Origin of the sequence: Collinsella sp. AF18-8LB, assembly GCF_003459795.1 — a bacterium.
Classification (GTDB): domain Bacteria; phylum Actinomycetota; class Coriobacteriia; order Coriobacteriales; family Coriobacteriaceae; genus Collinsella.
Map to the genome: position 1 here is coordinate 1 of NZ_QRWU01000011.1, position 57,606 is coordinate 57,606.

48 protein-coding genes and 4 tRNA genes are annotated in these 57,606 nt (G+C 61.1%); 8 read left to right on the forward strand and 44 right to left on the reverse strand.

All coding sequences use genetic code 11. The features are described 5' to 3' along the window. Positions 1-413 precede the first annotated feature (413 nt). The 3 genes from DWX25_RS08490 to serS form a co-directional block, all read right to left on the reverse strand. Positions 414-490: transfer RNA gene (locus DWX25_RS08490), tRNA-Arg, on the reverse strand. Between the two features lie 77 nt (positions 491-567). After that, the gene (locus DWX25_RS08495) at positions 568-945 is read right to left on the reverse strand and encodes a hypothetical protein (RefSeq protein ID WP_117734697.1); all 378 of its coding nucleotides are present in this window, start codon (positions 943-945) and stop codon (positions 568-570) included. A 173-nt stretch (positions 946-1,118) separates the two neighbouring features. After that, positions 1,119-2,402, reverse strand: a complete 1,284-nt coding sequence (serS, locus tag DWX25_RS08500; RefSeq protein ID WP_117799324.1) for a serine--tRNA ligase — start codon at positions 2,400-2,402, stop codon at positions 1,119-1,121. Between the two features lie 111 nt (positions 2,403-2,513). Between serS and DWX25_RS09565 the strand changes: the two genes are divergently transcribed. Further along, entirely contained in the window at positions 2,514-2,687 is a 174-nt protein-coding gene (locus DWX25_RS09565) for a DUF6724 family protein (protein ID WP_199406594.1), read from the forward strand. A gap of 156 nt (positions 2,688-2,843) precedes the next feature. Here the strand turns inward: DWX25_RS09565 and proC are convergent, their stop codons facing one another. The 26 genes from proC to DWX25_RS08630 form a co-directional block, all read right to left on the reverse strand. Beyond that, the gene (gene proC, locus DWX25_RS08505) at positions 2,844-3,614 is read right to left on the reverse strand and encodes a pyrroline-5-carboxylate reductase (RefSeq protein ID WP_117734699.1); all 771 of its coding nucleotides are present in this window, start codon (positions 3,612-3,614) and stop codon (positions 2,844-2,846) included. A 73-nt stretch (positions 3,615-3,687) separates the two neighbouring features. Next, positions 3,688-4,158: a 23S rRNA (pseudouridine(1915)-N(3))-methyltransferase RlmH gene (gene rlmH / locus DWX25_RS08510; protein WP_117799323.1), complete on the reverse strand. Its 471-nt coding sequence runs from the start codon at positions 4,156-4,158 to the stop codon at positions 3,688-3,690. 6 nt (positions 4,159-4,164) lie between these two features. Continuing rightward, complete coding sequence (locus tag DWX25_RS08515) at positions 4,165-5,103, reverse strand: SPFH domain-containing protein (RefSeq protein WP_117743156.1); 939 nt, start codon at positions 5,101-5,103, stop codon at positions 4,165-4,167. 388 nt (positions 5,104-5,491) lie between these two features. Then, positions 5,492-5,578 (reverse strand) — tRNA-Leu (locus tag DWX25_RS08520). A 43-nt stretch (positions 5,579-5,621) separates the two neighbouring features. Beyond that, positions 5,622-6,539, reverse strand: a complete 918-nt coding sequence (locus DWX25_RS08525; protein WP_117763573.1) for a TatD family hydrolase — start codon at positions 6,537-6,539, stop codon at positions 5,622-5,624. After that, positions 6,529-7,389, reverse strand: a complete 861-nt coding sequence (gene rsmA, locus DWX25_RS08530; RefSeq protein WP_117763572.1) for a 16S rRNA (adenine(1518)-N(6)/adenine(1519)-N(6))-dimethyltransferase RsmA — start codon at positions 7,387-7,389, stop codon at positions 6,529-6,531. Before rsmA ends, DWX25_RS08525 begins: the two co-directional genes overlap by 11 nt. 107 nt (positions 7,390-7,496) lie before the next feature. Then, positions 7,497-9,098, reverse strand: coding sequence for a methionine--tRNA ligase (gene metG / locus DWX25_RS08535; protein ID WP_117799322.1), 1,602 nt, complete (start codon positions 9,096-9,098; stop codon positions 7,497-7,499). 69 nt (positions 9,099-9,167) lie between these two features. Continuing rightward, positions 9,168-10,046 (reverse strand): 16S rRNA (cytidine(1402)-2'-O)-methyltransferase, encoded by an 879-nt coding sequence (gene rsmI / locus DWX25_RS08540; protein ID WP_117634283.1) that lies wholly within the window; start codon positions 10,044-10,046, stop codon positions 9,168-9,170. Between the two features lie 6 nt (positions 10,047-10,052). Continuing rightward, positions 10,053-11,114 (reverse strand): glycoside hydrolase family 5 protein, encoded by a 1,062-nt coding sequence (locus DWX25_RS08545; RefSeq protein WP_117634285.1) that lies wholly within the window; start codon positions 11,112-11,114, stop codon positions 10,053-10,055. Between the two features lie 391 nt (positions 11,115-11,505). Next, positions 11,506-11,578 (reverse strand) — tRNA-Phe (locus DWX25_RS08550). A 123-nt stretch (positions 11,579-11,701) separates the two neighbouring features. Further along, complete coding sequence (locus tag DWX25_RS08555) at positions 11,702-11,986, reverse strand: CopG family transcriptional regulator (RefSeq protein ID WP_117763570.1); 285 nt, start codon at positions 11,984-11,986, stop codon at positions 11,702-11,704. Next, positions 11,986-12,252, reverse strand: a complete 267-nt coding sequence (locus tag DWX25_RS08560; RefSeq protein WP_117734706.1) for a hypothetical protein — start codon at positions 12,250-12,252, stop codon at positions 11,986-11,988. The genes DWX25_RS08555 and DWX25_RS08560 overlap by 1 nt, the downstream gene beginning before the upstream one ends. A 58-nt stretch (positions 12,253-12,310) precedes the next feature. Further along, positions 12,311-12,670, reverse strand: a complete 360-nt coding sequence (locus DWX25_RS08565) for a DUF192 domain-containing protein (RefSeq protein WP_233502120.1) — start codon at positions 12,668-12,670, stop codon at positions 12,311-12,313. Next, positions 12,667-13,143 (reverse strand): TadE/TadG family type IV pilus assembly protein, encoded by a 477-nt coding sequence (locus DWX25_RS08570; RefSeq protein WP_117734708.1) that lies wholly within the window; start codon positions 13,141-13,143, stop codon positions 12,667-12,669. Before DWX25_RS08570 ends, DWX25_RS08565 begins: the two co-directional genes overlap by 4 nt. Further along, positions 13,143-15,203, reverse strand: a complete 2,061-nt coding sequence (locus DWX25_RS08575; protein WP_117734709.1) for a hypothetical protein — start codon at positions 15,201-15,203, stop codon at positions 13,143-13,145. The genes DWX25_RS08570 and DWX25_RS08575 overlap by 1 nt, the downstream gene beginning before the upstream one ends. A gap of 64 nt (positions 15,204-15,267) precedes the next feature. Next, on the reverse strand, positions 15,268-15,804 hold the full coding sequence (locus DWX25_RS08580; RefSeq protein WP_117734710.1) for a TadE/TadG family type IV pilus assembly protein: 537 nt from the start codon (positions 15,802-15,804) through the stop codon (positions 15,268-15,270). Continuing rightward, entirely contained in the window at positions 15,740-15,958 is a 219-nt protein-coding gene (locus DWX25_RS08585; RefSeq protein ID WP_117734711.1) for a hypothetical protein, read from the reverse strand. Before DWX25_RS08585 ends, DWX25_RS08580 begins: the two co-directional genes overlap by 65 nt. Before the next feature lies 1 nt (position 15,959). Next, complete coding sequence (locus DWX25_RS09415) at positions 15,960-16,523, reverse strand: hypothetical protein (protein WP_147336106.1); 564 nt, start codon at positions 16,521-16,523, stop codon at positions 15,960-15,962. Further along, the gene (locus DWX25_RS08595; RefSeq protein ID WP_117734713.1) at positions 16,487-16,720 is read right to left on the reverse strand and encodes a hypothetical protein; all 234 of its coding nucleotides are present in this window, start codon (positions 16,718-16,720) and stop codon (positions 16,487-16,489) included. Before DWX25_RS08595 ends, DWX25_RS09415 begins: the two co-directional genes overlap by 37 nt. Before the next feature lie 10 nt (positions 16,721-16,730). Further along, entirely contained in the window at positions 16,731-17,372 is a 642-nt protein-coding gene (locus tag DWX25_RS08600) for a type II secretion system F family protein (RefSeq protein ID WP_117734714.1), read from the reverse strand. Next, positions 17,369-18,295 (reverse strand): type II secretion system F family protein, encoded by a 927-nt coding sequence (locus tag DWX25_RS08605; RefSeq protein WP_117794010.1) that lies wholly within the window; start codon positions 18,293-18,295, stop codon positions 17,369-17,371. Before DWX25_RS08605 ends, DWX25_RS08600 begins: the two co-directional genes overlap by 4 nt. Beyond that, positions 18,268-19,596: a CpaF family protein gene (locus DWX25_RS08610; protein WP_117763566.1), complete on the reverse strand. Its 1,329-nt coding sequence runs from the start codon at positions 19,594-19,596 to the stop codon at positions 18,268-18,270. Before DWX25_RS08610 ends, DWX25_RS08605 begins: the two co-directional genes overlap by 28 nt. Continuing rightward, the gene (locus DWX25_RS08615) at positions 19,593-21,242 is read right to left on the reverse strand and encodes a P-loop NTPase (RefSeq protein WP_117763565.1); all 1,650 of its coding nucleotides are present in this window, start codon (positions 21,240-21,242) and stop codon (positions 19,593-19,595) included. Before DWX25_RS08615 ends, DWX25_RS08610 begins: the two co-directional genes overlap by 4 nt. Continuing rightward, positions 21,242-21,901: a Flp pilus assembly protein CpaB gene (cpaB, locus tag DWX25_RS08620; RefSeq protein WP_022094089.1), complete on the reverse strand. Its 660-nt coding sequence runs from the start codon at positions 21,899-21,901 to the stop codon at positions 21,242-21,244. Before cpaB ends, DWX25_RS08615 begins: the two co-directional genes overlap by 1 nt. A 252-nt stretch (positions 21,902-22,153) precedes the next feature. Further along, a complete protein-coding gene (gene rsgA, locus DWX25_RS08625; RefSeq protein ID WP_199412347.1) occupies positions 22,154-23,107 on the reverse strand; it encodes a ribosome small subunit-dependent GTPase A in 954 nt (317 codons plus the stop codon). Between the two features lie 471 nt (positions 23,108-23,578). After that, positions 23,579-26,260, reverse strand: a complete 2,682-nt coding sequence (locus DWX25_RS08630) for a cation-translocating P-type ATPase (RefSeq protein WP_117799321.1) — start codon at positions 26,258-26,260, stop codon at positions 23,579-23,581. 441 nt (positions 26,261-26,701) lie between these two features. On the opposite strand from DWX25_RS08630, the gene pyk reads away from it, so the two are divergent. Then, a complete protein-coding gene (pyk, locus tag DWX25_RS08635) occupies positions 26,702-28,162 on the forward strand; it encodes a pyruvate kinase (protein WP_117799320.1) in 1,461 nt (486 codons plus the stop codon). A gap of 417 nt (positions 28,163-28,579) precedes the next feature. Then, entirely contained in the window at positions 28,580-29,653 is a 1,074-nt protein-coding gene (locus tag DWX25_RS08640) for a hypothetical protein (RefSeq protein WP_117743144.1), read from the forward strand. On the opposite strand, the gene DWX25_RS08645 is transcribed toward DWX25_RS08640, so the two are convergent. From DWX25_RS08645 to pheS, 6 genes are all read right to left on the reverse strand, one after another. Next, positions 29,650-30,498 carry a hypothetical protein gene (locus DWX25_RS08645; RefSeq protein WP_117763563.1) on the reverse strand — a complete coding sequence of 283 codons (849 nt, stop codon included), beginning with the start codon at positions 30,496-30,498 and terminating at the stop codon, positions 29,650-29,652. The genes DWX25_RS08640 and DWX25_RS08645 overlap by 4 nt on opposite strands. A gap of 80 nt (positions 30,499-30,578) precedes the next feature. Then, on the reverse strand, positions 30,579-31,346 hold the full coding sequence (locus DWX25_RS08650; RefSeq protein WP_117799319.1) for an energy-coupling factor ABC transporter ATP-binding protein: 768 nt from the start codon (positions 31,344-31,346) through the stop codon (positions 30,579-30,581). Between the two features lie 44 nt (positions 31,347-31,390). Then, a complete protein-coding gene (locus tag DWX25_RS08655; protein WP_117799318.1) occupies positions 31,391-32,227 on the reverse strand; it encodes an energy-coupling factor transporter transmembrane protein EcfT in 837 nt (278 codons plus the stop codon). Beyond that, a complete protein-coding gene (gene cbiM / locus DWX25_RS08660; RefSeq protein WP_117799317.1) occupies positions 32,205-33,287 on the reverse strand; it encodes a cobalt transporter CbiM in 1,083 nt (360 codons plus the stop codon). The genes DWX25_RS08655 and cbiM overlap by 23 nt, the downstream gene beginning before the upstream one ends. Before the next feature lie 166 nt (positions 33,288-33,453). Then, complete coding sequence (gene pheT, locus DWX25_RS08665) at positions 33,454-35,907, reverse strand: phenylalanine--tRNA ligase subunit beta (RefSeq protein ID WP_117799316.1); 2,454 nt, start codon at positions 35,905-35,907, stop codon at positions 33,454-33,456. Between the two features lie 184 nt (positions 35,908-36,091). After that, positions 36,092-37,168: a phenylalanine--tRNA ligase subunit alpha gene (pheS, locus tag DWX25_RS08670; RefSeq protein WP_040359117.1), complete on the reverse strand. Its 1,077-nt coding sequence runs from the start codon at positions 37,166-37,168 to the stop codon at positions 36,092-36,094. 504 nt (positions 37,169-37,672) lie between these two features. Here pheS and DWX25_RS08675 point away from each other — a divergent pair. After that, positions 37,673-39,247: a carboxypeptidase M32 gene (locus tag DWX25_RS08675; RefSeq protein ID WP_117799315.1), complete on the forward strand. Its 1,575-nt coding sequence runs from the start codon at positions 37,673-37,675 to the stop codon at positions 39,245-39,247. A gap of 501 nt (positions 39,248-39,748) precedes the next feature. On the opposite strand, the gene glmM is transcribed toward DWX25_RS08675, so the two are convergent. The 7 genes from glmM to DWX25_RS08710 form a co-directional block, all read right to left on the reverse strand. Further along, positions 39,749-41,080 (reverse strand): phosphoglucosamine mutase, encoded by a 1,332-nt coding sequence (gene glmM / locus DWX25_RS08680; protein ID WP_117799314.1) that lies wholly within the window; start codon positions 41,078-41,080, stop codon positions 39,749-39,751. 83 nt (positions 41,081-41,163) lie between these two features. After that, complete coding sequence (locus DWX25_RS08685) at positions 41,164-43,476, reverse strand: DUF4012 domain-containing protein (protein WP_117799313.1); 2,313 nt, start codon at positions 43,474-43,476, stop codon at positions 41,164-41,166. A 149-nt stretch (positions 43,477-43,625) separates the two neighbouring features. Continuing rightward, on the reverse strand, positions 43,626-44,648 hold the full coding sequence (locus DWX25_RS08690) for a DMT family transporter (protein ID WP_195404620.1): 1,023 nt from the start codon (positions 44,646-44,648) through the stop codon (positions 43,626-43,628). Positions 44,649-45,081: 433 nt separating this feature from the next. Then, positions 45,082-45,354 carry a hypothetical protein gene (locus tag DWX25_RS08695; protein ID WP_199412346.1) on the reverse strand — a complete coding sequence of 91 codons (273 nt, stop codon included), beginning with the start codon at positions 45,352-45,354 and terminating at the stop codon, positions 45,082-45,084. A 384-nt stretch (positions 45,355-45,738) separates the two neighbouring features. After that, positions 45,739-46,644 (reverse strand): TVP38/TMEM64 family protein, encoded by a 906-nt coding sequence (locus DWX25_RS08700; RefSeq protein WP_233505269.1) that lies wholly within the window; start codon positions 46,642-46,644, stop codon positions 45,739-45,741. Positions 46,645-46,826: 182 nt separating this feature from the next. After that, complete coding sequence (locus DWX25_RS08705) at positions 46,827-48,626, reverse strand: HAMP domain-containing sensor histidine kinase (protein ID WP_233505268.1); 1,800 nt, start codon at positions 48,624-48,626, stop codon at positions 46,827-46,829. Beyond that, on the reverse strand, positions 48,611-49,345 hold the full coding sequence (locus tag DWX25_RS08710; RefSeq protein ID WP_117799312.1) for a response regulator transcription factor: 735 nt from the start codon (positions 49,343-49,345) through the stop codon (positions 48,611-48,613). Before DWX25_RS08710 ends, DWX25_RS08705 begins: the two co-directional genes overlap by 16 nt. Positions 49,346-49,604: 259 nt before the next feature. Here DWX25_RS08710 and DWX25_RS08715 point away from each other — a divergent pair. Both DWX25_RS08715 and DWX25_RS08720 read left to right on the forward strand, forming a co-directional pair. After that, positions 49,605-49,679, forward strand: a tRNA-Val gene (locus tag DWX25_RS08715). A 402-nt stretch (positions 49,680-50,081) separates the two neighbouring features. Next, positions 50,082-50,768, forward strand: a complete 687-nt coding sequence (locus tag DWX25_RS08720) for a DUF5710 domain-containing protein (RefSeq protein WP_117799311.1) — start codon at positions 50,082-50,084, stop codon at positions 50,766-50,768. A 445-nt stretch (positions 50,769-51,213) separates the two neighbouring features. On the opposite strand, the gene DWX25_RS08730 is transcribed toward DWX25_RS08720, so the two are convergent. Beyond that, the gene (locus tag DWX25_RS08730) at positions 51,214-52,296 is read right to left on the reverse strand and encodes an HNH endonuclease (protein WP_117763551.1); all 1,083 of its coding nucleotides are present in this window, start codon (positions 52,294-52,296) and stop codon (positions 51,214-51,216) included. Between the two features lie 338 nt (positions 52,297-52,634). Here DWX25_RS08730 and DWX25_RS08735 point away from each other — a divergent pair, with 338 nt between their 5' ends. Then, positions 52,635-53,003, forward strand: coding sequence for a hypothetical protein (locus DWX25_RS08735; protein ID WP_117799310.1), 369 nt, complete (start codon positions 52,635-52,637; stop codon positions 53,001-53,003). Positions 53,004-53,103: 100 nt separating this feature from the next. On the opposite strand, the gene DWX25_RS08740 is transcribed toward DWX25_RS08735, so the two are convergent. Further along, the gene (locus tag DWX25_RS08740) at positions 53,104-54,570 is read right to left on the reverse strand and encodes an ATP-binding protein (RefSeq protein WP_117763549.1); all 1,467 of its coding nucleotides are present in this window, start codon (positions 54,568-54,570) and stop codon (positions 53,104-53,106) included. Positions 54,571-55,139: 569 nt separating this feature from the next. Here DWX25_RS08740 and DWX25_RS08745 point away from each other — a divergent pair. Continuing rightward, positions 55,140-57,606 (forward strand): insulinase family protein (locus tag DWX25_RS08745; RefSeq protein WP_117858915.1); only part of this gene is annotated, 2,467 nt, incomplete at its 3' end.

Here is a 57,606-nt window from a genome sequence, read left to right on the forward strand (position 1 = left end):
CGAACCTATGACGTTCTGATTCGTAGTCAGACCCTCTATCCAGCTGAGGTAACGCCGCAACGCACGGATTATTATGCACGTGACCCCTCGATGGGTCAAGCGACAATTTGGAAAAATTTTACGAAATGATGATTAAGACGCTCGCGCCTCGACCGAGGTTCGAATCCATGCGGCGTCCGCCTAAAAGAAAAGCCCCCGTCACCGGAGGCTTTCAATTTCAATTGGTGCGGCGTATAGGATTCCGCGCATCCGCTGCGCGGATCCGCACCGGCTTCGCCCGCCTGCCGGCGGACTCGCCCGCTCGCTACGGACGCTCCGCGTCCGCTTCACGCTCGCGCCTCGACCGAGGTTCGAATCCATGCGGCGTCCGCCTAAAAGAAAAGCCCCCGTCACCGGAGGCTTTCAATTTCAATTGGTGCGGCGTATAGGATTCGAACCTATGACGTTCTGATTCGTAGTCAGACCCTCTATCCAGCTGAGGTAACGCCGCAGCGCAAGACATATAAAACCACTTTAGCTTATTGGAGTCAAGCACAATCTCAAACTTTTTTGTGGAACGCAGTTTTGTCACGCTGCTCCGCATATACCACCGTTCCCCGTACGATCGATTGGCTTTTCGATCACGTCAAACTTAGCATCAAGTTCCCTCAGGAGCGATCTCACCCGCTGGGCACAATCATAATCGGCAAACGAGATGCTCAGCATGCGCGCAGCCTGGTTAGATGTCCGGACCCCATAGAAATGCTCCAGGGCCACAAGTCCCTCATGCGTCACAAAGGTCTCGACCACATGCGGCGACTCCTCAAAGCACCATTGGGTCAACGGACCCTCGCTCGTCTGTCGAACCACCAGGCCACCCATGCCAGACGGCTCACACGTTACAAGCAGGTACTCCCCGCCCTCGTCGCTCTCAAACAAAACCACCCGATCATCAAACAGCTCCATCGCGTCCCCTTTCTCTCGCTCTTATTTAGCAAAAGCATAGCAGGTAGATGGCTGTATACAGAACAGTTGTTCGTGTGTTTTCTATTGAGCTGTCCGCACGGCATGGTATGGACCTGCGCACGAAATAGGGCGCCCCCGAAGGAGCGCCCTTGCATATCCCCTATGCAGCCAAGTTACGCGACCGGCTCGATCTTCTCGAGACCGCCCATGTAAGGACGCAGAACCTCGGGGATCGTAATGGTGCCGTCGGCGTTCTGGTAGTTCTCCAGAATGGCGGCCATGGTGCGGCCGGCCGGCAGGCCGGAACCGTTGAGAGTGTGCAGGTAGCGCGAACCCTTGAAGTTCTCGGGGTCACGATACTTGATGTTGGCGCGGCGAGCCTGGAAGTCACCGCAGTTGGAGCAGGAGCTGATCTCCTTGTAGGCGTTGTAGCTCGGCAGCCAGACCTCGACGTCGTAGGTCTGACGGGCAGAGAAGCCCAAGTCGCCGGTGCACAGGCTAATCACGCGATACGGAAGGCCCAGCTGCTGCAGCAGGTACTCGGCCTCGGCGGTCATGCTCTCGAGCTCCTCGTCGGACTCCTCCGGCTTAGCGAACTTGACCATCTCGACCTTGTCGAACTCGTGCTGACGGATGATGCCGCGGGTGTCGCGACCGGCGGAACCGGCCTCCTCGCGAAAGCAGGGGGTGAAGGCGGTGTAGCGGCGCGGCAGGGTGTCGGCGTCGAGAACCTCGCCGGCGTGCAGGTTGGTGAGCACAACCTCGGCGGTAGGGATCAGGAAGTTGTCGCCCGAGACGTGATAAGCGTCGTCCTCGAACTTGGGCAGCTGCCCCGTACCGAACATGGTCTGACGCTTGACGACGATGGGCGGCCACCACTCCTTGAAGCCACGACTCGTGTGCGTGTCCAAGAAGAAGTTGATGAGGGCGCGCTCAAGACGGGCGCCGGCGCCACCGAGAACGGTAAAACGGCTGCCGGAGAGCTTGTTGCCGCGCTCGAAGTCGAGGATGTCCAGATCGGTGCCCAGATCCCAGTGCGGCTTAAAGTCGAAGTCGAACTCGCGCGGGGTGCCCCAACGACGGCGCTCAATGTTCTCGTCCTCGTCCTTGCCGTACGGCGTGGCCTCGCAAGGGATGTTGGGCAGGTGAGCCATGAAGTCATACTGCTCCTGCTCGAGAGCGCCTCGGCGCTCGGCCAGACCGTCAATCTTCTCGTTGACGGCGCGCACGGCCTCCTTGGCGGCCTCTGCCTCGTCCTTCTTGCCCTCCTTCATCAGGGCGCCGATCTTCTTGGACTCGGCGTTGCGCGTAGCCTGGAGCTCCTCGACCTCGGTGATGACGGCACGGCGCTCGTCGTCGAGCTCAAAGAACTTCTCGCGATCCCAAGACGTCTGGCGATTAGCCATGGCGGTATCGATGGCATCGGGGTTCTCGCGAACAAACTTGATATCAAGCATTAGATCCTCCGGCGATATACATTCCACTTAGGTTGCAACCTTGTACATGTATGGGCAAGTATATACTTATGAGCGTTTACGACCCAACCCAACTACGCAAGAAGGCACCCAATGGACGCAGTTTTTTCCTTTTTGTTTGGCACCCGCACCGGTTTTGCCATCCTTTTCGCCGGCGGCATCCTGCTGTTTGCGATTCTTGCCTTTGTAATGGAGAAGCGCACTCACAAGCTCTACGTCGACCGCGGACCCAAATCCGAGGACGAAGAAGGCGGCTTTTTCGACTAACCTGCCATTTAGGGACAGGTTTATTTTGGTCGGTTTTATCTGGACAAACGCAAGCGCCCCGCAACTGGAATTGAGCCAGTTGCGGGGCGCTTTTTCCACACAAGACAAAACCGCAGGAAAAACCTGCCAAAATAAACCTGTCCCTAAATGGCAGGTTTACTGGAGGGTGGCGTCGATGGCCTTGACCAGGGCGCTGCGCATGCCGGCGTCCTCGAGCGCGACGACGCCCTTGATGGTGGCGCCGCCGGGCGAGCATACGGCATCCTTCATCGCCGCAGGATGCTGGCCGCCTACAAGCTGCAGTTTTGCCGTACCCAGCACCATCTGGCTCACGATGCGGTAGGCATCGGCGCGCGGGATACCGTGCTTGACGGCCGCGTCGCCCAAGGCCTCAATCGCCATGGCGACAAATGCCGGTGCGCAACCGCCCACGGTACCGCCCACAAACAGCAGGCTCGTGTCGAGCTCGACGACGGCGCCAAGCTTACCGAGCAGGTCGAGCACAACAGCACGTTGCTCGTCGTTGAGCGTAGAGGACTTCTCGCAGGCGATAACGCCCTCGCCCACTGAAACCGGCGTGTTGGGCACCGTCGAGATGTGCGCGACACCCGGCAGGACCTGTTCCCACTTGGCGCTGTCCCAAGTCCAGGCGACCGAAAGGACAACCTTGTCGGCAAGAATGTCCTTGAGCGGAGCGAAGACCTTCTCGATCATGTACGGCTTGACCGCAGCAACCACGATATCAGATGCGGCGACAACCTCCGCCGCATCATGGCAGGCGACCATCCCACGCGCCTCGCAGCGCTCAACCAAGGCGTCGTAGCGGCCCGCGCAGGCGCATATGTCGCTCGCAGTCACACCGGCGGCAATCCAGCCATCGGCCATGGCGCTCGCCATATTGCCAAAACCGACAAATCCGATTTTCATATCACATAGTCCTCTCAGACACATTCCTCAAAACGAAAGGTATTGTCCCACGTCATTGTTTCGTATTGCCGACCTATTTGTGATACGGCTCGCCACGGCTGATCTTGCAGGCACGGTAAATCTGCTCTAGCAGCACTACACGCGCCAGGTTATGCGGCAAGGTAATGCGTCCAAAGCTGAGCATCTCGTCGGCTCGTGCGCGCACGTCATCGCTCACGCCGTCCGAACCGCCGATTACAAAGGCAATGTCGCTACTGCCTCGCAGCATAAGATCGTCGAGCCTCGCCGAGAGCTCCTCACTCGAACGCTCCTTGCCCTCGATAGCCAGCAGGATCACATGCGCTCGAGACGGCAAGGCAGCAAGAATCGCCGCCCCCTCCTTGTCACGCGCGGCATCCACGCCGCCCGCCTTGGCAGGGTCGATATCGGCCGCCTCGCGGATATCCACCTTGGCATAGGCGCCCAGGCGCTTGGTGTACTCGGCACACGCGTCCTTCCAAAAGCGCTCTTTGAGCTTGCCAACACAAACGATGGTGTATTTCACGCGTGCCTACTCCTTCGAACCGTTTTGAACTTTGCCGGCGGTCAGCATCTGCTCGAACATAGAGGCCGACTGCGAGAAGTCGCTCGGCAGCACGACCGTCGAGGTTTTACCCGTGCGAGCAAACTCCGTCATCATCTCGGACCACTGCGTAAACATGAACAGTTGGTTGGCCTCATCGTTGCCAACACCTGTCTCCTGGATAATCTCGAGCGAGTCCTTAATGCCCAGAGCGATCGCCTTGCGCTGGTTGGCGATGCCCTCGCCCGCCTTTTCCATGGCCTCGGCTTCGGCGGTCGCCTCGGTGACGCGCTTGATGCGGTCGGCCTCGGCGAGCTCCTGTGCCGCAGCGCGCTTGCGCTGGGCGGCGTTGATGTCGTTCATAGAGTTCTCGACCTCAGTCGGCAGTGCGATCTTGGTAATGAGCGTCGACACGAGGGTGAAGCCGTAGGCAGCCATCTGCTCGGAAACGGTAGCGTTAACATCCTTGGCGATGTCATCCTTCTTGGCAAAGACCTCATCGAGTGTGTAGACGGGAATCGAAGAGCGCAGGGCGTCGGTGATGAAGTCACGCATCTGGTCGACGGGCTCCTGCAGCATATAGTAGCTCTTGTAGATGCCCGAATCCGCCGGGCCAGCACCCATGTCATAGCTCACGTGATATTGAGCCGAGACCTCGAGGCCGATAGTCACATTGTCCTGAGTCTTAACGTCGATACCAAAACCGTTTTTCATCGTGCGCAGGCTCACCGTGGCAGCTTTACGGTCGACTACGGGCACCTTCATGTGGAAGCCCGCGTTGACGATGCGGTTGAACTTGCCTAAGCGTTCGATGATCACAGCATGCTGCTGTTCAACGACATAGCAGGCGCTGGGCAGCAGCAGCAACAGGATGATGATGGGAATCAAAAGGCTGGTAAGGGCGGCGATGATACCGGAAAACAGCATGGTCTCTCCTCTGATAGGCACACGTTGGGACTAGGATACCCGCACGAAGCAGCTGTGTGACACCAACAAGAGGACCCGTGGTCAAAAAAGACCAAATATGAGTACTGTTACCAGTTTAGTAACAGCGTATTTGGGTCAAAATCGCCTCTTTGAACCCGAAGTCTATCGAAATTACTTCATTTCGTCTCATGATTGAGTCAAATTAGCGTACATCTGTTGCGTAAAATGAGCAAAAATGGCTTCGTGAAATGTCTCTATTTTCGTGCCAGTACTCATATTTGCCACTTTTTGACCGCAGGGGCATCTACCGCGCGAAATCGATAGGTCAAATCTGCCAAAAACGGCCCGTAACAAAAAAGCTCCCATTGCTGGGAGCTCTTTCATTCAATGGTGCGGGCGAAAGGACTTGAACCTTCATGGGGTTGCCCCCATACGGACCTGAACCGTACGCGTCTGCCAATTCCGCCACGCCCGCGTGCAGGAATTAGAATAACGGAGCGCCACCGTGAACGCAAGAACTATTTTTGAAAAAGTTTGCAAGCATTTTCCCAAGCGGCTTGCGCGATTGTTTCGGCGTCCTCACCAGTGCGATCGACACGGTCGTTGACCAGCGTGTTTGCCGTGATTGAAATCATTGCCGGCTCGCACTCAAGACCTCGAATGGGCTCCGGCGCCATATACGGGCAATCCGTCTCGAACAAAATGCGGTCGAGCGGGGTCGCCGCAAATGCCTCGCGCACGTCGTCGTTGCGCTTAAAGGTGGCCGCACCACCATAGGCGATATAGCAGCCCAGCTCCACAAAGCGCTCCATCGTGGCGCGGTCCTCGCCAAAGCAGTGCAGCACACAACCGGCCTGGGGCACGCCCACCTCACGAAGCACGTTGTAGGCGTCCACGTGCGAGGTACGCTCCGGGTCCGTGTCCTCGTGACGCAGATGCAGCTCCACCGGCACGTTACGGCACACGGCAAGCTCGAGCTGGCGCGCCATACAGTCAATCTGCACGTTATGGGGCGCCGGCGCGATATCGTCGTCATAGTCCATGTGGTAGTCCAGGCCGATTTCGCCAATACCGGCGCATAAGGGGTCATCGAGTGCGGCAACGACCTGTGCGTGAACATCGTCGGTATAGTCCGGCGCGCCATACGGATGCACGCCGGCAAGATACTTGATCTGCGGGATATCCTGCATCGGCAGAATCTCGCGCGTCAGCCAGTCGCTATAGTCCGTCACGCTGCGCTTATCGGCAATAGGGTCGAAGACCGTCACCAACAGGTCGACGCCCGCCGCTTTGGCACGCATGAGCGTCTCGGGCACATCCTTGCCCCAGAACGAAAGCAGATGCGCGTGCGTGTCGGCAAGCGGCGCCAAGGGCTCCGGACAGGCGACCGTTTTCTTTTTCTTGGTAAACGTCACACGTTCGGCATTAGGCATCATGGATGAGCTCCTGGGCCAGACGGACAAAGTCGGCAACATCGAGTGTCTCGGCTCGCGTGGTCGGCGCGATACCGCAAACCTCAAAGGCGGCATCGAGCACGTCCTTGGCAAAGCCGTTAGCACTCATGGAATTGCGGATAGTCTTGCGACGCTGAGCAAATGCGGCGTCAATCACACGGGCTACAAACTCGCGATCGAGTCCTTCGGGCACCACGCCTTCAACGCGGTCGATGCGCACGACGGCTGAGTCCACATGCGGCGCCGGCATAAAGCAGCGCGGCGGCACCTCAAAGCGACCCGTCACCTGCGTATACAGGCCGAGCTTTGCCGTATAGCCGCCATAGGTCTTGTTGCCCGGCGTCGCGGCAATGCGATCGGCAACCTCCTTTTGCACCATGACGACGGCACGCTTGAGCGCGGGCATCGTCTGGAAAAACTGCAGAATGATCGTCGCTGCCACGTTATAGGGCAAGTTCGCGACAAATACCGTGGGCTCGCCGCCAGCAGCCTGCTCAATCTGCTCCGGGTCCACCTTGAGCGCATCGCCCATAATAAAGCGGAAGTTGGCATAGTCGGCAGCATGGGCATCGAGCACCGGCTCGAGCTCGGGATCGGCCTCGATCGACGTGACGCACGCAGCCTCCTGCAGCAGCGCAAGCGTGAGCGTGCCAACACCCGGACCCACCTCGAGTACGCGCTCGTCACCTGCAAGCTCGGCAAGCTCGCAGATACGCTCAATCACATGGTTGTCGATTAGAAAGTTCTGGCCCAGGCGATGCTTGGTCGCAAGGCCAAACTCCTCCAGCAGCTCCCTTGTTGCCGTGGGGTTTGCCAAAGGCGAAGTTGTCATAGTTGCCTCCTTAGCATGGTGGCGACGTCTTGAAACAAAAGGGCATGGACCGTTGCGGCCATGCCCTTACACCTAAACTGCGAATTGCCGATATGGCGCGCGGCGTCTTAACCCAGACGCGGGAACAGCGGCTCGCCCTTCTCGACGGGAGCGCCGCCGGCAAGCAGACCCCAAGCGCAAATACCCTTGAGATCGTCGCTTGCGGCCTCGTCCTCGCAGGACAGACGGCGCAGAGCCTCGGCAGAAGTCTGAGGCATGAGCGGCATCAGCAGGTGGGCGGCGATGCGGATGGCTTCGAGCAGGCTGTAGATCACAAACGCGAGCTCGTCAGCCTTGGCCTCGTCCTTGGCAAGCGCCCAAGGCTCGGAGTCCTCGATGTAATGGTTGGCGGCATGGACGAGCTCCATGACCTCGTCCTTGGCTCCACCGTAATCGAGCACGTCCATCTTGGCCATATAGCGCTCGACCAGGCCATCGGCAATCTTTGCCAGCGGACTGTCGAACGCATCGAACGATGCGGGCTTGGCGGGCGCGCAGCCGTCAAAGTACTTGCCGCTCATGTTGAGCGAACGCGAGATAAGGTTGCCCCAGCTGTTGGCCAGGTCGGCGTTGTAGACCTGCTCCATGCGATCGAAGCTGATGGCGCCGTCGGTGCCGGGCACCACGTCGGTCATGAAGTAATAGCGATAGCCCTCGACACCCAGCATGTCGATGACGTCCTGCGGAGCGATGGCGTTGCCGCGGCTCTTGGACATCTTCTCGGCCTTGCCGGTCTCGGCGTTGCGCACGGTCAGGAAGCCGTGGGCAAAGACATGCTCGGGCAGGGCCTCGCCGATGGCCATGAGCATGGCGGGCCAAATGACGCAGTGGAAGCGGATGATGTCCTTGCCCACGATGTGGAACTGCGCGGGCCAGCGATAGGCCAGCTCGGCACGGGCCTCGTCGGTGTCGACACCGTAGCCGACAGCCGTCATATAGTTGAGCAGGGCGTCGAACCACACGTAGGTCACGTGGCCCTCATCAAACGGAACCTGAATGCCCCAGTCAAAGCTCGTGCGGCTCACGGAAAGATCGTTGAGGCCGCCCTCGACAAAGCTGCGCACCTCGTTCATGCGGAACGCAGGCTCAACAAAGTCGGGGTGCTCGTCATAGAGCTTGAGCAGCTTGTCCTGGAAGGCGGAAAGCTTAAAGAAGTAAGACTCCTCCTGCACGCGCTCAAGCGGACGGTGGCAATCGGGGCACAGGTGCTGACCGACGCTGCCGTACTCCTCGTCACCCTTCTGGACCTGCGTATCGGTGAAGTAGGTCTCGTCGGGCACGCAATACCAACCATCGTAGCTGCCCTTATACAGGCAGCCGGACTCCTTCATGCGCTCCCACAGGTACTGTACGGCATGATGCTGGCGCGGCTCGGTGGTGCGGATGAAGTCGTCGTTGGAGATCTCGAGCTTGTTCCACAACTCCTTGAAGTGCGGAGCCTGGCTGTCGGTCCACTCCTGCGGCGTCATGTTGTGCTTGGCTGCGGCCTCGGCGACCTTCTCGCCATGCTCGTCCATGCCGGTCAGGAACTTGACGTTGTAACCGGCAGAGCGGCGATAACGAGCCTGGACGTCGGCGATGATGGTGGAATAAGCCGTGCCCAGGTGCGGATCGGCGTTGACGTAGTAGATGGGCGTCGTGATAAAGAACGAAGGCTTGCTTTGATCCATGGGGTTAGTCCTCCAGAAAAACGTTGCATACAGGGGATGATTCTAGCGCAAGGGCTGGATATCCTCCATCTATTGCATATCGAGCACCATGGCATAGACATCGCGCTTGCGGCGCGAATACTTTTGAGACAGGCGCTTGGCCACCGCAGAAGCGGGCTCCCCCTCCTCGAGCGCGGCGCGGATATCCTCGCGCAGGGCCTCGTCGGGATCTGCCGCCGCAGCGCCAGCCGGCACGATGCCGGCCTCCTCGTCCTCACTCGGCGGCGCGATGACCAGCGCAATCTCGCCCTTTACCTCGCCACGAGCACGCAACTCCTCGGCAAGCTGGGCGGCGGGCCCACGCAAGACCTCCTCGTGTAGCTTGGTGAGTTCGCGGCAGACGGCAACCTCACGCTGGGGAAAGACCTCGGCCACAGCCTCGAGCGTCGCCACGATGCGATGTGGAGACTCGTAGAAGATGAGCGCGCCGGGCACCACGGCAAGGCGCTGCAGACGGCGCACGCGGTCACCGTGCTTGCGGCCCAAAAAGCCCTCAAAGAAAAATTGCTCGCAGGGAATGCCGGACGAAACGAGCGCCGTGACGCAAGCAGAGGGCCCGGGGATAACTTCGACGGGTACATCGGCCTCACGCGCTGCCTCGACCAGCGCCTGGCCGGGATCGGACACGCTCGGCATGCCGGCGTCCGAGGCAAAGGCGAGGGTTTCCCCCGCCAGCAGACGGTCGACCAGGCCGGCGGCGCGGCTGGCGATCACATTCTCGTCGCAACGGACAAGCGGCTTGGAGATACCCAGGTGCATTAGCAGCTTTGACGTCACACGCGTGTCTTCGCAGCAGATGGCATCGGCGGCGGCAAACGCCTCGCCAACGCGCGGGGACAGGTCTCCCAAGTTGCCGATGGGTGTGCCGACCACATAGAGTTTGCCCGTATGGGCGCTGTTTTGCGTCATATCAACCTATTCAATCATGCCGCGCTCGAGCGTACCGAGCGCCGCGCGGGCATCCCATGCCGCAATACGCTTCTCGGTCTTCCACGTTTGGAAGAACCAACCGGCAGCCGGCGCAAACGATGCCAGCTGATTGGCGATGAACACGCGCTCGTAGGCATTGCGGCCCTCGGGCGTAACCGACGAGTTGGCAAAGATCGCCGCACCCGACCATTCGCCCACCAGCACGGGGAACCCCGTCGAAATCGCTTCTTTAAGCTCGCGCTTGTTACGCGAAATCGCCGTCGTCAGCCCGCGGGGGCTCGTGATGTCGAGTGCATACTCGTCACGGTAATGGTACAGGTGAAGGTCCATGTAGACGTTCTTGTACTTGGTGCCGCGCATAAAATGCTTCCACTCGCTGGGATACCCCGAAGACGAGAAGACGACGATTTTATCCTCGGGCATATACGAACGGACGAGCTCGTAAGCATCGCGATAGAAGTTGCGCAGGTAGTGAGCAGGAATGCCATCCGTCATGGTAAAGAGGCTCTTGCGGACGCTCATCTGCGGCGTGTCAAGCAGCTCAATGCCCAGCAGGCTCTCGGCCTCACCGTAGCGATCGGCCAAACGCTCGAGCACGTCGAGTGCGACATGGCGGCCGTTAGTGGACGAATGCCACTCGGCAACAGCCTCCGGCGTGGTGGGCGAATCGTTGGAATCGCCCTGACCACCGGGCACAGTTGCCAGGTCAAGCAGCACGCGAATGTTGTACTTGGCAGCCCACTCAATCGCGCGGTCGATGTAGTCGACAACCGAGATGTAGGAGGCATCGGACTCCTGTGAGCCAAAGGCATACCAAGGCACCGGCAGGCGCACGGCGTTGAGGCCGATCTGCGCCATACGGCGAAAATCATCCTCGCTCACAAACGTCTCGTAATGACGACGCATGCGCTCGTTATAGGCGGCGGTGCCCATGGCCTCCTGCAGCTCGGCCGCGTTGGATGCACCGGTCGCCGCGTACAGCGACGGGGTCACCCAAGGCTCGGGAATAAACCAGCCAGAGAGATTAACGCCGAGTATCCTCTCCATCACTGCCCCCTTCGGATCGTGCAGGTCGAGCCCGCATCGTATTGCATAGGAAAAGTATCGTTTTGAGTATACCCGCGCGTGCGGGCAGGCGACCGAATGGTCTGAAAAGTGACGCAAAAGCGGGAGGAATGTCTGGGATGCGCTTTCCGCAGGGGACTACATAAAAGAAAAGGACCCCTTTGCAGAGGTCCTAGTCAATTCAAGGTGGCGGGGAAGGGAATCGCGTCCGCGCGCTGCGCGGACGGACCGCTGCGGCGCTTGCGCGCCTTGCGAGCTGCGCTGGCAAACGCTTACGCGTTTACTCAGCTCCGCGCCCTCACGGGGTTCGATTCCATGTGGGGTCTGCATAAAAGAAAAGGACCCCTTTGCAGAGGTCCTAGTCAATTCAAGGTGGCGGGGAAGGGAATCGAACCCCTGACACGAGGATTTTCAGTCCTCTGCTCTACCAACTGAGCTACCCAGCCATTTGAGGTGTGCCTTGTTTCAAGGCTTGATTAGTATAACCAAGGACGCGTTCCGGTCAACCGAGAATTTTAAAAAAGTTTTTGAGCACAGCCTTGGTTCTATAAATCGGCACGTCAGAGGCATCAGCCGGAAGCAAGAAGTTTTTCACTCAGAGCCACACGGGCAAACTCACTTGGCGTCATCCCCTCGACAGCCGCCCGTCGACGAATGGCCTCCTTCATTCCCAGAGGAATCTTGACCGACAGCGTTGCCGTCCCCTCACCTGAGAGTGGGGGCCGTCCATGCACAATCCCACCAACGGTGTGTTCGCCATCCGGAAACTCTCCGCGCTCGTACGACTTGCACCACGCGTCAATCATTTCATCCGTTACAACCTGACCATTAGCGGCCGTATACGTCTTGCCCATCATCGACCCCTTTGCCGAGTCTGTTCAATCTTCTGCCAAAATTTCTTCTGGACTGGAGACAAGGCATGAATGATAAGCCACCCACGGACAAGCTCGACCGCGACAAGCTCCACGCTTCGTCCGTCTGGGAGCCATCCAATCGCAAGCCATCTCGGCGGCTCGTCCTTCGACTCGCGACGAATGCACTCAGTAACCGCAAGCCAGGCGCTAAGCACCTGCTTTTCCGTCAGGTGCTTTTTAGCGTTGGGATGGATCTCAACATCCATGCATCTTCTCCTCCATCTTACCCAATTTCGTATGACGAAAGTCCGCTATCGCCAATTCTTACGCCGGCACTTGTTGGAGGGCAGGGAGCGAGGCGAGGATTGAGGGACGTTCCAGTACGGCCCAGGCGCACGGGTGAGAGCACATGCGCCACGGACGGACGTTTTCATAGCGTGCGAGGATGTTGCCGTTGCGGTCGATAAAGGCGATATCGATGGGATAGGCCATAAAACACGTGTGGACCGAGGAACAATGCGGAAACGCCATGACGAGCGGCAGGCCGTTGGCGGCAACCGGACGCCGTCCCAGCATGCCGAGCAGGCGCACGACGAACGACTCCGCCACCGCAAACTCGGCCGGCGTCCAACCCAGCCTGTTGAGTGCCCGCGCGTAAGCGATGTAGGACGAGACCGCGGTCACATAACCACCCCCGGACGCCATGGATCGACCGTCACCGCGCGCTCGTGCGACAACGTTGTCGGCGCCCCCAGCGGAACGCCAGCGATGCTGAGAGAAGTCGGCCACGGCTCATAGTGCATGGTGCAGGTGTAGGTCCTAAACGTACCGGATAGGGAGAGCAGGCCACCATCCGATGCCTCCGCGCCTTGCTCGCTCGACACTTCGATCTGCAAGTCATAGCCTTCCATGGCATTCAGAATTTGAGTCTGAACCGTCGCCGAGGCATCGGCAGAGCTTTCGCCGCCCTCCCCCTCCGACGCCACGGCGTGCGCCAACACGATGTCGGGCACCACGCGGTCGAAGCGCGCGACAGCGCTGGCAAAGATCATGACGTTGTACACGATGAGTGCCAGCACCAGCAAAACGGGCGTAACCACTGCCATCTCCACCGTCGCTTGGGCGCGCTCCTCGCGCAGACGCATGCGGATACTCATTACGACCCACCGCCCAGAGCGCCAACCAGCGTGGCGACATCGACGGTGAGTGGGATGGAGCCGCCGCCGGGCAGAGGAATCTCCGCAAGCGTGAACACCGTACCGCCAATGGTGCGTTCGACTTGATATTCCAACGCCTCGCAAAGCGCCTTGGGATCGGTCACGCCCAACGGAATACCTCGCAGCTTGTCTTGCGCTTGAGAGAAACCAGCAATGTCAGACCCCGGACTCTTAATGACGTTGGCGGAATCGGTCAGCACCGGCTTTCGCAGGCGCAAGTCGCACGGTTCCAAACCCAGCGCCGCCACGGACGCCGAAACGGTATCGCCGAGCCACGATGCGATGGAGCCCAACGCGCCGCCGCCCCCTCCTAGGTCTTTAATCATCTCGTCCATAAGTTCGTCGGCCGAACCTTGGATATCACCGTATCCTACGAGCAGCCGTCCCCAAACATCCATGACGCCGTCGAGCACGCCGGCAACGCCGCCCGAGCGTTCCTTCAATGTCGAGAAAAATCGCGAAAGCACGTTGTTTTGCGCCGTCGCCTCATCGGGCGCCAGCACCGCGGCAGAGATGGCACCGCGACTGCCAAGCTCAACCGCCGTGTTAAACGAGGAGTTAAGTTGATCGGGGCTGGTCATATCGCCCGAAACCGCAAGGGCGACCACGCCGTTGCGACCGGGCGGCGCGATACGCGGACGCTCACCCGAAAGCGCTTGAATGGCCTGATCGAATGCGCTTCCCGCGCGATCTGCCTCGCCTTCGGTCTGTCGCTCGAGCTCAAGCTCTTTGTTGCGGCATTCGGCGTAGTCTTCCATGGCGTCTTTGAACTTGTCAAAGTGATACTCGAAGCCGTTTTCGATCGATGTAGAAGGAGCGGCGACGGCACCCAGTGTCTTGACTCCAAAATGGCAGCGGTCGCATGCTTCTCTCCCGTCAAAGTCAGCAACCGATGACAGTCCTCCCGGCGCTCCCTTTTTATAGTTTGGGCAGCCAGTTCCATAATGGATGTACGTCTTGCCGTCATTGCTGCTCGTCGGCCACGCGGCATCGGTATAAAGATCGCTCGCCCTGACCTCGTCCGCATTGCGCGGCAGCAGCGGCAGGTCCGCGACGACGCTCGTGCCGTCGTCCACGATGGAGGCACGCCCGAGCTCTTCACCGGCATACCGATAGAACGCCTTTCGAGCGGCAGACTCCGCCTGCATCTCGACACCGCTTCCAAGCGGCTTTTCGTTAGCCAGGCGCTGACGGTAATATGTTCTCGCTCGGTCAAGCGCCACCTGGGGCTCCCACGTGACGCTCGATGCGTAATGTGGGTTGAGCTCGCCCGGCAGCGACGCCAGCTTCTTCGCGCGCTCCCACATGCACGAACGGCTACCAATCGTGCCCTTGTCCGACCCGCCGCAGTCCGCAAGCCAGGCGCGCTCTTTTGCTTTCGCCGTATCCTCAGAAGCCTCCTTCAACTTTTTGGCTGCGAGCTCTAAATCATCTGACGTGTCTTTAATAGCATCGGGCGAGATCTCGGACCCCTCGAGCGCAACGAAATCGGACTCGGACGTCCTGGGCACGGCAAGCGCCGTACCGGTATAGCTCACGCTATCGGTATCCTGCGCCGACACCGCCTGTGTAGCTCGCGCGGCAACCAGATACGGCAGAGCCGTCTCGATTTTCTGTAAGCCTTCCGATGCGCTTTTGGCAAACTTGTTGCGCGTTTTAATGATCCCAATCCCGGTGTCGACCATATTGCCGGCAACCGGCTCGGCACCCGGGATGAGGATGGCGACCAGGCCCGTCCCGATCGTGGCAAACCCCGCCAGCCCCAGACTCAAGATGCTCGCATCAACCACCGTGGCAGCCGTGTGATAGGACGACACTACGTTGGCACCCGCCAGCGCGCCGCTATCGGCCGCCACCTGGGTATCCCCGGCACGCGACATGCTCCATATCGCCGCGGTTGACGAAAACAACAACGTAAGCACCACTAGGATGACCACGGCAGAGGAAAGCGTGGTGTAGGCACCGTCTTCGATAAACAGGTCGATACCGGCTCGACCCATAAAGCCTCCTCGTTTGCGATGGCAGCTCGGACGGCGCGTCAAAACGCGCCTAGACCAGAAACGCTTAATCCCATGCAGCAATCCACGAATCATAATCTCCCTCCAGCCATTCGGGACGCGATTGATACGAGACATTGACCTTGAGCTCAACGTAGTCGCCCTCGGCGGTACCACCCATAGCCTGCGCAAACGCACCGATCACAGGCAACGGCTTGACCTCGCCGGAAACGGACACGGACGAGACGCCACCCGCACCGGCCCGGCCAAGCTCGATATCCCACGACAACGGCCCGCCGGCATGAAAGATCGAAACGTTGGGCACTGCGGCAAGCCGGCGGCGGGTGAACTCCTTAAGATCATCGTCCTCCGCCGTCGTCGTGGTCATGAGCCGCGCGGTCTCGGCGGCGGCAGACTCCATGACCGCGCGCGTATAGAGCAGGCACACCGGTTGCAGTGCGAGAAGGATGAGCGTCAGAAACGTCGGCAGCAAAAAAGCGGCCTCGACCGTAGACTGCGCCCGGTCCTCACGCGCGATATCAATACAACGCGATGTCCTTAGCGCCCGCAGCGGCGTCGATAACCGACGTCGAGGCAACGCCATGGGATGCCGCCCGCTCGACCAGCGCCGCCAAGCGCCCATCGGTGCCAGCACGCCAAAGTCCCGCGATCGCCAGCACGATGGAAAGCAGCGCCACCGTGACGATGGCGTATTCGACCGTCGCCTGGGCAGATTCCTCGCGCAGGACGTCATGCATTTCACGACCCCTCCTTTGAGTTCGATGCCTGCGGGCTCAGGCGGATCACGCGCAGGCGGCACGAAGCATCGCCGACATCCGCAGCAACCGTCACCATATCGACCCAGCCGCGTCCATCGCGCACGATGGCGCCCCATACGTTGCCCTTAATATCGAGATAGCCGCTCAGGGCGAGCTGGGCCGTTGGCACCTCGCGGTAGGCGCGTAACATATCCGCCGCTGCCTCGGTCATCGGTCGGTCCTCGGACCATGCAAGCCGGACCGCAATCGCGTTGCCCTCAGGCGAATCCGTCGCAGTGGCAGACCGCTTGTCGAGCGTCCGCAGAAAGGTTTGCGCCGTGACAGCGACATCCGAATCGTCCGCATCTCGCGTCTCATCTTTTTGAGACGCCACCGCCGAATCTGAGCCCGAGTCGAAGGCGGCCCCAGGACGCTGCTGCCGCGCGGAGTTAAGCCCCCAAAGCACCGCCGCTATCGCCACGATCAGGCAAGCAAACACCAGCAGCACCCCGATGGGGCGCTCGCCCTCTACAGGCTGTTGATGCCCTCGCTGATCGCATCCCATAGCTCTTTAACCTTGCCTTTAAATGCAACGATGGCAATAATCGCGATCACCACAAGCACGCCCACCAAAATGGCGTACTCGGTGGTACCCTGCGCGCTCTCCTCCTGCAACAGTTCCTTGGCATGCTGGCGAGCGCGGATCGCCCGGCAAAAAGCCCAGTTCCAAGCCTTGTCAGCAACTTCGACCATCGTGTTCATGTATTCCTCCCTACATCATCCCGCCTGCTCCCAGCAGCGGGCCCAATATGGACAGAAGCAACGCCGGCAAGATGAGCGTGCCGGTGGGAATCAGCAGCTTGACGGGCGCACGCTCGATCTCGCGCTCAACCGCGGCGCGATGAGCTGCACGGATCTCGCGACTTTGAGCGGCCAGCGTCTCGGCAAGTGGGGCACCCAGGGCGAGCGCCTGCCCCACCGTGATGGCAAAGGTCTCGAGCGCTCGCACGTCCAGGTCGCGCGCGGCGGCCAACAACTCGTCCTCACGCGTGCCCACGCCCACCTGCCACGCCATGCGGGCCCGCTCAAGGCGAAGAGCCAGCACTGACCGGCGGTTGGCGCAGAAAATCTCAAGCGCCGCATCAAACGAAAGACCGGCCGAAAGACCCAAGCGAACAACATCGATCATCTCGGACACTTCGCCGAGCGACACTCGCGCCGGGCCGCCCGCCCCAACCGCGCCCTTCACTCGCGCGGTCAGGGCATCGGCCACCGAGCGACCCGCAGCAGCGACCAGCACTGCCTCGCGCTTGCAGGTACCTGCGATCTTGCGTGCATCCGCCCGATCCAAACCCGTCGCGACAAATACACTCAGAGCGCACAGGCAAGCCGCAACTGCAACCAGGGCGCTCATAGCTCCACCCTCATAATGCGCCGGATAACCACCAGGGCAACGGCGTTGAGGGCAAGACCCAGCACCACAGCGCCCGCACCGGCAGGCGTCACAAGACCGCGACGAAAATCTGCCGAAAGCAGCGCCAACACCGCGCACATGCCCGCCGGCATCGCCGCGACCATATGCGCCGACATGCGGGCCTGCGACGTCTTGACATCCAGGCGGCGCTTGAGCTCAATGCGCTCCCCCACCATGCTCGACGCCTCGGCCAGCAGGTCGGCAAGCGGGGCACCGGTTCGCTGCGACACCTTGAGCGCCAACGCGACAAGCGAAAGCCCGGGGGCGTCGATGCGGACAAGCAGGTCGTCGAGCGCATCGGTCGCCGAGATGCCGCAATCGATCGCCGCCGCCACCCGCAAAAACTCGGTATGCACCGGCTCTTGCGCATGAGCGCCCACAAAGCGCATGCCCTGGGCCAGCGAATGTCCCGAGGCAAGCGACATGGAAAGTGCGGTAAACGCCTCGGGCATGGCCTCCTCCACATCGTGTTGCTCGCGCCGACTCTCAAAGCCATCCCGGGCGGCGCCAACGACAAACGGGGCAACAAGTCCCAAGGCAAATCCGAGGGGCGATAACGACACCATCGTTAGCAAAACGCAGCAGACACCGCTCGATAGCAGCAGAAATGCCAGGCGAGTCGCGTTATCCTCAATAGCAAGCCCAAAGCGATCTGTGGGGACCAACGATGCCCACGAACGGGCGATCTTTTTCAGCAGATCGTTTTCCACCAGCTCACGCGGCAGCTTCTCTGCCACCGTCTCGAGCGCCTGACGTGCCAGCTCCGCCGGCGGTACCTGCGGCACACGAGGCTCTGCCCCACACGCCGTCGCGACAGAAAGCCCTGCCAAGCCCCCTACGACGAGGGGCATAGCGATCTCCATTCGTCCACCTCCTCTTGTGTAAGCGTCCCCGACCGCAGGCCTTCTGCGATAAACGGCGGCTCGCGGTCGAGCGTCCAGGTGCACTCGGCGGCATCGAAAGTCACGTAGCGTTCGAGCTCAACACCGCCCGACACGCCGCGGCGAACCCCCGAATATGAGGCCACAAAGCGCCTGCCATCGGCGTGGCGCTCGGACATCACGATGCCGTCGAGCGCCATGGCAATCTGCTCCTCGATGAGCTCGCTCGGCAGATCGATGCCATAACGTGCAAGCAACGTCAGGCGCACCACGGTCTCCTGTTCTGAACCCGCATGAAGTGTGGTGAGCGACCCGTCGTGGCCCGTGTTCATGGCCTGCAACATGTCGCAGCACTCGGCACCGCGCACCTCGCCCACCACGATGCGGTCGGGGCGCATGCGCAGGGCATTAGTTACCAGGTCGCGGATCGTCACCGCGCCCTCACCCTCAATTGAAGCCTCGCGCGCCTCTAGGCGCACCACGTGCGGATGATGCGCAAACTTGAGCTCGGCAGAGTCCTCGATCGTCACGATGCGCTCGCCGGTGGAAATCTCGCATGACAACGCGTTGAGCAGGGTGGTCTTACCAGATCCCGTGCCCCCCGCAACCGCCAGGTCCTGTCGCAGCGACACCGCGCACGACAGCAGCTGCGCATACCAAAGCGGCAGCGATCCCAACCCCACGAGCTCGTCCAGAGAGCAGATACGGTCCGAGAACTTTCGGATGGTGAGAATCGGTCCGTCAATCGCCACAGGCGGAATCACCGCGTTGACGCGATAGCCCGTTTTGAGGCGGGCGTTGACAATGGGGCTGCGCTCGTCGATACGGCGGCCAAGTGGCGAGATGATGCGGTCGATTAGCACACGGATCTGTTCGTCGTCCTCAAACGCGTGCTCGATGGGATACAAAACGCCGCCGCGTTCAAAGAAAGCCGAGCGGCAGCCGTTGATCATGATCTCGGTAACGGTGTCGTCCTCGATGAGCGGCTGCAACGGCCCCAAGCCCACCACATCATCCAAAATCTCGTCGATGATGGTCTCGCGCTCGGGCGTCGCGAGATCGGTCGGCTCCTCAACATTGAGCGCCGCCTCCACCGCGGGACGCAATTCCGAGCGGGCAAGCGCCGGGTCGATATAGGCGCTGATACGCGCCACTTCGTCGTAACCCATGCGGTCCATTACGGCGCGCTTGGTGCGTCGTTTCACCGCGCGGCGACGCCCTGCATCTACAGGCGCTGCCGTCGCTGCAGCGCCGGCAGCCTTAATCCTCGTTTGCAGGCTCATCGCTGATCACCCTCGCGCGACCAGGGAAGGCGAATACGCGGGCGTTCGGTGCGTGTTGCACGGTCGGCGACCATATCGCTCCAAGGGCCGACGGCGCACCCCAGTTCCACGAGCATCTCGCGCGTGGCCTCGCGCACACTGGTCGCAAAAGCGCTGGTCTGCCCCACTGCCTCGTCAGCGCGCCCAAACGCCATGAGCGCGGCGAGATCCTGTCCGCCATCGGCGATACGAATCTTGGAGCTCAACGCACAGGCAATCTCAAAGCGCATGGCGACGTCCTCGTCTGCCCCGCGCGCACCGAACCGGTTGAACACAGCGCTCATGCGCGTGCGCGGCACACCTACTCGACTTGCCAGTTCAATGACGCGCGACGCCGATGTCGCGGACGACACCGCCGCATCGCCAACGACCAGACAACGGTCGCTCGCCGCCACCGCAGCCGCCACGGCGTCGCCCCAAAAGACCGAGGTATCGATAAAGACCACGTCGGATTCGCGACGCAGAACATCAAGCAATAGCTCCACCGGACGTGCCATGAGCTCGGCTTGCTCGGGCGCCGCGACGGGACCCCAGAGCGTAACGCCCGGCGCCACGCGCATCGATGCGGCTACGATATCCGGCTCGGCGAGCGCGCCCGCCGCCGACGGCTCGATAAGTGCCGCTATATCGCGCGGAGCATCGACGCCTAACAAGTCGTAAAGGTTTCCAAACATCAGGTCCAGGTCGAGCACGGCGGCACGCAAGCCCAACAGCGACGATGTGTGTGCCATGGTGGCAACAATCGTCGACTTGCCGCAACCGCCCGAACCCGAAATGGCGCAGATGACCGGAGCTCGATGCGGCGGAGCGGCGGCGTCTGCCGGCGGCATCTGAAGCGGCGGGGCGGGCGTCGGTGACAGCGTCCCCGTCTCCCCCGCCGCAACCACACGCTGCGTCCAAGCCGGCATGGCAGCTTGTTCGGTCTGCGAGGCAGGCTCGTTCTGTGCAATCTGCTCATGCTGCATCGGCGACAACTCGCCGCACCCGGCAAAGCCCTCAACTTCGTCCAGTTCATCCGCCAGATTCACGCCGTGCACGTATCCCATATCTACAGCCGGGGAGTCGCCAGCATGCTGTGCCGGCCCTCCAGCGTCATCGTATACAAGGGGGTTCCGGGGGCGCCGACCATGCTCGGCTTCCGCTTTTCCATAATCATCAACACGCGGGCCTCTTGTAGCGCGAGGCGCCCCGGGTTCCCTATCAACAAAAGCATCGGGCTCAATCGTCATGCGCCGATCGGAATCAACCGCTCCCTCGCCCGCGCGCCCGTTGCCACATATACTGTGCGCAGCGATGACCTCGGTCGCCCCCGCGCGAAACAGCCCCTCGATATCCGACGGATCGAGCGCTTCTATCAACACGACCACGCGACTCACGCGGCCTTCGGCCGTCAGGCGCGCAACAGTCTTGCGCACATCTTCGGTATCAAACAGAGACGCCGCGATGATGGCAGCCCCGCGGCGCGACGGAAACGCCCGCGCCATGGAAACCAGCCCGTCCAGGTCACCCACGCGAAGCACCTGTGCACCCGCATCACGGCCCTCGACTTCCCGCTGCAACAGCCCGTAATCGCCGCACGCGCAGCACGCAAGCCAGATCGCCTTCATCACTCGTCGCCTCCGCTCTTTTTGCCGCGAGCCGTGGCGGGAATCGTCAAGCTGACCGTTCCCTTGCCCGAGGCGCCCAGCAGTTCCTTGACGTCTTCGGGGTCAGCCGCCAGCGTCACCCATTCGATCTTGCCCTCGCGCGTGGCACCGGAATCCTCACTGGTATCGATCACGTACGCGCCGCACAGCCGATCGGTTACGCCGTCTTTTTGCACATACACATCCACGTAGCTGCCCACGCCCGTGGCGCCGCCGACCGAGTGCTCGGCATCGACCGCCACCGAAACGGCGACCTTGCCCTTAGGCACCTCGAGCTTGTGGCTCTCGGCCTTGGTGTAGACATTGCAGATCACGGCGTTTTTGGGAATACGCGAAGTCGTCACGTCGCCGCGCACCTGGCGCAGCTCGGTCGCTGCGTCACGCGGCAGCAGGCTCGTCAGCCATTCCTGGGTTATGACATTGGTCTCATCGAGGGTCTCGCCCACATCGATATCGCGCGCCGCAACGCATACCTCGACGCGATCGCCCCCGTACTTGGCCAAGGTCTCTGCCTGGACCTGTTCGGCTTGCGAGCGGATCGACGAGCCGTAAACCATGCAGAGCAGAGCAGCGAGCACGCCTGCGACCAGACTGATGGCGATGCGCTTGCTCTTGTTCACGGCCGCTCCTCTCATGGCAGTGCCGGGCGAATGCCCGTACCACCATTGTCTGGGCGGTCAGAGTGCAAAGCGGCGCAATCGCGATCTTGGTTTTCGATGTCAAACCAATCGCTGACCAAAAACTGACCAGCCCGTCAAGCTCGTGGCAAGGTTTTGGTCAGCACGTCAGCAAACTGCATGTTTCGAGGCTTTTCCGCAGCAAAAAAGCCGTCTCCCGAACACTTGGGAGACGGCTGTCATAGGAAAAATCAATTACAAATGGACATCGGGATCGAGCATTTGAGCGCTCACGCGCATGGATGACGCCAGGTTTTGGAACGTTTCCAGACGCAGGCCGTCGATCTGCCCGGCGTCCTCGGCCTCGCGAACGGCGCAACCCGGCTCATGGGTATGTGTGCAATCGCCAAACCGGCACGCGCGCGATGCCTCGACAATCTCGGGGAAGGCGCGCGCCAGACCCCGCTCGTGACCCACGAGCGGTAGGCTGCGCAGGCCCGGGGCATCGGCGATCACGCCGGCGTCGCCCGGCAGCGCCACCATCACGCGCGCGACGGTAGTGTGACGGCCCTGATCGTCGCGTTCGCGCACACCGCCGGTCGCCAACGTATCGTGGCCCAGCAGTGCATTGAGCAGCGTCGACTTGCCGGCACCCGACTCGCCCAGAATCATGGCGCAGCTCCCAGCAGGCACGCAGGAACGGACCTCGTCCAGGCCGCGGCCCTCGGCAGAGGACGTCACGATCACGCGCACGTCCGGACCCACCAGGCGGCGCGCGCGGTCCAGATCGCGCTCGAGCTCCTCGGCATCGCAGCGGTCAGCTTTGGTGAGCACCACCACCGGTTCGGCATCGCAGTCGAGCGCCAACACCAGCGAGCGCGCCACGCGGTCGAGCAGCACCTCGCCAGCACCGAGCGCCTGCACGATTAGCACGCTATCCACGTTGGAGCAGAGCACCTGGCGCTCTCCGCGGGCACGGCCGCGCCAACGTTCAAAGCTCGTATGGCGCGGCAGCACGCACTCAATCACGCCCATATCGTGCCCGGGAGCGCGGCGCACCGCCACACGGTCGCCCACGGCAGGCAGCAGGACCTCGTCCTCGCCGCGCGACTTGGCAAACCCCACGGCATGCTCGGCGCGAAAGGTGTCGTCGGCAGTAGCCACCAGCGGAAACCCGCGATCCAAGCGCACCACGGCGCCAAGCTGCATCTGCTCGGGCTCCTCGGCATGTGCGCAGAAATCATCAAAGGCAGTCTGCTGGGCTTCATCGACCGGCAGGTCATCAAACGCCGGAACGTCCTGCAGCGCGTCGAGTCCCGGCACGCTTGCCAGCAGCTCCTCAGCAGATGCGGGAGCCTCGGTCGCGAGCTTCCGGCGACGATCGCGCTTAGCCCGCGCCCCCGTCGTCTTTTTCTTCGCTTTAGCCTTAGCTTTGCCCACAGATGCCTCCCAGCACAAAACCACACAACTGAGCAGGTATTTTAAAACAAAAAGAGCTGGCCGGGCAAAGCCCGACCAGCTCACAAACTTTCCCTCAGCTTATGGTCCTGAGAGGTTATCCGAAGGCCCGCCCGCCGGGAGGGGTTTCCCAAGGGCACATCCCGCAGCCGCAAAGCGGCGAGGACGTGCCCGTGGAAACCCCGCAGGCGGTCGGGCCGGTGGGAAGGACAGCCTTTCGACCTACCCCTTCTCCACAGCGCGCATGATCGCCTTGTAGATCTCCATCAGCGGGATGATCAGGAAGGCCAGGCCCAGCGCGGCGATAACGCCCTTAAGCTCAAGCGTCACAGGGCCAAAGAACATCTCGGCAAGCGTCGGCTGCACGGTTACGATCACCGTCAGCACCAGCGCCAGCGCGGCCGAAGCCCACAGCCACTTGTTCTGCTTCTTCATCTTAAACAGCGACGTGCGACGGCTGCGCATGTTAAAGCAGTGGAAGATCTCGACCATGTTGAGCGTGATGAAGGCCATCATCACGCCTTCTTCGTCGGCGGCGCCGGCGATCATATCGGCGATGTGGATGTAGCCCATGTCAAAGTACACGCCCACAAAGAAGCTCGCCAGCACCAGCACGGTGATGATCAGGCCCTGGACCACGCAGTCCAGACCCATATGTCCGGCAAAGACGCCGTCCTTGGCGTTGCGCGGCTTGCGCTTCATGATGTCGCCCTCGGCATCCTCCATGCCCAGCGCGAGCGCGGGGAAGCAGTCGGTAACCAGGTTCACCCACAGCAGCTGCACCGGCTGAAAGATGGTAAAGCCGATGAGCGTGGCGATGAACACCGAGAAGACCTCGGCAAGGTTGGCCGAAAGCAGGAACTGGATGACCTTGCGGATGTTGTCGTAGATACGACGGCCCTCTTCGCAGGCACCGATGATGGTGGCGAAGTTGTCGTCGGCAAGCACCATGTCGGCAACGTTCTTGGTAACGTCGGTGCCGGTGATGCCCATGCCAACGCCGATGTCGGCGCGTTTGATGGACGGGGCATCGTTGACGCCGTCGCCCGTCATGGCCACGATCTGGTCGCGCGACTTCCAAGCCTCTACGATACGGGTCTTGTGCTCGGGCTGGACGCGGGCGTACACGCCGTAGTCCTCGATATGCGCGTCGAGCTCCTCGTCGCTCATACGATCGAGGTCGGCACCGGTGATGGCATGGCTGCGATCGGTGACGATTCCCAGCTGCTTGGCAATGGCCACGGCGGTGTCGATATGGTCGCCCGTGATCATCACGGTGCGAATACCGGCATCGTGGGCCTCGCGGATGGCGTCGGCGACCTCGGGGCGGACAGGGTCAATCATGCCGGACAGGCCGCAGAAGACCAGGTCATGCTCGAGCGCAGCGGGACTGCAGTCGGCGGGAACCTCGGTGTAGGTGCGGCTCGCCAGCGCCAGCACGCGCAGGGCCTCGTCGGCCATGGCTTTGTTGGCCGCCACGAGCTCGGCACGACGCTCCTCGGTCAGGGGGACGACCTTATCGCCCTCGTAGATGTGGGTGCACAGGCCGATCACCACGTCGGGCGCGCCCTTGGTGTACTGCTCATACTCGCCGTCCAGGGTCTCTACGACCACGGACATCATCTTACGACCCGAGTCGAACGGGGCCTCGCCCACACGCGGATGCTCGGCAGTCAGGCCGGTGAGGCCCGCCTTGCCGGCGTCGTTGACAAGCGCGCACTCGGTCGGCTCGCCCACGGCCTCGCCTAAATCCTCGTCCCACTGGGCATCGGAGCACAGCGCCATACCGGCCAGGAACTTCTCCTTAGGCGCAGCAAGCTCGTGCTTGACGACGGTCATCTTGTTTTGAGTAAGGGTACCGGTCTTGTCGGAGCAGATGGTCTGCGTGCAGCCGAGGGTCTCGACGGCAGAAAGCTTGCGGATAATCGCCTGGCGCTTGGCCATCTTGGTCACGCCAAGCGACAGCACGATGGTCACAACGGCGACCAGGCCCTCGGGGATGGCAGCGACGGCGAGCGAGACGGCGACCATAAAGGTGTCGAGCAAAGCGGTCGGGTCGGTAAGGACGTTGCCCACGCCGTGGCGGAGGATATCGACGCCAAAGATGACGACGCAGATGACGATAACCATGATGGTAAGGATGCGGCTGAGCTCGGCGAGCTTCACCTGCAGCGGCGTGAGCTCTTCCTTAGCCTCGGCCAGGGCGCCGGCAATCTTGCCCATCTCGGTGTTCATACCGGTGCCGACCACGACGGCGCGGCCACGGCCGTACACAACGGTGGAACCCATGTAGCACATGTTCTTGCGGTCGCCGAGCGGCACGTCATCGGTGCCCGCAGCAAGCTCGATCACGTTGGCGTGCTTCTCGACCGGCACGGACTCGCCGGTGAGTGCGGCCTCTTCGATCTTCATCGTGGCGCTCTCGAGCACGCGGCAGTCGGCCGGGACGGAGTCGCCCGCCTCGAGCATGATCACGTCACCGGGCACGAGCTCGGAGCTCGGCAGATGCACGAGCTTGCCGTCGCGCAGTACTTTGGACTGCGCCGCGCTCATCTCTTGCAGGGCTTCGAGGGCCTCCTCGCTTTTAGCCTCCTGGACCACGCCCAGCACCGAGTTGACGATAACGACGAACATGATGATGGCGACGTCGGCAAAATCGGGCTCGCCCTTGACCATGCCCGTGAGCGCGCTGATAACCGCGGCCGCGATCAACATGATGACCATGGGGTCGGCCATCTGCTCAAAGAAACGCTTCCAAAGCGGCGTTTTCTCGGCTTCCTCAAGCTTGTTAGGGCCTGTCTTGGCAAGACGCGACGACGCCTCGCCGGTGCTCAGGCCGAGGTGCTCATCGACACCTTGGTCGCTGAGCACCTCCGCCGCGGCGGACAGGTATTCCTTTTGCATATAGAGTCCCCTCCTGGGATTCGGGCCACTCAGCAGATTGATGCCCGATCATAATTCCCAGGAGAAGGGCAAGGGCTCATCAAGGCTGCCGTGCTGAGCGGCAGTTGATAGTGGAGCTATGGTACCCCAAAGCGGCGCGTCTAGCCAAAACATTCCAATTGGAAACACGGCTCGGGTGCAACGGTGCAGACAGTGTGATGCTCGAGATTGATAAAACGTTTTTTCTTCAGCGCATCGGCAAACTGAAATATCGCCCAGATAGCAGCGGTAAGACCGCTTGGTAAAAGTTTTTCTTTAGTCTTTTTTGACTAAAGAATGAACTTCTAAATCGGCGTACGGTCGATTTTTTGGGGTATTCGGTCGTCATTTCGTTATAATCAACTCAGTTTTATTTCTTATGCTTTATCTATCAGCGCAAGACGATGTCAGATGGAGGTCTGAATGTACAAGCGCACTAAGATTGTATGCACCATGGGTCCCGCCTGCGATAGCGACGAGACCATCCGCGAGATGATCAAGGCGGGCATGAACGTCGCCCGTTTCAACTTCTCGCACGGCTCTTACGACGAGCACCACGGTCGCATCGAGCGCGTCCGTCGTATTTCCAAGGAGCTCGGTCTGCCCGTCGGCATCCTGCTCGACACCAAGGGCCCCGAGGTCCGCACCGGCCTTCTGGTCGACGGCAAGAAGGTTGCCGTCAAGACCGGCGACAAGATCGTCGTCACCGCTCAGCCCACGTCCGAGGATTTCCACGGCACCGCTGAGCACATCTCCCTCGACTACCTGGCTCTGCCCTCCGAGGTCGAGAAGGGCTCCCTCATCCTGATTGACGACGGCCTGGTTGCCCTCGAGGTCGAGTCCGTCGACGGTCGGGACATGACCTGCGTCGTCAAGAACGACGGCCTGATTGGCGAGCGCAAGGGCGTCAACATGCCCAACGTCAACATCTCGCTGCCCGCCATCACCGAGCGCGATCGTCAGGACATTCTCTTTGGCCTGACCGAGAACATCGACTACATCGCCGCTTCCTTCATCCGTGACGCCGAGTCCGTCCGCGGCATCCGCGAGCTTTGCCGCGAGAACGGTGGCGAGCACGTGACGATCTTCCCAAAGATCGAGTGCGCCCTGGGCGTCGAGAACTTCGACGAGATCCTCGAGGCTTCCGACGGCATCATGGTCGCCCGTGGCGACCTGGGCATCGAGATCAAGCCCGAGCTCGTTCCCCACATCCAGAAGGAGATCATCGCCAAGTGCAACGCGGCTTACAAGCCCGTCATCACCGCTACGCAGATGCTCGACTCCATGCAGCAGAACCCGCGCCCGACGCGCGCCGAGGTTGCCGACGTTGCTAACGCCATCTACGACGGCACCGACGCCGTTATGCTCTCTGGCGAGTCCGCTGCCGGTAAGTACCCGGTCGAAGCCGTTAAGATGCAGGCCAGCATCGCTCTCGAGACCGAGAAGTACCTCCCGGCTCACGCTCCGCTCGAGGTTCCCGCTGACGCTCACGGCACCCGCGTTGTCAACAACGTTGTGGGTATGTCCGCTGTGAACATGGCCACCACCGTTGGCGCCAAGTGCATCACCGTGCCGACGACCACCGGTCGTACCGCTCGCCTGATCTCGCACTTCCGTCCCAACATGCCGATCTGCGCGTTCTCCCGCCACGAGTGGGCCGTCCAGCAGATGATCATGTACTGGGGCGTCATCCCGCACCAGGCAGAGATTACCCAGGGCACCGTCAACGGCACGATCGTCAAGGCGATCGAGACCGCCAAGGAGCTCGGCTACGTCGAGACCGGCGATCTGACCGTCGCCACCGCCGGCGATCCCCGCATGAGCGTCCAGCTCGAGGACAAGGTCTCCTCGACCAACGTCGCTTACGTCGCTCAGGTGCGTTAAGTCGTACTTGCAAGCATGTTTGCATTGCAAAGGGCCCGGAAGGCTTCGCCTTCCGGGCCCTTTTTCTGTGTCAATGCCGGCACACGGCAAAACACGCACCCATTTCTTTACCAAAAGCGCGAAATCCACCTTTCGAGGCCCAAAAATAAAGTCCCAAGCGCTAAAAGTGTTCGCCCGGTGGCAAACCCACACCTTAACCGACGCTGCTAAATCGTTTTAGCAAGGTCAAAAATGACTATGTTTTCGGAAGTGCGGGGAAAAATTGCTCACCCCCAAGCACAAGCCCTTTTATTTCAACAAAACCCCTGATAAAGTTGGCTCAAATACTCCTTGTGCTTTGCCTGCTTCTCTTTTTCCCCGCACTTCCGAAACCGATAGCCTTTCTAGCCCAAACAACGCTCAAACGATCGGATTGCTATGTCATTTCTCGCTTGCGGACCCTCGGCTTTCCAGTACTATCGCATCCCGCCCCAGATACTGGGACTCTATCCGGCAATCCTGCCGCCCGACCATGACCATCGCTTGGTGCATTACTCAAAACAGCCAGTATTTGAGGATCTACTCGACAAGCCGGTCTGGAGATTCGTGGGCGAAAAGGGTCGCCGCGCGAACGGCAAGCTTTTTCGCAGCCGCCTGCTGACCCAGGAACCACCTCCCGGGTCGTTTAGGCAAACTGAACATGGATTTGATGTCACATCGCCCGAGTTCACACTGCTCAACCTTGCTACGCAGGTCTCACGCAACCAGCTGCTCATGGCGTGTTATGAGATGTGCAGCTCATTTGCAGTATTTACGCCCTGCGAGCGTGCGCAAAAGCAACTTGATGAGGCAATATCCCTTAAGCTCATTCCACCCGACTGTGGCTGGGAGCGCGTTGTTGACACCAAGGGCAATGGCACCAATTTGTGGAAACGCGCGCCGCTCCTCAGCGCGGCGGATATCGCCGCGTTCGCCAAGCAGGCCGCAGGCCTGCGCGGCGTCAAGCAACTCCGTTGGGCCGCCAAACGCATGACAGGACAGACTGCCTCACCCTTCGAGGTCCAAACATCCATGCTCATCTCACTCCCCCGCGACGAAGGCGGCCTGGGCATAGACATCACCAATAACGCGCGCATCCCGCTCAGCGAAGCCGCACGTTCGCTGTATGACAAAACCTGCTGTTACGCCGACATCCTCATCGAAAGTTTCACCGACAGCATGGGTGTCATTCTGGAATGCCAAGGCCGCTCCGCTCATGACAGCGAAGCCGCGAGCCTCTCCGATGCCGAGCGCGCCACCGCACTCACAAGCATGGGCTACGACGTCATCCAACTTACCTATGACCAGATTAAGGATAAGAAGAGCTTCGACCACATAGCCGAGCTCATCCATAAAAAGGCTGGGCTTCCCTACACCCCAAAGACCAAACAGGAGTGCGACGCCGAAGATGCCCTGCGGCAAAAGCTATTTGTCGATTGGGACGAGCTGTTCACTACCGGGCCGGCCAGCTAGCAGCTAGCAATCAGGGGCAGTGCGGGTGTGCCGGGAGCGGCTACGCGCTCGGCAAAGCCTGCCTCGGTTAGCTCGATGACCTCGGTAAACGTTGCATCGAAAAATTCCTCGGTTAGCAGGCGATACGGCGGATGATCGGGCTCACCGGGGTTTTCGCGTACAATCTCGTGCATGACGCCGATAGTCTTGAGCACATACTCCTTATGGATGGGATACTGCCCAAAACGCGTCGCCGCGGTATACAGGCGATTGGTCGCACGCGGAATCGAAACAATGCCCAGCGTCTTGCCAAACCAGTCAAAGTCGCCTTGCTTTTTAATGCGGAACTCCTCACACGGCTTGCCGCCGTGCGCCTCCAGATACTGGTTCACACGCGTGTTCCATACCGTGTCGGCCACCAGATGCGACCAGACGCCCAGCGTTAAATCGAGCAGCGACTGCGCCACATCTTCGGACGCAAGCGAGAACTCACTAGCGCCGGGACCGGCAACCGGCTCGGCATACTTGTAGCGCTGGGGATAGTGCACGCGGTTCAGTCGCTCGCGTTCCTCGACAATCGACGTCGCCGCAGCCGGCGCACCTATCGGCATACCCTTGAGCAGCGGCGCCACATAAGTGTCCCAAAACTCCTGCTCACGCGGCTTGGGGATAGGCTCGGGCTTGGCAAAATGTGTAATGCTATACGGAATGGGATCGGCAATGCCAGGAACCATATAGCCCACGAAGATATCCGGAACCACGCAGCCAAACAAAAAGGCATTGCGGTCGCGCACACTATCGGCAAGCACACTGGTGCGATCCAGCAAACGCTCCGTCTGAGCGATATGAATGTTCCAGCTTGGCATAGCCACCCCCATAAAAAACCTGGATAACTATACCATCACGGCAAAGCCGCGCAGGCGGCTACGCACGCTTTACGCAGCAACTAGTCCGTAGCACCGCTTTCGGTTCCATACGACGGCGAAGGCGCCTCGACCACATGGTGATATCGATCGATATAGATGGCGCGGGCACCCAGGCGTCGCACCAGATCCTGGTGATGCGTACTCATCAAGACCGTCTTACCCACCGCGACGTAGGCTAGCAAGAAGTTGACCACGATGTCGCATGAATCTTCGTCGAGTCCATTGGTAGGTTCATCGAGGACCAAGATATCCGGGTTCATCGACACGACGGCCGCCAGCGCCACACGCTTTTTTTGCCCGCCCGAGAGCTGATAGGGAGAGGCGTCGGCAAGGTCGGCAACCTGGAACAGCCCCATGGCATCGCGCACGCGGCGCTCGAGCTCGTCTGCCGGCAGCCCCATCTGGGCGGGGCCAAACGCGACCTCCTCGCCGACCGTGGCGCAAAAGAGCTGCGCATCGGCATTCTGGAACACAAAGCCCACGCGCTGATGGAACCGCTGGGCCGTCACGGAATCCTTGAGATATGCCGCATCGACCACATGCCCGTCGAACAGGTACGCACCCGCGTCCGCAAGCTCAAGACCGTTAATAAGGCGCATGATCGTCGTCTTGCCGCAGCCATTCGGGCCAAGCAGGGCAACGAGCTCGCCACGATCGACCTGCAGCGACACACCATCGACAACCGTATGCCCCGCATAGGAAAACACCACGTCGCGTAGCTCGATGAGCGGCGCGACCTCGGCGCCCGCTCCGTTCGTGCCCGCCGCATTATTCATATCGATCGTCAAAACGCCGCCCTTCCCTACTCACATCGACAGTTCGACCGTCCGCGCTACAACACCGCGCACAACACGACGAGCAACGCCACAACGGCCGCGTAAACGGCATCGCGCCAGCCAAACCCGGCGCGCGCGGGCGCCGGATACGCACCGGCAAAGCCGCGACAAAGCATAGCCTCGTCCATCGCGCGGCTGCATTCCATCGCCTTGATAAACGTCATGCCCATGATACCCGCCAGCGAGTCGGTGCGCGAAAAACCCGCAGGCGCGGATCCGACGCTGCGCAGCATGACCGATTCGCACAGATCGTGCGCCGTGCGTCCCAGCACCTCGATATGCTTGAGCGCCATATCAAACGTAAAGATAACTTCGTCGGGCAGATGCAGCATTTTGAGCGCCGCCGACATGCGGCTCCAGGTAAGCGTCCACGAAACGCCCAGTACCAGCGACACATTAATGAAGGTCTTGAGCGCGATCTTGAGCATGGCGCCCGTGGCAGAAGCGCCCAGCAGCAGAGCAGGCAGCGCCAGAACCACTGCGAGTCCCGCGGCGCCGAGCGCCGGCACAAAGGTCGCGCGCAGCCCGCGTACAGGGCGCACGGCAACGAGCACCAGCGCGATAGCCGCCATCAACATGAGATACAGCGGGCTTTGCGTCAGACACACGCACAGGACGCAAACGAACATCCCCACCAGGCGCACCGGAGCCGAAACGCAAGAAAGGGCGCGGTCGACCATCGACCCGCCCTCGTGCGCGCCTCCACCCAGGCGAACCCGCTCAAGCAGGCTCGCCAGGTGCAGGACATTCTTTTGCATCACGCGATGCCGAGCCCCCACGGGCTCATATCGCTCCTCTGCCGCAAGCCAGCTAGGCAGCTCGGCTATTGCCATGAGCACCGCTTTCCTTGACCGTCAGCGAGACCAGACGGAATGCGATGGTAAGCACCGCCACGCCAATCACGCCGGACAGGATATACATGGCAGCCTGGCCGGCAAAGCCAAGGCCCTGCTCCTCGGAATAGACCTGCAGGTAGTCGCCCGTGGGCAGCGCATCGGCAAAGGTCGGAGCATCGAGGCCGACCGAAGCCTGCAGACTGTCGTCACCAGCCTCCTGAACGGCGGTCGCGGCGCCCTCAGCGTCCCACTCGCCCCAGGCGTCACCCGTGGCCAAAAGGCCCAGCGGCGTGGCCAATACAAGTACGGCGACCAGAATGAGCGTGGGAATTAGGGAAGTCTTCTTGGCGGTACCATCGGCGGCAAGCTGGCCATCGACGGCCTCGGGCCCGACGATAATGCTCGGCGCCGTCTTCTTAATGAAACCGTAGATGGCGGCCGTCGCCACGCCCTCGATCACGCCGGCAACCAGCATATGCGGAATCAACATAGCCGGAATAGCCACGGACAGTGGGAAGGGGCAGTACAGCGGCGCGCCCGAAACGTTGGTAAAGAGCATCGGCTGAATACCAAACTCGATTGCCGCGCACAGGGCCGCCAGGCACAGGCCGACCCAACCGCTCACGACGGCAGAAACCGAGGTGCCCCAGCTCTTGTCGTGCAGACGACTGTTGAGCGCACGGAACACGATGACGGCGGCAAACGGCAGCACAAAGGCCATGTTAAAGCAGTTGGCGCCAAACGACAGAACGCCGCCGTCGCCAAACAGCAGCGCCTGCAGCGCCAGCGCAACCGAGACAGCGATAGCCGCGGCCTCGGGGCCCAGCAGCAGCGCGATGAGCGCACCGCCGACGGCGTGACCCGTGGTGCCGCCGGGCAGCGGCACGTTGAACATCATGAGCAAAAAGGAGAACGCGGCGCAGATGCCCAGAAAAGCCATGTGCTCGCGATCGAGCGTGGCGCGCACCTTCTTGATGCAGTGGACCCAAACGGGCACCATCGCCACCGCCATGACGACATCGGTCTGCGGGGACAGATAATTATCTGGAATATGCATAGCGCCTCCCGGTTGTCGGCACGCGATCGCAGTGCCGTTTGAATCACCTTGCCAGTGTTACGTATTGCTAGGTTCGTAACACGCCGCCGGCTATCATAGCAAACGGCGCACTGCCAACAAAGCAGTGCGCCGTTTTGCAATACATTTGTCACAGACGCAAGCGATCCTATCCGCGAACCTCGCCGTTTACGCCCTTGCATACCTTGGTGACGATCTTCTGGTGCGCCTTCTCGACCTCTTCGCTGGTGAGCGTGTGGTCGTCGGAGCGATACGTAAGCGCAAAGGCCATGGACTTTTTGCCCTTGCCGATGCGAACCGGATCGCGGTAGACGTCGAACAGGCGCACGCCCTCGAGCAGCTTGCCGCCGGCACTGGTAATGCGGCGCTCAAGATCCTCGCAGGTCACAGCGTTGTCGACCACAATTGCCAGGTCGTGCTCAACAGCCGGGTACTGCGAGAACTCGCGGTAGTTCTCCTGGTTGCGGGCACCCTTGATCAGCTTGTCCAGGTCGAGCTCAAAGGCAACGACGACCTCATCTATGCCGCAGGCCTCGCGCGCCTCGGGGTGGATCTCGCCGACCCAGCCCAGCACGGTACCGCCAGACAGAACCTCGGCGGCACGGCCCGGCTGCAAGAAGGCGTAGCCCTCGCCCACGGCGGGACGGAAGCGAACCTTCTCGATGCGCAGCTGGGCGAGCAGCTCCTCGACAATGCCCTTACCAAAGAAGAAGCGCAGCTTGCGGTACTTCATGTTCCAGGACTGCTCGCTCCACTGGCCCGAGAGCACACCCGCGACGGACTTGGTCTCCTTGGGCAGGCTGGCGTTCTCGCGGCCGTGGAACAGGCTGCCGACCTCGTACAGGTGCACGTTGGGCGTGCCGTGGGCCTCGTTGTAGGCCACAGACTGCAGCAGACCCGGCAGCAGCGAGCGGCGCATCTCGGTCTGCTCGGCCACCAGCGGGTTCATGAGCACCACGGGGCAGCCGCGGCCCTCGGTGGACATGCCAATCTTCTCCAGGTCGCCCGGGGCGGCAAAGCCAAAAGTCGTGGTCTCGTTGAGGCCGCAGGCGCGCAGGATCTCGCCAACCTTGCGGGTGAGCTTCTGCTCGCGGGTCAGGCCGCCGATGTGGTTCTTGGCAGCCGGGATGGTCGCCGTCACGCGGCCCATGCCCCACAGGCGCAGGACCTCCTCGATCAGATCGATCTCGCGCGGCAGGTCAGGGCGGAAGCTCGGCGGGGTAACCATAAAGTCCTCGCCGTCGCGCTCGACGGTGCAGCCCAGGCGGGTGAGCGAGCGCTCGATAAAGTCGGGCTCGATGTCGGCGCCGCAGATGGCGTGCACGCGGGCCAGGCGCAGCTTAATGCTGTCGATGGTCTTGGGCGCGGGGAAAACGTCGATGTAGCCGGGAGCAACCTCGCCGCCGGCGATCTGCTCGATGAGCGCGCAGGTAACGTTGGCGACATCCACGCAGCCGGTCTCGTCGACCTGGCGCTCAAAGCGGATGGAGGCATCGGAGATCAGCGACAGGTCGCGGCTGGTGTGCGAGGTGCGGCCGGCGTTGAAGCAGGCGCTCTCGACCATCACGTCGACGGTGTCGTCCTCGATCTCGGAATCCATGCCGCCCATAACGCCGGCCAGCGCCACGGGACGCTCGCCGTCGGTGATGAGGCCCATGCCGGCGTCGAGCGTGCGCTCCTCGCCGTCGAGGGTCGTGAACTTCTCGTCCTGCTGGGCGGCGCGAACCACCACGCGGCGATGGCCCTCGCGCTCGGCAAAGGTTGACAGGTCAAAGGCGTGCAGTGGCTGACCGGTGAGCATCATCACGTAGTTGGTGATATCGACGATGTTGTTGTGCGGACGCACGCCCAGGGCGTTGAGGCGCTTGACCATCCAGTCGGGCGACGGGCCGACCTTCACGTTGCGCACGATGCGGGCGACATAGCGGTCGCACAGGCCCTCGTCGGCAATCTCGACCGAAAGCTCGTCGTCGGTCGCGCGGCCGGTCTCGGCCTTGATGGCGGGCAGCTCAACGTGAAAATCGCGGTCGAAGATGGCGCCGGTCTCGCGGGCCATGCCGATCATGGACAGGCAGTCGGGGCGGTTGGGCGTGATCTCGCAGTCGAGCACGGTGTCGCTCGAGCCCACATACTCGGCAAACGGCATGCCACAGGGCGTATCCTCGGGCAGAATCATGATGCCGGAGTGGTCGCCGCCCAAGCCGAGCTCGCGCGCGGAGCAGTTCATGCCCACGGACACGACGCCGCGAAGCTTGCTCTTCTTGATCTTGACGTCGCCGGGCAGAACTGCGCCGATCATGGCCGTGACGATGTGGTCGCCGGCCTCGAAGTTCTGCGCGCCGCAGACAATCTGCAGCGGGGCGGGGTTGCCGTCGGCGTCGAGGTTCTTGTCACCCACGTCGACCGAGCACACATACATATGGTCGCTATCGGGGTGCGGGGTCTTGGTGAGCACCTTGGCGGTCACCACGTGGTCGAAGGACTCGCCCACGGTGTCAATCGCCTCAACCTCGGTGCCGGTGCGGATATACTCGTCCGAAAGGGTCTTAGGATCTTCCGGAATATCGATCATGGTCTTGAGCCAGTCGTAAGAAACACGCATGTAGCTCTCCTTTCATACTGAAAGCCTGCGAAGAGATGCAGGTGGAAACTTCAACTTTGTGAACATTCCTTACAAAGCGAGGGTTGTCCAAGTGCGGCAGATCGGCCCGAAAGAGGAGCGCCGCGTACTTTGGTACGCAAGCGACGAATGAGCGCCGAGGTGCCGTGCTTGGGCAAGCCGCAGCCTAGAACTGATTCAGGAAACGCATATCGCCAGTCATGAGAGTTCTGAGGTCGGGCAGGTCGTAGCGCAGGGCCGCGACGCGCTCGGCGCCAATGCCAAAGGCGAAGCCGGTGTACTTCTCGGGGTCGATGCCGCAGTTGATAAGAACGTTGGGGTCGACCATGCCGCAGCCCAAGATCTCGATCCAGCCGCTGTGCTTGCAGAAGTTGCAGCCCTTGCCGCCGCACACGTGGCAGCTCACGTCCACCTCGCAGCTGGGCTCGGTGAAGGGGAAGAAGTGCGGGCGGTAACGCGTCTTGCGGTCCTCGCCAAACATGCACTTAACAAAGTAGTCGAGCGTGCCCTTGAGGTCGCCAAAGGTGATGCCCTCGTCGACGACCAGGCCCTCGATCTGGTTGAACTGCGGCAGGTGGCAGGCGTCGGCCGTGTCGGGACGATAGACGGTGCCCGGGCAGATCATGTAGATGGGCGGCTTTTGCGACTCCATGGTGTGGATCTGCACGCCCGAAGTCTGGGTGCGCAGCAGTACGTCGGACTCGCCATGGGCGTGAGCCTCGGGGTGCGCGACGCTGCCGGGGTTGTTGTCGACCACGTAGAACGTGTCGCGGGCCGAGCGGCTCGGGTGATCCATGGGCGCGTTGAGCGCGGTGAAGTTGTAGTAGGAGGTGTCGACCATGGGGCCGGACTCGACGGTGTAGCCGATGCCGCAGAAGATGTCCTCGGCCTCCTCGATGATCTGCTTGATCAGGTGCTGATGACCGATTTGCGGACGGATGCCCGGCAGCGTGATGTCGACGGCCTCGTGCTCGAGTGCGTGCTTGAGGGCGGCGGCCTTCATCTCGGTGGTGCGCTCGTCGAGCATGCCCTCGATCAGCTGGCGCATCTCGTTGGCGCGCTTGCCCATGACGGGACGATCCTCGGGGGCGAGCTTGCCCATCATACGCATCAGGCCGGTGATGCGGCCCTTGCGGCCGAGCAGCTCAACGCGCGCAGCCTCGAGCTTTGCGGCGTCGTCGGCGCCTGCGACGAGCTCCTTGGCCTCTTCCTCGAGTTTGACCAGATCATCAATCAGACTCATGTCTTCCCTTTCGTCTCTCGCGTATCCGCGCTCCGGGACGGCTGACGCCGCCCGATGCTGCGGATACGCGGCCCGGTTCGGTAACAAAAAAACCGCCCTCGGGCATGTGCATTGCCCAAGGACGGTTAAATTCCGCGGTACCACCTTGTTTGACCCGGCGGATGTCTGGCCCGCCGCGCCCACTCTGCGCCTCTTGTCGCGAGGCTCACGGCTTCCCTACTGGGGCTTTGCTGCCACTGGCCGCGCGCCCGTTGAGGTCGCTGCTCGGGAGTGAACGCTTGGCCCTTGCCACCGCAGGAAGGCTTGCAGCCCATGACCTTCCCTCTCTTGCCGGCGACGCGGCGGGCAAAACCCTCTCCGTCAACGCAATGGGCTATAGGATAACACATTCTGCAAGCATATCGCCGCGTTCCGTTTTGTTCGCGCTGGGTACAAAGCAGGTAGCTGTGCAAACTGGCCGTGCACCCGCCTGCGGCGCTCGGCCTGCGAGATTAAGGATACGATATGGGAAAGAAACTCGATAAGAAGGCCAAGCCCGCAGCGGGCAAGACGCCTAAAGGCATGAAGGTCGACAAGGCCGTCAAAAAGTTCCGCAAACTCGAAGGCAAGCTGTGGACTCGCGAGTACCTGCTCAAGATTGCCGAGTTCGATGGAGCGACGATTGCTCCCGCCAACGGCGCTGCCGCCCGTGCCGACGCCATGGGTACGCTTGCCGGCGAGCATCACAAGCTGCTGACCAGCGAGAAATCCGTTGAGCTCGTACGCTCGTTAGCGCGCGAGACGGTTGCAGGCGGACATGTAGACGACCCGCAGCTGCTCGACGAGATCCGCGTGCTCGGCCGCGACCAGCGCGAAGCGAGCGTTGTCCCTACCGAGGAGGCCGAGGCCTGGACCAGGCTCACCTGCGAGGCCGACGCCGTGTGGCACAAGGCCAAGACGGCCAATGACTGGACGAGCTTTGAGCCCTATGTGGACAAGATCGTGGGCCAGCTCAAGCATCAGGCCGAGCTTATGGACCCCAAGCGCGACCCATACGACGTTTGGCTCGACCAGTACGAGCGCGGCCTTTCCGCCAAGAGCTTCGATGCGTTTTGTGACGAGGTCAAGGCCACGGTCGTGCCGCTCGTGCACGCCATCGGCGAGCGCGGCCAGCAGCCGGCCGCCGACTTTTTGCACGCCCACGTGCCCGAGGCTGCCCAGCGTGCCATGAGCTTCGACCTGATGAAGCTTGTCGGCCTGAACCTGGACGACACCACGCTTGCCTTTACCGAGCACCCGTTTAGCGAGGGTTTTGCCGTGGGTGACGCGCGCATCGCGACGCACATCTACGAGGACGATTGTATCTCCAATGTCTACAGCATCATCCACGAGGCGGGACACGCCATGTACGAGCTGGGCGTGAACCCCGCCTATGCGCGCACGTGCCTGGAGGGCGGCACCTCTATGGGCATCCACGAGAGCCAAAGCCGATTCTTCGAGAACACCGTGGGCCGCAGCCGCGCCTTTATGGGGCCGCTGCTCGAGGTACTGCGCCGCCACGCGCCCGAGGTCTATGGCAGCGTGGACGAAGACACGCTCTACCGCGCCGTGAACATCGCGCAGCCGTCGCTGGTCCGCACCGAGGCCGACGAGCTCACCTATCCGCTGCATATTATGGTGCGCTACGAGATCGAGCGCATGCTGTTTGCCGGCGAGGCCACGGCCAAGGACATCCCCGCGCTTTGGAACCGCTTCATGGATGAGTACTTGGGCATTCCCGTTCCCGACGACACGCGCGGCTGCCTACAGGATACGCACTGGAGCGGCGGCTCGTTTGGCTACTTCCCCACCTATGCGCTGGGCAGCGCCTACGACGCCATGTTTGTGCCGGCCATGTGCCGCGACGGCGTCGACCTTACCGGTGCCTGCGCGAGCGGCGATCTGGCGCCCGTCCGTGCCTGGCTAGGCGAGCACATTTGGCAGTGGGGCCGCGCCAAGGACGCTCCGGAGCTCATCAAGGGCGCCTGTGGCATGGACTTTGACGCCCGTTACTACTGCAGCTACCTCCAAGACAAGTTCACCACGCTGTACCAGCTGTAAGGCATAACCGACACGCCAACGCAAAGGGGAGCGCCGCGGAATCAATTCGCAGCGCCCCCCTTTCACTTAGTCATTGGGGACGCTCTTTAATGACTAGTCGTTTGGGACACTCTTCGCCAGCCAACAACCCGGCACTTGGGGACGTTCCTAAACTGCCGGCAGATAAGGAACGTCCCCAAGTGCCGGCAGAAAGGGAACGTCCCCAAGTGCCGGGTGACTGCCCCGGAGAGGCTGTGGTCAAAAAAGGCAAAAATGAGTACTGTTGTCAAGTTGATAGCATTTATTTCGGGCTAAAACAGGGTCGCGGATGAGATTTAATCTCATCCGCGACCCTGTTTATTGGACATATGAGGAGCAATGTCTGTCGATATAACGCTCAGGCAATGCCGAAACGGCCTTTTGAGGCAAAATTTGCTGTTACTTATTTAGTGACAGTACTCATTTTTGCTTTTTTTGGCCGCGTCATTTTATAACCCCCTGTCAGACAGCCCAAAAGGCGCCCTATAGAGCCTCGAGTGCGTTGGCGATGCGCTTCATGGCGGCATCGGCGGATGCCTGGTCGGGGGCTTCGGCCAAAATGCGAATCACCGACTCGGTTCCACTCTTGCGCACGAGCACGCGTCCCTCGCCCGCCAGCGATGCCTCGGCCTCGGCGATGGCGGCCTGCACACCCATGTTGCCCAGCGCGGCGTCCTTGTCCGCCACGTGCACGGCCACCTGCGCCTGCGGCAGCAGCTTGCACGGAGCCGTGAGCTGCGAGAGGGTCTCGCGCTCGGCGCGAATCACTTCCATCACGCGCAGCGAGGTCATAATGCCGTCGCCCGTGCACTCGATATCGCCAAAGATCGTATGGCCCGTCTGCTCGCCGCCCAGGCTGTAGCCGCCCTCGCGCATCTTGGCATACACGTGACGGTCGCCCACGCCGCTGGTCACGGCACTTAGGCCGGCAAGCTCCAGCGACTTGACCAGGCCAAAGTTGCTGGCAATCGTCGGCACCACGGTACCGCCCGAAAGGCGACCGTGCTTGTTCAGATACACGCCACACACGTACAGGATCTGGTCGCCGTCTACCACGCGACCGCGCTCGTCCACGGCCAAGCAGCGATCGGCATCGCCGTCATAGGCAAAGCCCACGTCCAGGCCCTGCTCCACCACATGACGCTGCAGGCGCTCTATATGCGTGGAGCCGCAGTCGACGTTGATGTTAAAGCCATCGGGCGCGGCATTGATCACGCGCACGTCGGCACCGAGCGCGTCAAACACCGGCTTGGCCACCGAGGAAGCCGAGCCGTTGGCGCAGTCGATACCGATCTTGACGCCCTGCAGCGAAAAGTTCGCGCTGGCGATGAGCGAAGCAATGTAGCGGTTGCGGCCCTGCATGTAGTCCATCGTGGCGCCGATGTGGTTGTCCGTGGCCAGCGGTACCTCGCTCTTACCATCGATGTAGTCCTCGATGAGCTCCAGTACGTCCTCGTCCATCTTAAAACCGTCGCTATTGACGAGCTTAATGCCGTTATCGCAAAACGGGTTGTGGCTCGCGCTGATCATGATGCCGCAATCGAAGCAGCCTTCCACGGTCTGATGCGCTACGCCCGGCGTGGGGATCACGTGCAGCATATAGGCATCCGCACCACTCGCGACCAGGCCGCTCACCAGCGCCGCTTCGAACATGTAACTCGAGCGACGTGTGTCCTTGCCCACGATGACGCGTGCCTTGCGCTCGCGGTTGGCGCCGTAATACCAGCCCACAAAACGGCCAATCTTATAAGCGTGCTCTACCGTCAGCCCAACGTTGGCCTCGCCGCGAAAGCCGTCGGTGCCAAAGTACTTCATGCGCTCTCCTTACAAAATAGGGGCGGACAGATTGCCTGTCCGCCCCAAAATGGTACTCGATTATCTGCGCTACCAGAAAAACCCTACGCCGACGCGCTGTCGCGAGCCGCCTGGCATGTAGGAGTCTGACGCAGCGTAAGCGGCTTGTCCCCCGCCTCGGCCGACGTGGTCAGCGTATACGTGATCGTCGTCGTCTCGCCAGCATGCAGGTCAACGGTGCCCGAATAGAAGGGAATTCCATGCCACGTAGCGGCGCCAAGACCAAACTGGGTGCCCTCGACGGTCAGATCAGTAATGTTGCCGCCCGTCGGGGCAAACAACGAGACATGCAGACGCTCGTCGTCGCGCGCGGCATCGGGCGCGCTCGCCGCAACGTAGTCGGGCAGCTTACCGGCCTCCTCCTGCGTCATGATGTTCGTCAGGGTAACGGTGATGCGATACGAGCACGTGCCGTCGCCGTTCTTGACGCCCTGGCCAATCTGCGTATCGGCGTTCAGGTACCAGTCGAGCTTGGAGAAGCTCAGGTTGTTAAAGTAAACGCCGGCAACGGGATCGGCACTCGGATCATCCGGATCGGGCAGCGAAGCGTCAATGCCCGTCTCTTTGATGGCATTCTGCTCATCATCGTTTCTCATCCAAGCAATCAGGCGGCCCTCTTCGGCACCGCGCTCGAATGCACCGACAAGCTTTGTAACGTCGACATCACCGATGCCACCGAGAATCTTGTCGAAGGCGGCGCTGGCAACAGCCGCAAAGATGCCATCCGATTCCTCGACCGGATAGTTCCAATACACATCGTGCATGAGAACCTTCGCCGCGTTGGTACCGTCGACGACCGTACCATCGGGCAGCGAGACATTACCGACAAGGCCCAGCAGGTACTGCAAGAACACCGGGTCAATACCCACGACACCGTCAACGTCCTGGCCATATTGAGATTTCCACAGGGCTGCGACACGTTGCGAGTTGCGGGGCCAATCAGGCGAATAGGTATTGCCCGAGTTGTACAGGTTACTGTGGTTGCCGAACAGCGCCTCATCCTCTTCGTCGACGCTCTCGACTGCCTCATCCTCGCTGAGTCCAATGCGGGGAACAAACTCGCCAATCGACATCTGGCCGTCGGTGACCGAAATCAAACCTTGCGAACCGCCAAAGCCGCCGCAGGCACGAATCTCGACGTTGTTCATGGCGTACACAAGGTAGTTGCGCGTCTGGCCGTTGGCGCCGAGCATCTGGGGAAGGACGGGGGCGACCTTCTCCGCCGCGTCAACCGCGCCGTTGAGGGTGGCAAAGCCGTCCTTGGCCTTATCGACCAACTCGGTCACCTGGGAAATATGAGTATCTCCAATGCCCTGGATCTTCTCGTTGACGCTCTTGAACACCTTCGAGCTATCGGAGAGCGAATCGGCGACCGCCTGCAGTGCGGACACGTTGATGGTCCCATCCTGGAACAGCTTGCCGGGCGTGGCCTGCGAAAGGTTATCGGCCATGGGAACCAGCGCGTTGCTCGAGACATCGGACAGGGCGTCGATCATGGTGCGGGCCGCATTGATATCGCTGCCATACACCGGGATAAATGAAGCCGCCGTCCACAGCGGGCTCGAGGTCTCCGCCTTCATGCTGTCGCAGAGCTCATCGATCTTCTTCGCGTCGTCAGGCAGCGTCGAAAAATCGCCCGACGTGACCTTGTCCTTAAGGCCACCGACGATCTCGACAGCCTCCTTCGCTTCGCTCTTTACGGTCTTTGCCGAGTTAAGCAGCATAAAGCCGCTTGCGCCAAGCGCAACGAGAAGCACCGCGACTACAGCGGCAATAATGGCGCCAGTGTGACGCTTTTTGCGCTCGCCCTTGCGATGGCGATGACGGACCAGACCGTCAGAGGTCGAACTCGACGAAGCGTCGCCACCGTAGTTCAAGCCAAAATCGTAATAATCTTCCTTGGAACCCGAGCCCGCAAACTCGACACCGCTATCATCCAGGCGGGCGAACGTGCCAGTCTCGGAGGCGCCGGTGTAAATCGTGCCAAGGTTACCCGTGAGCCCCACACCACCGGAAGAGGGAGTATTGTTGGCGGCCCTGCCGGCATTAACGTTGCCGTCGGTATTCGCGGCGTTGACAGCACCTGCGTTGTTCGCAGGTGCCGAAGGAGCCCCGCTCGGCTGCGACGTGGAGGTTGCACCGCCCGCAAAGACATTCCCTCTTGCACGGCCGGTCTTTTTTGCCTTTTGAGACTGCTCGTACAGAGCGGTAAACATCGCCGTCTCGCCCGGGGACACGCGCTTACCAGAACCGCCCTGTCCAGCGCCGCCCGGCGTGCCGGCCTTACCAGCCCCGTTCGGACGCGGCGGAACTGCAGGACGGCCGCTATCGCTGCCCTTAAAGTGATTACCAGCCATAAAGAAATCCTCGCAATTGAGTCGCAATGAAAAAGTCCATAACGTTGCTAGTTTATGGCATTTTGGGCATCGACAGCTAAACTCCAGACACGGACATCAATTGGCGAAAATGTGGCACAACACCTTTTCTGTCTTGGCGGCGGCGCCAGCTACACCGTGAGGAACATCATCACGATGATCATGGCAAAGCCGATAAGGTCGGTCGGCAAAAACACCGTGCCCAGCATAACGGCGCTGGTGATGGTCGCCGAAACCGGCTCCACAGTTCCGATGAGGCTCGCACGTACCGAGCCGATGTCCTTAACGCCCTGCATATAGAGCATGTAAGCAAAAAACGAGCCGATAACCACGAACACCGCGAGCGCCTCGACGCCGGCAGCGTCGAGCGCCGGCATATGCGCCCAAGGCTGCACGAAGACACACGAGACCACGCCCGCCGTGAGCATTGCCGAGCCCGTGACGATGGGGCTGCCGTATTCGGGCAGGATCTTGGCGGGAATCACCGCCATGCATGTAGCGCTGACCGCACACATGAGACCCGCGATCAGGCCGAGCGGCGAGATATTCAGGCTGGTGGGGTCGCCACCGGTGGCGATTAAAAAGGTGCCACCCAGAGCCAGACCGATGCCGATGACTTCGCGAGTACGCGGCATGCGGCGATCGGTCACGCAGGTGTAGCCCATGATGATAACGAGCTGCAGGCACTGGAGCACCGTCGCGGTTCCGGCGTTCGTCAGACGCACGGCCGAAAGATAGCAAAACTGATTGAACAGCAGGCCAAAGGCGGTAAAGAGCAGCAGCTGCTTGCGATCGGCGGCTGTGGTCCAGAGCTTAATCAGGCGCTCGCGGTCGCGCGTAACAACCACGGCCATAAAGAGTAGACCGGCGAGAATCTGACGCACGCTCATAAGCCACAAGGTATCGACGTGGTAGGTATCGAACAGAAAGCTCGCGCTGGTGCCCGAGAAGCCCCAAAACGAACCGCCCACCAGCGTAGCCAAGACGCCCATGATCAACTTGCGCGTCGAAGCGCTGTTCAGGCGGTCGCGCCATGCACGGCGGGTGTTGCGGCTGAGCTCGTCGGTGCCCTCGGGCACATCAATGTTCGATATATCGGTCATCGGCACCGAAGCTCCTGCGCCTTCGACCTGCTCGACGCACTCTTTGCTCATTCCACTCCCCCGAAACAGCCTGGAAACAATTCGGCTTACCTTACCACGGCGAAGGCACCAGCCGGAGGCTTGTCCGCTTATCGGTAGGACAATTCCGCAGGCGTCTTTCCATAGCTCGGTACCGCAATGGCCTTGCATTATGCGACAGTCAAATCGCGGCAGCAGGATCTTTTGAAATGGATATGACAAAGCCCCCGAATTCCACAATGCAAGGGTTGATTTCCGATCTCAGCCGAACACATTGAGCAAATAGGCCGTTCCCGCACCTAGCCGAACGCCCCCGTGGCCCCTCCCGGGGCCCGGGGGCACCGTTTTCCCAGTTGAAGGAACGGTGGAGATGTGTTTCGATGGGTCCGAAGGCCCGCCCGCCGCCCGGCGCCTCTTCCCAGACTCAGCCGAACGGTCGGTTCCGTCTATTCCGTTTTCCCTTAGGCTAGGACAGCGGGGCATCGCCCCTTTCCGCGCGCGCCCGCGCGATGAGCCCCGGCGTCAGGTCGAGCTCGCCGATGGGCACGTCCTCCACGCCGTACGCATCCAGCAGCGCCTCCGCGTCGGCGCCGAGCATCGCCCGGAAGGCGCGGGCGGGCGTCGCGAAGCCGAGCGCGCCGCGGGGCTCGGAGTTCACGTGCGGCATCGCCAGCGACAGGTCCGCCGGGGCCAGCCGGTCGAACCTGAGGCCGCGGCCCTTGGGGGCTGCTCGAAGCAAAAACGAACGATCCCACGGACCTCGCGCGCGCCGTCGAGCTCATCGAGATCGGCGGGGGGATCGACGCGTGTCGTGATCTCGCACTCAAGCTCGCGCAAGAGGCGCAAGACACCAGCCGTGCGCTCGCCGAGAACGGCGTCATTTCGCACAACGCCGCTGACCTGCTCTGCTCCATGGCCGATTTCTTCATCAATCGGAGCGTATAGCGGAGTCGCAAGCGCGTAAACCCTCGAAACCTCCCCCAGCAGTGCATTTTGCTCGCGTTTCCGCAAGATTTCGATTTCAGAATGCACATGTTGGGGAGGTTTTGGATTGCTGTGGCGACCGGCGGTCCGATGTAGCCGCAAAAGGCCCATCAGCCGCCGTACATCCTCGCCGGCCGCCTCAGCTCGCCTTGGCACGCAGGCGACGATACAGCAAGCCGCCCAACGCCACGCACAGCAGTGACACGGCAACGACGACACCAACCACCAGCCAGTTTCCGCTGCCCGCAGCGGATGCCGCGGCCGTCGAAGTCACAATGGAGGGAATGCGCCCAAACGTTGCGATGAGCACCACGGGGGCGAAGCGCATCTTGGTGAGGCCGGCGAAATACGTCAAGAAGTCCTTCGGGGTTCCCGGGATCAAGAAAATCACCAGCATGACCAGCTCGAGTCGCTTCGCATTATTGAGCCACGAAAACCGGTCGAGAAGGCTGCGGTCGAAGAAGAGGCCAACCAGGCTCCAGCCCCATCGACGCGTCGCCCAATAAATCGCCGACGTCGCCAGCCCCGAGGCGACGAGACACAGCGCCGTCCCCTCCCAGAAGCCAAACGCGTAACCACTCGCCAGCTCCACAGGCTCGCCGGGCAAAAAGGCCAAGAAGATCTGAGTGACGTTGATTCCAAGCATGACGAGACGACTTATCACGCTGTGGTCGGCGACGAACGACCGAACCGCCTGAGGGTCTGCAAGCCATGCCAAGATCCCCGGAAGGTATTCCCAGCATGCAGTCGCGAGGATCGCGACCGAGGCTGCAAGCGCCAAAAGCACGCAACGGCGCAGGATTCGACGGCGGGCATCGAGACCATCGTCCTCTGCGACGGCCTCGGCCGACATTGCCGCAGCGGTCGCGAATGAGGGGGCGTTTGCGGTCCGCGCGCCGGCAGAAGAGGCGTCGTCCAGCGCGTCATGAGCGCCCGCGACTCGATTGCGAAGCTCGCTCAAGGCGCTTACGTCAAGACGGCGAGCGGCGCCCCCGCAAGAAACCTGACCGGAATACCCTTCGGCTTCGGGCTGCATCCTCATCATCGCGTTACCTCCTTGTGTACCTGACAAGGACAGTTTCGCAACTTGGTGTCTATGTTTTGTCTACCAGCAATGACAATTCAGTAAGCCTTACGTTAAGGTAAGCCATTCTTAAGGTAAGAGCAGGTAACTGGTTCGCCGACGGCTCGATGAGCCCGGCGACGCCCGCGCAGCGCGCGCCCTCGTCACAACTCCCCCGTTTCGTCCCCATCGCCGCCCATGCTAAACGTCGCCGTCGCACGTGCCCCGCCGGTCGAACCATTCCCTAACTCAAGCGCTCCCCCGTGTAAACCGCACAAAATGCTCGACACATTCAAGCCCAGCCCAAAATGCTCGGCAGATTTGTTCTCGCTAAAGAACGGATCGCACCCGCGCCGCAGGGCTTCGGGCGTAAAGCCCGGACCATCATCGGCAACGCTCAGAGCCAACCTGCCCTCGCGAACAGAAATCTCAACCTCGATGACGCCCTTCGCATGGCCGCACGCATTGCTCAAAAGGTTGTCGAGGACCTCTTCGACCAGGGGTAGGTCGATGTAGACCATGTCGGGACGGGCGCCATCTTCACCCTCGTCGATTGCAACCCTCAACGCGAGCCCTTCCCCGCGCGCCGCAACAACCTCGTTCGCATGCGACTCGAGCTCATCCACAAGAGACCGCGACGCCAGCGGCTTGCGGTCTACAGGCCGATCTTCGAGCTTGCTCAGCCCTCCCATCTCCGTTGCGTACCGCTCCAAACGCACCACCTGGGCCGACAGGGCATCCAACGAACCAACATCGAGCTCATCGCCGCGACGCAGGCGCATCTGCGCCATCTCGACCGTCCCCTTGAGCACCGTGATCGGCGTTCGGAGGTCGTGCGCAAACGCCGCATTGAGCTGACGCCGCCCTTCGGCGGTGCGCCACAGCTCGCGCTGGGCATCGAGCAGCGACGCCCTCATATTCTCCAGCGTCTCGGACAGGCGACCAAGTTCTTTGCCCCGCACGCGCTCGATCGAGAAATCCAAATCCTGACCGGCGATGCGCCCCGCGGCGCTCGCCAGCTCCCCCAAGGGCCCGGCGATGTGAACGCGGTAGAAGTGCTTGAACGTGAGCCAACCCAGGCCGCCGTACGCCAAAACGGGCACAAGCCCCGTCGCAAGCGTGAGGACCCAAGGCATCGGACCATCGGGAGGCGGTGAAGCCGCATAATAGGCAGTGTTCGAGACGAGCCCTTCGCCAAACGTCTCCTCAAGATCGGCTCCCGTCATGTTTTCAAACAGCTCCACGCTCTGCGCGCGGCCCGCGCGGCTCAACGCGTCATAGCGGGCGAGGTTCTCCGCTGGAATCGTGCTGTTCACCTCTAGAATCTCCTCCTGCGGATAGCCCTCGTTGTAATTGAGCCCCCAGTCGTAGAGCTGCACCTGGCCGCTACGAACCATGTCGACGGTCGCGTACAGCGTGCTGATGGTGCGCCCGCCCTCCGGCACGTAATCGCTACCGGTCCCCCAATCGCCCGTCGCAATGAAGACCGCGTACGGCCCATCGCCTGGCAAGTTGAGCTCGGATGCGGGAAGCAGCTGCTGAGAGGTGGGGTCGTAGATGTATGGGCCCGAATCGATCACGCCGTGCTCGGTCAAACCGTTGTCGAGCGTCACCTCGAGTTCGTAATATCCATTATTCCAAGCCGCGAGTACCTCAATGGCGCTCAGCGCAAGCACCGTGGCGACAACAAGATAGGCGACCAGATACGCCGTGAAGATCACGCCCAACGGCCGCAGGCTCCACCAGGCACGCAGGCGCTCTTTTCGCGGCAGGCGTTTCAGCCGCTCGCGCTCAAGCTCGCGGGCCGCGCGTCGCTCGGCGCGGCGAGCTGCGCGGCGGTCGCGCCTGCGGACAGAACCGCCATTGTCCCGACAACCGTCCTCGCAAGCGACAACTCGGCCGTCTTCGTGAGGCGCATGGCGCCCGCGTGGGCCCTTACCAAAACCCGTCACTTTGCCACCCACTTGTAGCCCACGCCCCATACCGTTGCGATCGGATCGTCCGCGATCCCCGCCGACGTAAACTTGTTGCGAATGCGGCGAATGTGCTCGCGCACCTGCGACGGGTCACCCGCGGCGTCCCATCCCCACACGCGCTCGTAAATCACATCGCGGTCAAACACCTGGCCAGGGCGCTTGCTCAACAGGGCGATGATGTCGAACTCGAGCTTGGTCAAGTCGACGGTCACCGCGTTCGAATCGCCCCCGGCGGACGAATCCCGATTACCGCCCGCACCGTGAACCTCAACGATGCGTTGAGCGTAATCGATGGTCATCTCGCCAAAAAAGCGGACGGCGCCGTCGCTTTGCCGATCGCGAGTCCTTCCCTCGCGCGCCATGTGCGCCGCCACGCGACGACCCAGGACCTCGAGAGAAAAAGGCTTGAGCACGTAGTCGTCGGCACCCGCCGCAAAACCATCAAGCTGGTCCATATCCTCAACGCGCGCCGTTAGAAAGATGATCGGGCAGCTCACATGCTTCCGCACGCGGCGGCAGACCTCGAAGCCGTCCATCCCCGGCATGTTTACATCGAGCAGCATGATATCGGGGGTGGGGCCAGAAGAAGCCGCCGCCAGGGCCGACGGCCCGTCATGGGCAACCGAAACCTCGTAGCCCTCCATGCGGAAAAACTCCGCGAGCATATTTGCGATATCAGCCTCATCATCTACGACCAGCATGTTCATTGTCGGCCCCCATACTACTCAAACAACGGCACACGCCTCGTGCAATCGTGCGCAAGACGGCGAAGCCAGCACATACTTCCCTGAAACCTTGCCACAAATCTGTCTACGCTTTGTCGATAATTTGACCGCAAACGGTCACCTGCAGGCGGCGAGCGGCTTTTTCTCACCAGACCACAATGCAAGCGATTTTTAAAAATGTTCTTGCCACCGAGTTCAGGCTCCGTTATATTATCCCTTGCGCACTTGCGCACCCTTGATAGGGCGTTTAGCTCAGGGGGAGAGCGCTTCCCTGACACGGAAGAGGTCAGAAGTTCAAATCTTCTAACGCCCACCAAATGTTCACAGCTCAGAGGCTATGTCTCTGGGCTGTTTTGTTTTATGTCGCCAAATCCGCTGGCAGCTCCAACCATCATCGCAACGTAGCATCAATTCACCTGACGAATGGCTGCCAAATAAATTCAATACCCCAACATCAACAATAGCCAGGCACAAAACTGCGCCGCAAACTGCTCCAACCGCTCAAACAACCACCCTGCCCATGCACAAAACCGCGTCAGCAACCCAAGTGCCTATCCCGGCTGACTCCGCAGTCAATCAAAACCGCCCCAATAGCCACCGAGGCCGAGACCAACGCGTCTCGAACCCATCCGAACCGCAACTTCTCAGCAAAACGCCGCGATGTCTGCGCTCTGCGGTATCCTTGAGCCACTTGCACCTGCAGCACCAAGGAGCCGCCATGCGCACCGAGCTCGATGTTCCCTTTTCGCACAAAGAAAAAGCCAAGGCGCTGGGCGCCAAATGGGACCGAACCAAGAAGATCTGGTATGTACCTAGCGGCGTCAACCCCGAACCCTTTGCCGAGTGGCTGCCCGGTGTTGACCGATCCGACCTCTCGGCGCCGTATATATATCTAGTACTGGGCAAGCGCGAGTGCTGGAAGTGTCACAAAGAGACCTCGGTCGCGGCCTTCGGCATTCCCTATCGAACCGATAACGACGAGAGCATCGCCATCGCGCACGCACCCAACGAAGCCGGGCACATTGCCATCGACACGGCCAACGCCAACGCACTCGCCATCGTGCCCGCTCTTGGCTGCGCGCCGGGCGAGATCCGCGACTACCTTCATAAGCGCTGCGGCTACAAGCCCGTGGGCGCGCGAGCCTCCAAAGCCCCGTCGCTCGGCAACACGTGCACCAGTTGCGATGCGCTGCAAGGCAGCCGCTATCTGTTCGAGGAGCCCTCATCCCCGTTTGCCCTCACTGCCATCAACAAGCTGCCGGCACTGGAGTTTGTGCGCGTCGAAGTTGCCGGCGTCTTTGGCGTCCCGGCTACGCGCACTGACTTTGACCAGGCGCTCTTTACCTGGGCACGTGACCATCACGCCGAGTTCCACAAGCAACTCGGTGAGGGGATTTATTTGTAAGGACGGAGAGGCCTTCACAGCCAGCTCCTCCGCATCACCTATCCCTCGTCGCCGGCGTCGTACACGATATCGAGGCCACAAACAGGGCATTTCTCCGGGTACACCGGCATATGAACGCCTGTCCGTTTTCTCACTTCGTCGCTGAGTCTGTCGCGCGCATCGATGAACCGAATGTCGAGACACGGTATTTGCGAGCCGCAACAAGGACAGGCGACGACAAACGACCCGCAATCAACTTCTACGCTCGGAAACATATTGTTGTCGATAAGGGCACGCGGCAGTTTTCCGTACTTCCCCATCACGACATCGCCTCGCCAGCTCACGCTCGCTCCCTTCCCGTAATTGAAACCAGGAAGAGCATGCACCAGCAAGTGCGCGCGAAATTGCATCGCCACGCGATCCGATCAAACAACACGATCTTAAAAGACCACCAAAGCCAAATACGCTAATACGGCAGAATCCCCGCCTTTTCACGCTTCTTTTCCGAGCGATCGAACTCAATGCGATGGGCCTCAAGAAACGCCGTATTGGGTCGCCACTGACGCTCATTCGGCTGCCTTAGCGTCGCACCTGCAAAGGAAGCGTAGTCGGTCTTATCCAGCAGGTACGATCCGCACAGCCGATATTCACCGCAAACAGGCTCAAACGAAATCAGATGAGCATCAAATAGGGAATGTAAGTCGCGCCGAAGCAGAATGCCATTGCTGGCAACTTGCGATTTAGGGCCCGAGTAATTCTCGATATGTGCAGCCTCCAGAGCTTCGCTGACGCCGCAGTCCGACACCGCGCAACGGCCGTCATAGGCGGCAACGAGCTGCTTGCGGAACCATTGTTGCCCCAGTCGCTCGCGCCTTAACGCATAGCGAACTTTTTCGTCATCGGTCGCATCCCGTCCGGCAAACTCAATGTCGACTGGCATGTGCTTCAGATAGCTCATGTCGGACGCAAAACGAGGGTCAGGCCCGCCTTTATGAACGGGACCATGCAGAACAAACCAGCCGTTTTCGGGCTCGAACCGTTCAACAAACGCAAGGCCAAGCACCTTATAGCCCACCTCAGTTGCAAATATGACTCCAACTGGAACGCCACATTCCATGCAGTTGAGCATTTTCCGGTTATAGTCTTGGTCTCGAGAACCAACGGTGCCCGGCGCTTGAACCGAATACTTAATGACCCACGTGCCGTCATCCAAATAGAGCGGAGGAACATCGGTATAGAAACTCTTTTTAGAGTTATGAACCGAGAGCGCAAAGATCTTATCGGGATCTTGCTTCACCCGATCCTGGCCCGGCCAGAAGATCCCTGAATCCCGCGTTACGGGAAAGAAGTCCGAGCCAATTCTCAAACGATACTGATACTGAGGGCTATCTTCCTTGGTGTGGTGCGGAAGGCTGGTCCAAACGCCGCCGCGCTGTTCCTCACCCAGAAACCACTCCCATGCCTCAACGTATTCGGAAGGCACGAGACTGCAGGCGCGGTCATAGCTTGGTCCATCCATCAACGGAACAGCAAGGTCAATGTCGTTCATCGCCAGCACCTACAACCATACGAACGCGAATCATGCCCCTCAATAATATGGCCGAGAGTCAATTATTACGAGGTCTCATTCCGCGATCGGCACGTCGTTGATGCTCTCGGTTTGCCGCTGGCGCGCTTGTACCCCGCTGTCCCACTTCCCTGTATACTGATGTAGCACGTGTTTCATCCGGGCTTGTTGGACCGGGTCGTTCATGGGAGGGCCTTATAGCTGCTTCGAATCCGCCTAAGGGGAGCGTTTCTTCTTCGTCCATCAAGCCGGTTACACGCAAGGCCGTGCGCTGCCAGCGCGAGGTCGCTTGGCTTGTCACGCAGGCAGCAGGCAGACTCGTGGCGAGCACGGAGGACGTCAATGCTCCCACACCGAGCTTTGTGCTGGCAGCGGCGCTGGATCGAGTACGCCAGCTGGAACTCGTCGCACAAGAAGACGGCAGCCATCTTGGCTACCAGGACGCTATGGCGCCCGACCTGTTGACCTTTTGTCGCATGACCAAATTGCCCGCCGCACCCAATGCGCTTTCGGACGCAGGCTACATGTTTACGCTTTCGGGCGCGGACCTTATCCGCGACATCTATGCATACTGCAGCGAGCTCGCCGAGCGCAGCGTCTTTGGCACGGCTGAAGTCAAACCGGGATATGTCATCAAGCTGGTTCTTAGGCTGTTCTTGATGGACGGGTTCGGGGCCATGCCGGCGTAAGCCGAGTCTTTAGCATCACCGTCGACTGGGCAACAACCGCTTTACCTTAATGGACGCCAATCGAGAGTCGATTATTGGGTCGCCTCGTCCACTAACGCATCTATCCCACGCGCTCCGACAGTCGATACTTGCGGTTGCGGCTCGTCGCCGGCGCCGTGGGCTCAAGCTCGCCTTGAGCAATGAGCGCGTTGACGCGCGACCTAACCTGGGAAATTGTGAGCCCTGTGTGCTCTGCCAGCTCGCGCGTCCCCAGCTCGCCGTAGTGTTTGAGTGCCGTCACAATTAAGCCCCCGCCATGATCGACCGGCTCGATCTTTGAACGGTAAAGTACGACCTTGAACCGATCGAATCCCGGGCAGAACAGGGGCTCGGCCAGACCATGCGCGCGCATGGCATCGATCATCATCGGGATGCCCGAGCCATTGCCCTCAGCCGGCGAACCTGCGCCATCCGGCAGCGGGACAATCGACATGAGCTTCACAAGCGTCGCGTTACGGCATCGGGAGCTGCCGTCAAACAAGTTCTCGCGAGTCTTTCCCCCGTAAAGGCCGCCAGGATTCGTCACCTCGACACGATCATCAAAGACGTCGACGGCAATCGATTGTCCACAGAACCGATCCCCGTATTCTCGATGGATTACGGCGTTGGCGATTGCCTCGCGCAGAACCTCCTCGGGAATCTCAAGCGAGTCGACACGCGAGACGCCTTGGACGGTCGAGGTTCGCCGCAAATTCTTGGCGACGGCTGCGACGGCATCCGAGATCATCTCGCCCAACGTTCCCTCACAGATTGTGCGGTCCATGAACCTCAGCGACCCCGCCATGCCCTTCTGAGTTCCCGCATGGACAGCCACGTCAACGAAGAGCTTGGGATAGAACTGCTGAGGGTAGGTGCCCACAACTAGGAGTCCAGCCTTGGTGACATTGCCCTGGGAATCAAGGATATTTAGGCGCTCCAGCTTCGTTTGTTTGTCCGGCGCGCCGCGCATTGCCCGGGGCGTCAACGAGAAAGCCCGATCTATCGTACGGTCGACCAGCGTCTCGTCGAGATCGTCCGCGCCCGCACCCGCCACCGCGTCGCGATCGCTCGGAGTCGCTCGACCGTATGACGCCAATGCGAGCACCTCGGTCGATGAAAGCGGCACATCTTTGTCATCGATGCGCTTGTAGCTGCCGCCCTGGGCGCCCCGCTCTATGACATAGCAGGGCTTGCTCGACGGATCGAGCTCCTCAATCGTAATGACGAGAACGATGACGCCCTGAAGCTCCACTCGCTCGATCGTGTATTTGGGCGGATTGGCCAGCTTTCCTCGACCGCCCGCATCACCCATGCCTGACACAAATTGGTTGAGCACTTTCTCGGTCTCGAAGTTCTCAACCGGGACAAAACCTGCGCGCTCACTCACTCCGAGCACGATGATTCCGCCGGCAGTGTTCGCGAATGCGCTCACCGTTTCCCACACGTCGCGGGAAAGCGTCGTGGCGCTCTCCTTCACTTCGACGTTAAGATCATCCGAGCCCATACGCCTTAAAGACTCAAGCAGACCGGTCAGCTCGTTTTCGTTCATCTGCACGTCCTTTCGCTCGGTCCTGCGGAGAATGCCGCGGATAGATTTCCCTCGTCTCTCAGTTATCTCTCGTAATTATCTCTCATTTATCTCTCTATCTCTCGGCTTAGAGATAAGAGATAGATAGAGATGAAATGTCTACCATTTGCTTCATTTATACATATTTTTGCTGGTAGAACAATCGGTATTGAGACAATACCATGATTGCCTGTCTCTTTGCTGCTCAGTTATCTCTCATATTTATCTCTCACCTTTCTGTTATCTCTCGTATTAGAGACGAATGAGATATGAGAGATGTGTGGGCGGCGGATGAGCGTGGATTTTGGACGGTCGGGAAATGAGGGTGGGTATTTGGACGGTTTTTGGGCGTTTTGAGGCTGATTCCGTCCGAAAATCCACTCTCATTCGATAGGCGTCCAAATTTCCACGCTCGCGCGGCGGTCACGCGGGGCCTTTACCCAATCCGCCGGTATCGCCTTCAGTTCGCTGCAGAACCGCGGCCCCATATGGGTATACTCTCGAGGATTCGACTCGATTCGCCCCCGCTGGGGCGTCAAAGGAGGCTGCATATGCCCACCACCTCAACCGACTCGCGCGCCGCTGCCGCCGCGCTGCTGGCACCCGGTACCACCTGCCACGGTTTTGCCGTCGAGCGCTGCGAGACCGTGCCCGAGCTCGACTCGGATGCCTACGTGCTTCGCCACACCGCCTCGGGCGCTCGCCTGCTGTACCTGGCGTGCGACGACGAAAACAAGGCTTTTGCCATTGGCTTTAAGACGCCGCCGGCCGATTCCACCGGTGTGTTCCATATTCTTGAGCACTCGGTGCTGTGCGGGTCGGCCAAGTTTCCCGTCAAGGATCCGTTTGTCGACCTGATCAAGAGCTCCATGCAGACGTTCCTCAACGCCATGACCTACCCCGACAAGACCATCTACCCCGTTGCCACCACCAACGAGCAGGATTTGTACAACCTGATGGACGTGTACCTGGACGCGGTGTTCAACCCGGCCATCTATACCAAACCCACCATTTTTGAGCAGGAGGGCTGGCACTACGAGCTGGACCTGCCGGAGGGCGCCGAAGGCGAGGGCGACGCCGCGAGCCTGCGCGAGGGCACGCTGCGCTATAACGGCGTGGTGTTCAACGAGATGAAGGGCGCGCTGTCCGACCCCATGAGCGTGCTGGACGACGCCGTCAACGCCGCGCTCTATCCCGACACCGCCTATGCGCACGAGAGCGGCGGCGACCCGCGCGCGATTCCCGCGCTCACCTACGAGCAGTTCCTGGACACGCATGCGCGCCACTACAATCCTTCCAACTCCTACATCACGCTCTACGGCGACCTGGACGTGGACCGCGCGCTGGCCTTTTTGGACGAGCGCTATTTGTCGCAGTCGAGCGCTGCGAGCCGCCGCATGGACGCAGCCGTCGCCGCCGGCGAGGACCCGTCCACGCTGGCGCCCAATCCGCTGGGCGTGCAGGCGCCCGTGACCTGCGAGTATAAGCGCGTCGAGATGGCCACCACGCCCGAGAACGCCCTGGTGGGCCTGGGCTTTGTGCTGGGCAGCGCGCTCGACCGCAAGCGCACGATCGCTGCGGATATCTTGTTCGAGGCGCTGCTGGGTTCCAACGAAGCGCCGGTTAAGAAGGCCATTTTGGCCGCCGGCGTGGGCGGCAACGTGGTGAGCTACACCGCGGCCGAAAGCCTGCAGCCCTACGAGCTCATCATGCTGCAAAACGCGCAGCCTGGTGTGGCGCGCGAGCTGCGCCGCGTGTTCCAAGACGCCTGCCGCGACCTGTGCGAGCATGGCGTTCCGCGCGAGCGCCTGGAAGCCATCATCAGCAGCAACGAGTACGACCTGCGCCAGCGTGATTACGGCATCGCCGACGGCGTGGCCATTGCGTGCGACGCGCTGAGCACCTGGCTCTACGATGACAACGCCGCGACGCTGGCGCTCAAGTACGGCCCGGTGTACGAGGAGCTGCGCGGCGAGCTGGACGGTAGCTACTTTGAGGACCTGCTGCGCGAGCTGGTGCTGGAAAACGACCACATGGCGCTCGTCGAGCTGGTGCCGGTGGACGCCGGCTCCGGTTCGGAGGGCGCCGAGGGCGCTGAGCTGGCAGCCAAGCGCGATGCCATGACCGATACCGAGCTGGCCGACGTGGTCGAGCGCACGGCCGCGTTGCGTGCCGCGCAGGAGGCCGAGGACACGCCCGAAGCCAAGGCCACGCTGCCGCGCCTGCGCGTGTCCGACATTAGCGAGGCACGCCCCGAGCCGCCGCTGGTCGTGGACACAACCGCGCCCATCCCCTGCCTGCGCCACGACATCCCCACAAACCGCCTGGCCTACGCCATGCAATATTTCGATCTGGGTTGCGTCGCGTTTGAGGACCTGCCCTACGTGACCCTGCTCTGCCGCCTGCTCAAGCAGCTGCCCACGAGCGAGCACTCGGCCGAGGAGCTCGATAATCTCATCGCCGGCAAGCTGGGCTTTTTGAGCTTTACGACCGAGGTCATGACGCAGCCCGACGTGGACGGCGTGCGCCCCTACCTGCTGGTAAGCGCCGGCGCCCTGTCCGAGAAGATCGATGCGCTGGCAAACCTGCCGCGCGAGGTGTGGTCGAGCACGCTGCTGCTCGATGCCGACGCCGATCGCGTGCGCGACGTGCTCACGCAGATTCGCATTGGGCTTGAGCAGGGCTTTATCAACAACGGCCACTCGGCAGCACTCGGTCGCGCGATGAGTTACAGCTCGCCTTCGGCCGTGGTGCGCGAACAGCTCTCGGGCGTGGACTTCTACCTGTTCTTGCGTGATCTGCTCGAACACTTTGACGAGCGCTTGGATAGCCTGCGCGCCAAGTTTGCCGAGCTGGCGGGCCGCATCTTTGTGGCCGATGGCTGCCTGGCGAGCTTTACCGGCAGCGATGAAGACTTTAACGCGTACTGGGCCGCCGCGGGCGACCTGGGGTTGAGCGCGGACGCTGGCGGCGGCGCTGCCGGCCGCGACGCGCTCGTGGTGCCGGTGCCGCGCGACC

Excerpts from the sequence above, each read along its gene's own strand:
- DWX25_RS08495 (WP_117734697.1), bottom strand. The coding sequence starts at position 945 with ATGGAGCTGTTTGATGATCGGGTGGTTTTGTTTGAGAGCGACGAGGGC.
- serS (WP_117799324.1), bottom strand. The coding sequence starts at position 2,402 with ATGCTTGATATCAAGTTTGTTCGCGAGAACCCCGATGCCATCGATACC.
- DWX25_RS09565 (WP_199406594.1), top strand. The coding sequence starts at position 2,514 with ATGGACGCAGTTTTTTCCTTTTTGTTTGGCACCCGCACCGGTTTTGCC.
- proC (WP_117734699.1), bottom strand. The coding sequence starts at position 3,614 with ATGAAAATCGGATTTGTCGGTTTTGGCAATATGGCGAGCGCCATGGCC.
- DWX25_RS08515 (WP_117743156.1), bottom strand. The coding sequence starts at position 5,103 with ATGCTGTTTTCCGGTATCATCGCCGCCCTTACCAGCCTTTTGATTCCC.
- DWX25_RS08525 (WP_117763573.1), bottom strand. The coding sequence starts at position 6,539 with ATGATGCCTAATGCCGAACGTGTGACGTTTACCAAGAAAAAGAAAACG.
- rsmA (WP_117763572.1), bottom strand. The coding sequence starts at position 7,389 with ATGACAACTTCGCCTTTGGCAAACCCCACGGCAACAAGGGAGCTGCTG.
- metG (WP_117799322.1), bottom strand. The coding sequence starts at position 9,098 with ATGGATCAAAGCAAGCCTTCGTTCTTTATCACGACGCCCATCTACTAC.
- rsmI (WP_117634283.1), bottom strand. The coding sequence starts at position 10,046 with ATGACGCAAAACAGCGCCCATACGGGCAAACTCTATGTGGTCGGCACA.
- DWX25_RS08545 (WP_117634285.1), bottom strand. The coding sequence starts at position 11,114 with ATGGAGAGGATACTCGGCGTTAATCTCTCTGGCTGGTTTATTCCCGAG.
- DWX25_RS08555 (WP_117763570.1), bottom strand. The coding sequence starts at position 11,986 with ATGGGCAAGACGTATACGGCCGCTAATGGTCAGGTTGTAACGGATGAA.
- DWX25_RS08560 (WP_117734706.1), bottom strand. The coding sequence starts at position 12,252 with ATGGATGTTGAGATCCATCCCAACGCTAAAAAGCACCTGACGGAAAAG.
- DWX25_RS08570 (WP_117734708.1), bottom strand. The coding sequence starts at position 13,143 with ATGAGTATCCGCATGCGTCTGCGCGAGGAGCGCGCCCAAGCGACGGTG.
- DWX25_RS08575 (WP_117734709.1), bottom strand. The coding sequence starts at position 15,203 with ATGGGTCGAGCCGGTATCGACCTGTTTATCGAAGACGGTGCCTACACC.
- DWX25_RS08580 (WP_117734710.1), bottom strand. The coding sequence starts at position 15,804 with ATGGCGTTGCCTCGACGTCGGTTATCGACGCCGCTGCGGGCGCTAAGG.
- DWX25_RS08585 (WP_117734711.1), bottom strand. The coding sequence starts at position 15,958 with ATGCATGACGTCCTGCGCGAGGAATCTGCCCAGGCGACGGTCGAATAC.
- DWX25_RS09415 (WP_147336106.1), bottom strand. The coding sequence starts at position 16,523 with ATGGGATGCGATCAGCGAGGGCATCAACAGCCTGTAGAGGGCGAGCGC.
- DWX25_RS08595 (WP_117734713.1), bottom strand. The coding sequence starts at position 16,720 with ATGAACACGATGGTCGAAGTTGCTGACAAGGCTTGGAACTGGGCTTTT.
- DWX25_RS08600 (WP_117734714.1), bottom strand. The coding sequence starts at position 17,372 with ATGAGCGCCCTGGTTGCAGTTGCGGCTTGCCTGTGCGCTCTGAGTGTA.
- DWX25_RS08605 (WP_117794010.1), bottom strand. The coding sequence starts at position 18,295 with ATGGAGATCGCTATGCCCCTCGTCGTAGGGGGCTTGGCAGGGCTTTCT.
- DWX25_RS08610 (WP_117763566.1), bottom strand. The coding sequence starts at position 19,596 with ATGAGCCTGCAAACGAGGATTAAGGCTGCCGGCGCTGCAGCGACGGCA.
- DWX25_RS08615 (WP_117763565.1), bottom strand. The coding sequence starts at position 21,242 with ATGAAGGCGATCTGGCTTGCGTGCTGCGCGTGCGGCGATTACGGGCTG.
- rsgA (WP_199412347.1), bottom strand. The coding sequence starts at position 23,107 with ATGCAGCTTGGCGCCGTGGTGCGCTTGGATCGCGGGTTTCCGCTGGTG.
- DWX25_RS08630 (WP_117799321.1), bottom strand. The coding sequence starts at position 26,260 with ATGCAAAAGGAATACCTGTCCGCCGCGGCGGAGGTGCTCAGCGACCAA.
- pyk (WP_117799320.1), top strand. The coding sequence starts at position 26,702 with ATGTACAAGCGCACTAAGATTGTATGCACCATGGGTCCCGCCTGCGAT.
- DWX25_RS08640 (WP_117743144.1), top strand. The coding sequence starts at position 28,580 with ATGTCATTTCTCGCTTGCGGACCCTCGGCTTTCCAGTACTATCGCATC.
- DWX25_RS08645 (WP_117763563.1), bottom strand. The coding sequence starts at position 30,498 with ATGCCAAGCTGGAACATTCATATCGCTCAGACGGAGCGTTTGCTGGAT.
- DWX25_RS08655 (WP_117799318.1), bottom strand. The coding sequence starts at position 32,227 with ATGGCAATAGCCGAGCTGCCTAGCTGGCTTGCGGCAGAGGAGCGATAT.
- cbiM (WP_117799317.1), bottom strand. The coding sequence starts at position 33,287 with ATGCATATTCCAGATAATTATCTGTCCCCGCAGACCGATGTCGTCATG.
- pheT (WP_117799316.1), bottom strand. The coding sequence starts at position 35,907 with ATGCGTGTTTCTTACGACTGGCTCAAGACCATGATCGATATTCCGGAA.
- pheS (WP_040359117.1), bottom strand. The coding sequence starts at position 37,168 with ATGAGTCTGATTGATGATCTGGTCAAACTCGAGGAAGAGGCCAAGGAG.
- DWX25_RS08675 (WP_117799315.1), top strand. The coding sequence starts at position 37,673 with ATGGGAAAGAAACTCGATAAGAAGGCCAAGCCCGCAGCGGGCAAGACG.
- glmM (WP_117799314.1), bottom strand. The coding sequence starts at position 41,080 with ATGAAGTACTTTGGCACCGACGGCTTTCGCGGCGAGGCCAACGTTGGG.
- DWX25_RS08685 (WP_117799313.1), bottom strand. The coding sequence starts at position 43,476 with ATGGCTGGTAATCACTTTAAGGGCAGCGATAGCGGCCGTCCTGCAGTT.
- DWX25_RS08690 (WP_195404620.1), bottom strand. The coding sequence starts at position 44,648 with ATGAGCAAAGAGTGCGTCGAGCAGGTCGAAGGCGCAGGAGCTTCGGTG.
- DWX25_RS08700 (WP_233505269.1), bottom strand. The coding sequence starts at position 46,644 with ATGATGAGGATGCAGCCCGAAGCCGAAGGGTATTCCGGTCAGGTTTCT.
- DWX25_RS08710 (WP_117799312.1), bottom strand. The coding sequence starts at position 49,345 with ATGAACATGCTGGTCGTAGATGATGAGGCTGATATCGCAAATATGCTC.
- DWX25_RS08720 (WP_117799311.1), top strand. The coding sequence starts at position 50,082 with ATGCGCACCGAGCTCGATGTTCCCTTTTCGCACAAAGAAAAAGCCAAG.
- DWX25_RS08730 (WP_117763551.1), bottom strand. The coding sequence starts at position 52,296 with ATGAACGACATTGACCTTGCTGTTCCGTTGATGGATGGACCAAGCTAT.
- DWX25_RS08740 (WP_117763549.1), bottom strand. The coding sequence starts at position 54,570 with ATGAACGAAAACGAGCTGACCGGTCTGCTTGAGTCTTTAAGGCGTATG.